Origin of the sequence: Dietzia aurantiaca (genome assembly GCF_021033825.1) — a bacterium.
GTDB lineage: Bacteria > Actinomycetota > Actinomycetes > Mycobacteriales > Mycobacteriaceae > Dietzia > Dietzia aurantiaca.
In genome coordinates this window covers 401,320-458,990 of record NZ_JAIFXZ010000002.1, presented here as the reverse complement: position 1 = coordinate 458,990, position 57,671 = coordinate 401,320, and the positions used below count along the sequence as shown (strand labels likewise).

Sequence of the window (57,671 nt, the reverse complement as noted above, 5' to 3'; positions counted from 1 at the left end):
GGCGCTCGTTGAAGGCCGGTTCGATCTCACGGCGGCTTCCACGATGGACGAGTCCGATCGGCGGGAACTCGATGGACTGCTCGAGGACTCGGATGCCGAGTTCGATGAGGACGGCAGCGTCATCGCCGTGCGGCGCGTAGGTGCTGACGGTCGCTCGCGCGCCCGGCTCGGGGGCCGCTCGGTTCCCGCCGGGACCCTGGGACGCTTCTGTGCCCCGCTGCTGGCGGTGCACGGACAGAATGACCAGCTTCGCCTGCTGCGGGCGGATCATCAACGTGATGCCGTCGACACCCATGGCGGGGACGCGGCCAGGGCTGCTCTCGAGGCCTATCGCGAGACCTTCCGCCGCTGGCGCAGGGCCGGGGCGTCGCTGGCGGAACGCACGGGCAGAGCCCGCGAGCTCGCTCGCGAGGCGGATCTGTTGCGGATGGGGCTCGAGGAGATCGACGCGTTGGCCCCGCAGTCAGGCGAGGGCGCTGAACTCGACGCGCTCATCCGTCGGCTCACCGATTCCGAGGAATTGCGCGAGATCGCCGGCCGGGCACACGAAGCCCTCGCCGGCGACGGCGAGACCGCGGAGCCGATGGTCGGGGTCCTCGATCAGCTCCGGCAACGGTTGTCAGGAGCTGACGACCCGGCGCTGGATCCCATCGCCACCAGCATCGGCCAGGCCGTCGCAGCCCTCGGCGACGCTGCCACCGAACTCGGCCTCTACCTGGCGGAACTGCCGGTCGATGCGGCGGATCTCGACTCGGCACTCGAGCGCCGGCACGATCTGCGGGCATTGACCCGCAAGTACGGCACCGATGTCGACGACGTGATCGACTGGGCCGAGAAGGCCAGGGTCCGGTTGACCGAGGTCGACACCTCGGACTCCGCGGTCGCCGAACTCGAAGCCACCGTCGCACGGCTGGCCGCCGAGCTGGCCGACCGGGGTGCAGCGCTGACGGACGTGCGGCGTGCAGCGGGCGCGGACCTCGCGGACCGCGTCTCCGCCGAACTGGCAGACCTGTCGATGGGCGGGGCGCGGCTCACGGTCCGGGTCACCCCTTCGGGGGACGGCCTGGAAGGCGCGACCGAGTCCGGTCTCGACGACGTCGTCCTCGAGCTGGACGGCCCCTCGGGCGCGGTGCCGTTGGGTAAGGGGGCCTCCGGAGGCGAACTCTCTCGCGTCATGCTCGCCCTCGAGGTGGTGCTCGCCGAGCGCTCCGGGGGAGGGACCCTGGTGTTCGACGAGGTCGACGCGGGGGTCGGCGGACGAGCGGCGCTGAGTATCGGAAAGCGTCTGGCCAGGCTCGCCCGAACCCATCAGGTCATCGCGGTCACGCACCTCGCACAGGTGGCCGCCTACGCGGACACCCACCTGGTCGTGCACAAGGACTCCGATGCCGACGCGGGCGACACCGTGGTCTCGGGCGTCCGTGCGGTCGCCGATACCGACCGGGTCACCGAGCTGGCACGGATGTTGGCCGGCATGGAGGACACGGACACCGGGCTCGCCCACGCCCGGGAGCTGCTCGAGACCGCCCAGAACCAGAAGTCTCAAGCTCTGGTCGACCGTTAAGCCGACACGCCGGGGCGACCTCCCTGTTCACAGGAATCACACGCGTGATACTCGTGCACATGAAGATGTCGGGTCTGCTCAACCGTCGTTCCAATGATCTCGCCGGTGTCGTCGGCGCTGTCCGCCAGGTCCCCGCGGGGGCACCGGCTCCGAAGAGGCTCGGTGGCAAGGACGTCGTCGTGCTGGACCTCAACCGCACGTCCGCTGCGACCGCCCGGGCGCTGGTCGACGCCGAGGTGGCCGCGGTCGTCCACGTCGCTCGCCCGGGCGAGGAGATGTTGCCGCGCGCGGCATTCCGCATCCTCGCCGGATCCACGGTGCCGGTGATCGAGGACGCGGACCTGTCCGGGGTGGCGGACGGCACCCGTGTCCGCATCGACGAGGGCGTGGTCTACTCGGTCAAGACCGACGAGGAACTGGCCACCGGGCGCGAGGCGGGTTCGGTCGACCTGCTCGCCGAGGTCGACGCGGCAGAGAGCTCCTACGTAGAATCCGCGCTGGCGCACCTGGCCAATTCCACCGAGTTCCTGAGCATCGAGCACCAGCTCCTCCTGGACGGGGAGGGACTGCCGGAGATCGACGTGGACTTCGTCGATCGTCACGTGGTGGTGGTGACCGGCTCGGAGGCCTCAAAGGAGCAGTTGGCGGACCTCAAGCCGTTCATCCGCGAGTACCGGCCCGTCCTGGTGGGTGTTGACGGCGGCGCCGAGTTGCTGCGCGCAGCGAAGCTGACCGCCGATCTCGTCGTCGCCACCCCCACCGCGGTCTCCGACGAGGTCTTCACCGACGGCGCCGCCCTGGTGGTGCCCGCGGACCGAGACGGTCGCGCGGAGGGCCTGGAGCGCATTTCCGAGCTGGGGATCGGTGCGACGACTTTTCCCGCCGCGGCGACCGCCCGCGACATGGCGCTGCTGCTCGCCTACCACGGCGGGGCCGAGATGATCGTCGCCACCGGCGAGGCCCGCGGGCTCGAGAACGCCTTCGGCGCATCGTCGTCCCCGTCGTCGACCATGGTGGACACCACCGTGGCGTCCCGCCTGGTCCATGCCGAGGCCTGCGCGACCCTCTACCGCTCGCGTGGTGCCGGGATCGGCCTGGCGCTGGTCGTGCTGGCCGCTCTCGTCGCCGTGGCGGTGGTGGTGCTCATGCGTGATTCCGCGCAGGACCTGCTGGTCTGGGCTGTCGAGAGCTGGAACTCCTTCGCGCTGTGGGTCCAGGGGCTCATCCGGTGATCTCCCTGCGTCGCCACGTTCTCACCCTGGTGGCGGTCTTTCTCGCGCTCGCGGTGGGGGTGGTACTCGGATCGACGTCCGTGGCGACGTCCATCCGGGACGCGGTGGTCGACAGGGAGGAGACGACCGCCGGGCAACTCGAGGCCGCCCAGCGGGAACTGGGCCAGAGCCGACTGGCGAACGATCGACTCGGCGCCCTGGCCGGCGATCTCACCCCCGCAGTGGTCGACGGTCGACTCGTGGACCGGCCCGTGCTCGTCGTGGTGGCCCCCGGCGCTTCGGCCGAGGACGTCGACGCGGTCACCGAGGCGATCTCCCTGGCGGGCGGGATAGATGCCGGTCGGATCCGACTGACGGACCGGGCTGTCGACCCGGAGGCCGACTCGGAGCTGGCGGCCCTCGTGGCCAATCTCCCCATCGGGGACTCACCCGCCGGGGACGCCGACATGGGAGCCCAACTGGGTACAGCTCTCGGGCGGGCCGGTCTCCTGCGCGGGGAGGACGCCGAGCCGCACCTCGACGACGAGGACCGGGCGACCGTGCTCACCACGTTGGCAGACGCGGAGATGATCGCCTACGAGCCGGGGACCATCCGTCCCGGGCAGCTCGCCGTGCTCGTGACAGGGCCCGGGGTCGACGAGGCGGCTGCTGTGCGGTCCGCCTCCCTGGCCCGGACGCTCGACAGCGAGGGCGCAGGCGTGGTCGTGGCGAGCGCGATCGGTGCCGGGGCGGGTCAGGACGCCGTCCTGGTACTCCGGTCCTCGGGGCAGGAGGACGCGTCGACCGTGGACAACGCGGGCACCGCGGCCGGACGCCTGGCGACGGTCCTGGCGCTGGCGGAACAGCTCGAGCGCGGGCAGGGTGATTATGGCCTGCGCCACGATGCGACCGCTGCGGCGCCGTCGCTCCCCCCGGCGCAGACTCGGTGATAGCCTGAAGCCCCGTGGGGTGCACCGGAGCCGCACCAGCTTTCATCCATTCCGGAGTCTTGACACGGGAGTCCCCTTGGCACTGAACCGAGCCGGATCGCGGACCGCGACCAAGCACATTTTCGTCACAGGTGGCGTGGCGTCGTCGCTGGGCAAGGGGCTCACCGCCTCGAGTCTGGGGCAGTTGCTCACCGCCCGCGGGCTCCGGGTGACCATGCAGAAGCTCGACCCGTACATCAATGTCGATCCCGGCACGATGAACCCTTTTCAGCATGGTGAGGTGTTCGTCACCGAGGACGGCGCAGAGGCGGACCTCGACCTCGGTCACTACGAGCGGTTCCTCGATCGGGATCTGAGCGCCAATGCCAACGTGACCACCGGTCAGGTCTACTCGGCGGTCATCGCCAAGGAGCGTCGCGGCGAGTATCTCGGCGACACCGTGCAGGTGATCCCGCACATCACGGATGCCATCAAGGAGCGCATCATCGCGATGGGCGCCCCCGACGCCGAGGGCCGGACCCCGGACGTGGTGATCACCGAGGTCGGTGGGACCGTCGGTGACATCGAGTCGCAGCCGTTCCTCGAGGCATGCCGTCAGGTGCGCCACTCGGTCGGTCGCGAGAACATCTTCTTCCTCCACGTCTCCCTGGTGCCGTACCTCGCGCCGTCCGGTGAGCTCAAGACCAAGCCCACCCAGCACTCCGTGGCAGCCCTGCGCTCGATCGGCATCGTGCCGGACGGACTGGTGCTGCGATGCGATCGTGACGTCCCCGACGCGCTCAAGGCCAAGATCGCGCTCATGTGCGACGTCGACCTGGAGGGCGTGGTCTCCACCCCCGACGCGCCGAGCATCTACGACATCCCCAAGGTGCTGTTCTCCGAGCACCTGGACACCCACGTGATCCGCAAGCTCAACCTGCCGTTCCGCGACGTGGACTGGACCGTCTGGGGCGACCTGCTCACGCGCGTGCACGAGCCGCGCGAAGAGGTCGAGATCGCTCTGGTCGGCAAGTACATCGACCTGCCGGACGCCTACCTCTCGGTCACCGAGGCCCTGCGTGCGGGTGGCTTCGCCCACCACGCCCGGGTCAACATCCGGTGGGTGGAGTCTGACGTCTGCGCGACCGAGGCGGGCGCGCGGGAGGCCCTGCGGGGCGTCGACGGCATGCTGATCCCCGGCGGGTTCGGTATCCGCGGCATCGAGGGCAAGCTCGGCGCCATCTCCTGGTCGCGCAAGAACCGGATCCCGTTGCTCGGGCTGTGCCTGGGCCTGCAGTGCTCGGTCATCGAGGCCGCCCGCTCGGTCGGGCTCGAGGGCGCCTCGTCCACCGAGTTCGAGCCGGACACCCAGCACCCGGTGATCTCGACGATGGCCGATCAGGTCGACGCGGTGTCCGGCAACGCGGACCTGGGCGGCACGATGCGCCTGGGCGCCTACCCGGCCGTTCTCGGCAAGGGCTCCCTCGTGGCGGAGGCCTACGGTGCCACGGAGATCTCCGAGCGTCATCGTCACCGCTTCGAGGTCAACAACGCCTACCGCGACAAGGTCTCCGAGTCGGGTCTGCAGTTCTCCGGCACCTCCCCGGACGGCCACCTGGTCGAGTTCGTCGAGTATCCGCGCGACCAGCATCCGTTCTTCGTGGCCACGCAGGCACACCCGGAGTACAAGTCCCGGCCCACCCGTCCGCACCCGCTGTTCGCGGCGTTCATCAAGGCTGCGTTGGACTACGAGAACGAGATGCGCCTGCCCGTCGAACCGTGGCGCGAGGGACAGCAGGGCGAGACCGCCGCGGCGGGCGACGAGGGCTGAGCCATGTCGGATCCAGGTACTCCCGGTTCGCATGACTACCGGACGGTGGCGAGTCGCGAGATCTTCGACGGCCGCGTCGTCCGCTTGCGCGTCGACACCCTGACCATGCCGGGCGGGGGCACCGCGGACCGGGAGATCTGTGGCCATGACGACGCGGCGGCCGTGGTCGCGGTGGACTCCGAGGGGCGGATCGTCCTGGTCCGCCAGTACCGGCACGCCGTGGGGGAGCGTCTGTGGGAGCTGCCCGCAGGCCTGTGCGATGTCGAGGGCGAGCCGCCGTTGGAGACCGCGCGGCGCGAACTCGTCGAGGAGGCCGGGGTCGAGGCCGACGACTGGCGGCCGGTCGTGGAGATCGTCCCGTCCCCGGGCTTCAGCACCGAACGTGTCCACCTTTACCTGGCCACCGGCCTACGTGACGTCGGCCGGCCGGAGGCCCGGCACGAGGAGGCGGACATGGAGGTCGCGCGCATGCCGTTGGCAGACGCCGTCGACGCGGTCCTGGACGGTCGGATCGTCAACGGCATCGCCGTGGCGGGCATCCTCGCGGCCCGGACGCTGCTCGACCGGGCCTGACGGCCCGTCACGAGCATGGTCGAGACGGTGACCGTGGAGTCGCAGATCCGCGGGTATCTGGATCACCTCGTCGTCGAACGGGGGGCCTCGACCCACACCCTCGCCGCCTATCGGCGCGACCTCGACCGGTACCGGCGACACCTCGACGCGGCGGGGGTGACGGACCTCGGGGCGGTGAGCGTGGCCCACGTCGAGGACTTCCGCGCCGCCCTGTCCACCGCCGACCCCGAGGCCGGCCGTCGAGCACTCGCGCCCAGCTCGGTCGCGCGAGCACTGGCGGCGGTGAGGGGCCTGCACCGTTTCTCGACACGGGACGGGGCGACCCCCGTCGACGCGGCTGCGGCGGTCACGCCCCCCAGCCCGCCCCGCAGGCTTCCCAAGGCCGTACCGGTGGACCGGATGATCGCGATGATCGAGTCCGCCGGCGGGACGGAGACCGATACCGAGCCCGCCCGCCTGCGTGACCGCGGCATGCTCGAGTTGCTCTACGCCTCCGGGGCGCGCGCCGCCGAGCTGATCGGGCTGGACGTCGATGACCTCGACGGACTCGACCGGCCCGAGGGCGGCGCGGTGATCCTGCGAGGAAAGGGCGGTAAAGAACGCATCGTGCCCCTGGGGCGGCCGGCGTGCGAGGCGGTGAACGCCTACCTCGTGCGGGCCAGGCCCGCGCTGGCGGTGAAAGGCGGACCCGCCCTGTTCCTCAACGCCCGCGGCGGGCGGCTCTCCCGGCAGACACTGTGGAACGTCGTGTCCGCAGCGGCGCGACGCGCCGGCCTGGCACCCGATGTCTCGCCGCACTCCTTCCGGCACTCGTTCGCCACCCATCTTCTCGACGGCGGCGCGGACATCCGGGTGGTCCAGGAGCTCCTGGGACACTCGTCGGTCACCACGACCCAGGTGTACACGCTCGTCACCGTCGACACACTGCGCGAGGTCTGGGCCGAGTGTCACCCGCGGGCACGGTAACGTGGCCGGGGATACGGCCCGGGTGCGGGTGAGGGCGACGAGAGGAGACGCGGGTGGCGCAGAACACTGGGGCGATGGACCCCGCACTGTTCTCCCGCGCGGAACTGTTGGGAGCCGACGACCCGGCAGCAGGTGAGGGGTTCTCCGCGATCCCCGACCCCGAACCGCTCACCACGCACGGCCCGGCGATCGTCCTGTCGATGTGCAACCAGAAGGGCGGCGTCGGCAAGACCACCAGCACCATCAATCTCGCCGCCGCGCTCGCCGAGTACGGGCGTCGGGTGCTCGTGGTGGACCTGGACCCGCAGGGCGCGCTCTCCGCGGGGCTGGGGATCCGGCATCACGAACTCGAGTTGACCGTCTACAACCTGCTGGTCGACCACAGCGTCTCCACGGAGGAGGTGCTGGTGCGCACTCGGGTCGAGGGCGTGGACCTCATCCCGGCCAACATCGACCTGTCGGCGGCAGAGATCCAGCTGGTCAACGAGGTCGGGCGCGAACAGGCCCTGGGCCGGGCGCTGTACCCGGTGCTGGACCGCTACGACTATGTGCTGGTCGACTGCCAGCCCTCGCTCGGCCTGCTCACGGTCAACGCGCTGGCCTGCTCCGACGGCGTGCTCATCCCCATGGAGTGCGAGTACTTCTCGCTCCGAGGTCTGGCACTACTCACCGACACGATCGACAAGGTGCGCGATCGGATCAACCCGCGCCTGCACCTGATGGGCATCCTCATCACCATGTTCGACCGCCGCACCGTCCACGCGCGCGATGTGCTGGGTCGGGTGGTCGAGGTGTTCGGCGACAAGGTCTTCGACACCCTGGTCACCCGGACCGTCCGGTTCCCGGAGACGACCGTGGCCGGCGAGCCCATCACGACGTGGGCGCCGCGTTCGGGCGGCGCCCAGGCGTACCGGGCGCTGGCCCGCGAGGTCATCCAGCGCGGTAGATGAGCGGCCCGGTGTCCGATGTGCAGGCCCCTCAGGGGGAGGGGACACCGACGGTCGAGGAGGCGGTCGCTCCGGAAGAGGCGGTCGCCCGCGCTTTCACCGTTCACCTGACCAACTTCACGGGTCCGTTCGACCTGCTCCTCAAACTGATCGACTCCCGCCGCCTCGACGTGACCGAGGTGGCGCTCCACGCCGTAACCGACGAGTTCATCGCCCACACGCGGCATCTGGGGGCGGAGGCCGGACTCGAGGAGGTCACCGAGTTCCTCGTGGTGGCCGCTACGCTGCTCGATCTCAAGACCGCGCGTCTGGTGCCCTCGGGTGAGGTCCAGGACCCGGAGGACCTGGCCCTGCTGCAGGCCCGTGATCTGTTGTTCGCCCGGCTGCTGCAGTTCCGGGCGTTCCGGCGGGTCGCCGAGCTGTTCGCCGAACTCGATCGCACCGCGCGCCGGGCGTACCCACGGACCGCGGGCCCGGACGAGGAGTTCCTGGGCCTGCTGCCCGAGGTCGAGCTGGGGGTGGATGCCACCCAGCTCGCTACCATCGCCGCGGTGGCATTCCGGCCGCGCCCGGTCGACGAGGTGGGTGTGGCGCACGTCCATGCGCCCGTCGTGTCGGTGCCGGAGCAGGCCGGCCGGGTCCTGGAACTGTTGCGATTCCGGGGACGCGGGGAGTGGGTGGACTTCCGTGAACTCGTCTCCGGGTGTGAGGAATCCCTCGTCGTCGTCGCACGCTTTCTGGCGCTGTTGGAGTTGTACCGGGCGCGCGCGGTCGCGCTCGCGCAGGACGAGGCGCTGGGCGACCTCCTGGTGAGTTGGACGGGAGAGGAGGCCGACGAGGTGACGAGGGGAAGGGACGAGTGGACGTGAGTGACTACGACAACGCCGGAGCCCCCGGCACGGACACGGGCCTGGCGGCGGACCCGGATCCCGATGCTCCGCCCCTTCGTGCTCGACTGGAGGCGCTGCTGCTGGTGGTGGACCAGCCCACGCCGGAGTCGGCACTCGCTTCGGCCGCGAGCGCGTCGGTCGGTGAGGTGGACGCCGCCCTGCGGGCCTGGCGGGATGAACTGACGGCGACGGGCAGCGGGATGGATCTGCGGCGCACGGGGGAGGGGTGGCGCCTCTACACCCGTCGCGAGCTCGCCCCGTATGTAGAGCGGCTTCTGACCGACGGCACGCGGTCCACGCTCACCCGTGCAGCGCTCGAGACCCTCGCGGTGATCGCCTACCGCCAGCCGGTCACCCGTTTGCGCATCGCGGCGGTGCGCGGCGTCAACGTCGACGGCGTGATGCGGACGCTCGTCGCGCGCGGATTGGCCGTGGAATGCGGCACTGACGCCGACACCGGGGGCATCCTGTATAGGACCACAGAGCTATTTCTGGAAAGATTGGGCCTCGCGTCGCTCGATGAGCTTCCGGACATCGCCCCGTTGCTGCCGGACGTCGACCTGGTCGATGAGATGAGTGACGATCCCGCGGAGGATCCGCGGATCCCCGTGGGGCGGCGCCGGACGTCGGCGCCCGCACCCGAAACCGAACCCGACCACGAAGAGATGTGACATCCCCATGACTGAATCCGCTGGCCGAGAAGGCGCACCGGTCCGGCTCCAGAAGATCCTCGCGCAGGCAGGTGTGGCCTCCAGGCGCGCCTCCGAGGACCTCATCGCGAGGGGAAGGGTCGAGGTCAACGGCCGTGTCGTCCGCGAGATGGGCATCAAGGTCGATCCCGCGACCGCGGTGATCCGCGTGGACGGCACGAGGATCGTCCTCGACGACACTCTGGTGCACCTCGCCCTGAACAAGCCGCGCGGCTACCACACCACCATGTCCGACGAGCGGGGACGGCCCTGCGTGGGCGACCTGGTCGCGGACCGCATCGACGCGGGACAGCGACTGTTCCACGTGGGTCGGCTCGACGCCGACACCGAGGGCCTGCTCCTGGTCACCAACGACGGAGAGCTGGCACACCGGCTCATGCACCCGTCGTACGAGGTGTCCAAGACCTACATGGCGACCGTGACCGGGGTCGTGGGCAGGGGCGTGGGTAAACAGCTGCGTGACGGTGTCGAGCTGGAGGACGGCCCGGCGAAGGTCGACCAGTTCTCACTCCTCGACGTCCACGACGGCAAATCGCTCGTCAAGGTGGTTCTGCACGAGGGGCGAAAGCACATCGTCCGCCGGATCCTCGCCGAAGTGGGGCACCCGGTCGAGGCGCTGGTGCGGACCCGGTTCGGCGCGGTGGCGCTCGGTGACCAGCGCGCGGGGAGCTTCCGCAAGCTCAACCGTAAAGAGGTCTCCGACCTGTACGCGGCGGTGGGGCTGTGAGCGCGTCACGTCCGAGCCGCCGGATCGCGATCGACGGGCCCGCCGGAACGGGCAAGTCCACGCTCGCACGCACACTCGCCGGGCGCGTCGGTGGTGCCTATCTCGACACCGGCGCGATGTACCGGGTGGCGACCCTGCACGTGCTCCGTGAGGGGATCGACCCGGAGGACGGCGAGGCGGTGAGCGCCGCCACCGCGGATCTCCCGCTGGAGATCGGTACCGACGCCGGGGCCGAGCGGATCCTGCTGGCCTCCGAGGACGTGAGCGAGGAGATCCGGACCGCCCCCGTCACCGCGAACGTCTCCGCGGTGTCCGCCGTCGCGCAGGTGCGGGAGAATCTCGTGAGGTTGCAGCGCCGTCTAGCGGCCGGCGGCGGCACCGTGGTCCTCGAGGGCCGGGACATCGGGACGGTGGTCCTGCCCGACGCGGAGGTGAAGGTGTACCTCACCGCGAGCCCCGAGGTGCGGGCCCGGCGGCGTACCGATCAGGACCGGGCCGCGGGGCGCGCGGCCGAGTACGACGAGGTGCTCGCCGCGGTCATCGAGCGCGACCGCAAGGACTCCACGCGCGCGGCGAGCCCGCTCCGGCCGGCGGCCGACGCCGTGGTGATCGACACCTCAGACCTCACCCTCGAGGAGGTGCTCGACCGCCTGGTCGCGCTCGCCGAGGGAACCGAGGCGTCGCAGGGCGCCACCGTAGAAGGGAACGCACAGTGACCGGCACCGAGGATTTCGACCTGCCCACCGGCCCGAGCGAGGAGACCATCGAAGACGGCTGGAGCGACGAGACCGACTGGGAGTCGATCGCGGCCGAGTACGCGGACCAGATCGGGACGGAGGCCGAAGGCGTCGAGATCCTGCCGACCGTCGCGATCGTCGGCCGGCCCAACGTCGGAAAGTCCACGCTGGTGAACCGGATCATCGGGCGGCGTGAGGCGGTCGTCGAGGACGTCCCCGGCGTGACGCGGGACCGTGTGTCCTATGAGGCGCTGTGGAACGGCCGGGCGTTCATGGTGCAGGACACCGGCGGCTGGGAGCAGGACGCCAAGGGCATGCACCGGTCGATCGCCCAGCAGGCGGAGATCGCGATGGGGACCGCCGACCTCATCGTGCTGGTCTGCGACGGCACCGTGGGGATCACCTCCGGGGACGAGACCGTCGCCAAGTCGCTGCGCCGGTCCGACACCCCCGTGATCCTCGCGGTGAACAAAGTCGACAGTGAGAAGGCGGAGCTCGAGTCCGCCGAGTTCTGGGCGCTGGGCCTGGACCAGCCGTATTCGCTCTCGGCCGCGCACGGACGGGGCACGGGCGACCTCCTGGACGCGATCATGAGCCGGTTGCCGTCCAAGGCGACGATGCGGGAGGTGACCGACGTCCCCCGACGCGTCGCACTGGTGGGCAAGCCCAACGTGGGCAAGTCCAGTCTTCTCAACAAGCTCACCGGCGAGGACCGCTCAGTGGTCGACAACGTCGCCGGCACCACGGTGGACCCGGTGGATTCGCTGGTCGACCTCGGTGGCCGGACCTGGCGATTCGTGGATACCGCGGGCCTGCGCCGAAAAGTCAATCAGGCCTACGGGCACGAGTACTACGCGTCTCTGCGGACCCGCGGCGCGATCGAGGCGGCCGAGGTGGTCGTGTTGCTCCTCGACGCCTCCGAGCCGATCACCGAGCAGGACCTGCGGGTGATCTCGATGGTCGCCGACGCCGGGCGCGCACTGGTGATCGCGTTCAACAAGTGGGATCTCGTCGACGAGGACCGGCGTTACGACCTCGACCGGGAGATCGACCGCGAGTTGTCCAAGGTTCTGACGTGGGCGCATCGCGTCAACATCTCGGCCCAGACGGGACGGTCACTGGCCAAGTTGGTCCCCGCTATGGAGACGGCCCTGGAGTCGTGGGACAAGCGGATCCCGACCGGACCGCTCAACACGTGGATGAACGAGGTCGTGGCGGCCACGCCACCCCCGATGCGAGGTGGGCGTCTGCCCAGGATCAGGTTCTGCACCCAGGCGACCACCCGGCCGCCCACGTTCGTGTTCTTCTCAACCGGGTTCCTCGAGGCGAATTACCGCCGATTCCTCGAGCGACGGCTGCGGGAGACCTTCGGGTTCGACGGCTCCCCGGTGCGCGTCAACGTGCGGGTCAAGGAGCGCCGACAGCGGAAGTGACCCCGATTTCCAGTTGCGACCGGGGGTGCGATACTCTGTTCCAGTCGCCGCGGTGAGAGCCGCGGGAGACGGGCTGTGGCGCAGCTTGGTAGCGCACTTGACTGGGGGTCAAGGGGTCGCAGGTTCAAATCCTGTCAGCCCGACACTAAAGCCCTGGTGGGATCTATCCCGCCAGGGTTTTTTGTCATTCCTGCGCGTGAGGCGAATTCTGGGGACGTTGCAACACCTGAGTGTATTTGAGATGTTGCGTTGTGGGTGTTGGGGGCTCTTATTGGGAGTGTCCGTCGGCGCATTCGCGCACTTGGCTGGCGGCGGCGTAGCGTCATTCGACTGGTGATGGGCGTGCCGCGATCAGGGCTGCTTTGGCGTCGGGAATGGAATCGATGGATGTTGCTCGCGCGGTCGGTGCCAGTTCGTCGTCGGTGTATCGGGCCGGGATGGCTGCCGGGCTGTGAGTACGCCACTCAGAGGGGATGACTCGAGGTCCACAACCGAGTGGTGCGGGTACCACTTGTTGCGGGCTCGAGCGATGGATCGTCGCGGAGCTGCCGTGGCGGTTGAACCGACCTCGGCATATTCGGCCCTGAGGATCTCGAGCACGTAGCCCAGGAGCTCAACGACCGACCCCGCACGACCCTGAATTTAGACCCACCCGCCGAGCGGATGCGAGACCGTAGAGCCTCAATTGAGGGATAGTCGTGCTGCAGAGATCCGTAGAGCCCAAGTGACCGATGCGTCCCGGGTGCAGATGGAACCCGATCCGCGCCACAGGATCTCGAGGTGGCGTGGTCGGCCAGCGGAGGTGTGAGCGGCGCCCAAGTTCGCAGGTATCGATACGTCTGTGCGTTCATCAGGGATGGCTTATATTTCTGGGGTACCGTTAGGCCAGCTGGGAGGCAAGAGGGCCGGAGGGTCATTGAGGTTTGCCGGAAAGCGACCGACCATCCGTTCACGTCGTCCGCCCTGCTATCCGATAGCCGAGAGAAGTGAGGACCCACGTGTCAGAGACGTACCGCGACGCCGCTTCGCAGTCAGCCGATACGCAGCTGGAGATCAACCCGGTGTTCGCACGTCCGGGTGAGGCGACTTCCCTGCCCAAGTTCAAGATGCCCGAGGACATGATGGCCGGTGAGACGGCCTATCAGATCGTCCACGATGAGGCCATGCTCGACGGGAACTCGCGATTGAATCTCGCGACGTTCGTCTCCACCTGGATGGATGAGAACGCGCAGAAGATCTATGCCGAGACCGCCGACAAGAACATGATCGACAAAGACGAGTACCCGGCCACGGCGGCCATCGAGGATCGTTGCTGGAGAATTCTCGCCGACCTGTGGAACGTCCCGGACACCGAGGACACCATCGGAACATCGACTGTCGGGTCCTCCGAGGCCTGCATGCTGGGCGGGCTCGCGCTCAAGCGCCTGTGGCAGGAGAAGCGCAAGGCAGAGGGTAAGTCCACCGAGAAGCCCAACCTCATCCTGTCGGCCGGCGTCCAGGTCGTCTGGGAGAAGTTCTGCAACTACTGGGACGTCGAGGCCCGCTACGTGCCGGTCACCGAGGAGCACCTCGTGCTCGACGGCTTCGAACTGGAGAAGTACGTCGACGAGAACACCATCGGTGTGGTCGCCATCCTCGGCCAGACCTACACCGGTCTTTACGAGCCGGTGAAGGAGATCGCCGCAAAGCTGGACGAGATCCAGGCCTCGACCGGTCTCGATGTGAAGATCCACGTCGATGGTGCGTCGGGAGCGATGGTCGCCCCGTTCTGCCAGCCGGAACTGGAGTGGGACTTCAAGATCGACCGCGTCAATTCGATCAGCACCTCGGGCCACAAGTACGGTCTGGTCTACCCTGGCGTTGGCTGGGTTGTGTGGCGGAACAAGGCCGTCTGCCCGGAGAGCCTGATCTTCCACGTGAGCTACCTGGGTGGCGACATGCCCACCCTGGCACTGAACTTCTCGCGTCCGGGTGCGCAGGTGCTCCTGCAGTACTACCAGTTCCTGCGTCTGGGCCGTGAGGGCTACCGGGCGGTCCAGCAGGGATCGATCGACGTCGCGACCTACCTGTCCTCCGAGATCGGGAAGATGGGTCAGTTCACCCTCGTCAGTCGAGGTGACACGATCCCCGTCTTCGCGTGGAAGCTCAACCCGGGTGACCGAAACTGGGACCTGTACGACCTCGCCGATCGTCTGCGGATGCGCGGGTGGCAGGTGCCCGCTTACCCGATGCCCGACAACCTCTCCGACATGGTCGTCCAGCGCATCGTCGTCCGCCTCGGCCTGAGCCGGGACCTCGCAGGCCTGCTGCTCGACGCCATCAAGGAAGAGGTCGATTTCCTGGAGAACCTCGATGCGCCGATCCCACGCGAGCGTCCCCGAACCAACTTCACGCACTGACGTGAGCCGGGGCCGAGCCCGTCGCGCCCGGCCTGGGCGCGACGGACGCGCCCTCAGCGGATGAACCGCCCGGGCCGGAGGTTTCCGGCCCGGGCGGACGTCCGTCTCCGACCCCCTGCACTCTTCTGACCCGCTGGATGGTGGACATCTCCATGACCCGTTCCCGAGCTGGCTCTGCCACCGGCCGAGCGCTCCCGATCCTGGTTCCCACGCTGACCAAGCAGTCCTGGTCCTTCATGATCGGATCAACGTTGTTCGCGGTGGGCGCGGCGGTGGCGATCTGGGATCTCGGCTCGTCGAACCTGACCAACATGCTCTGCTTCATCGGAGCGTGGTTCTTCACCGCCGCAGGACTCATGCAGACGATCCTCAGCGGGGCGGCCACGACCGAGGTCGACTACGGGCCGGGGAGGATGTTCCGGGCAGTCTGGCTGGCCGCAGCCATCCAGAGCGTCGGCACGATCCTGTTCAATGTGAGCACCAGCGCGGCTCTGAGTGCACAGACCGTGCAGGCCGATGAGCGACTGGTGTGGAATCCGGACGCCGGCGGTTCCGTCGCCTTCCTTATCAGCGCCGCGTTCGTTTACGTCGCCTACTATCGCGAGCGGTCCACCCTGTGGGAACCGGGCCAGTCCGGGTGGTGGTCCGCGCACATCAACATGGCCGGATGTATCGCCTTCGGCGTCTCCGCCGTAGGTGCGTTCGTCCTCTCGAACGGCTCGCTCGAGAACGCGACGGTGGCCAATTGGGGCACCTTCATCGGTGCAATCTGCTTCTTCTCCGCCTCGGCTATCGCGCTACCCCAGCTCAGCTGGAACCATCGGGAAACCGAAGCCGCACCAGGGGCATCCTGACCCGCACGCGCACAGTATTTCAGACAAGATCCATGAGAAAGGACGTGCCTCTTACATGTGCACGCGAGTTTTATGGCCAGATGCCAACGGGGCGGTCATCGTCGGCAGGAATATGGATTTCCACATGGACCTGCTGACAAACCTGTGGAAATTCCCGAGGGGTGTCGAGCGCGCGGACGGAGTCTCCGGGGGCCTCGTGTGGAAGGCCCGGTACGGCAGCATCGTCGCGACGGCATTCGATCTGATCGCCACCGACGGGATGAACGAAGCAGGGTTCGCGGGTCACATCCTGTGGCTGGCGGAGTCCGACTACGGAAAGCCCGAGCCGACATCAACGCAGCTCAGCCAGTCGGTCTGGCTGCAGTACTACCTGGACAACTTCGCGACGGTCGCAGAGGCTGTGGAGTGGACCCGGTCCACCGAGGTCGGAATCGCCCAGCTCTTCGACCCCACGGGGCACCTCGTCCCCACGCTGCATCTGGCGATCAACGACGCGTCCGGCGACTCCGCCATCATCGAATACGTCGACGGCACGCCCACCATCTACCACAGTCGTGACTACAAGGTCATGACCAATTCCCCGACGTTCGACAAGCAGCTTGAACTTGTAAAGCAGATCCGGGGACTCGGGGGAGATGCACCGCTCCCCGGCTCGACGTTGGCGAGCGACCGTTTCGCGCGGGCGTCGTTCTACGTCGAGAACCAAGTACAGCCCGAGACCCAGCTCGACGCGATCGCGGCGATGTTCAGCATCATCCGCAACGCGGCCCAGCCTTTCCGTACCCCGGAGCCGGGTAAGCCGGATGCCTCACAGACGATCTGGCAGGTCGTGCTCGATCTGACCAACAGACGCTATGTCTTCGAGTCGACGACCCGCCCCAACATCGTCTGGGTGGATCTCGCGGACATGGACTTCGGCGAGGGCTCCGGCAGCAGCCGGCTCGACCTCGTGGGACGGATGGCCCTGGAGGGCGGCCTCGCGGGAAACGTGTCGGAGGAGTTCCACGAGGTGGACGACTTCACCTCCGAGGTGCTCGCCACCGGCGTCCGGGCTCTCGAGTACATAGCCCGGAAGCAGGACGAGTTCGCCGTGTTGGCCGCCTCCGTGCAGAACCTGGTCGGCACCCGGAAGTGATGCAACCGGGACGCGGGGCGCCGATCACTGTGCTCCGGCGCCCCTGGGTTGTCTCTGCGGTCACGTCGGAATTCGGTAGCAGCACTGATCGGTGACGGCCCCGGGAACAGAGCGGGAAACCACGGGTGACGAGGAGATTCCGATGACCACGAAACTGACGATCGGCACGGTTGCCGGTGAGCCCGGGGCTGACGCGGTGCTGGATGCGAGACGCTTCAACCGCCACACCTTCTGGTGTGGTCAGAGTGGTAGCGGAAAAACCTACTCGCTGGGCGTCGTGCTCGAGCAGTTGTTGCTCGAGACGGACCTGCCCATGGTGATCTTCGACCCCAACGCCGACTACGTCCGGCTGTCCGAACCGAGGGTGGACGCAGACCCTGCTGACGCCTCCCGATTGACGGATCGCGATATCAGGGTCTTCCGCTCATCCGCGGGCGTGGGGGAGCCGCTGAGGGTCCGCTACCTCGACCTGTCGTCGTCATCCAAGGCGGCGCTGCTCCAGCTCGATCCGATCGCCGATGCAGAGGAGTGCAACGTCCTGTTGCGTGCAGACGTGCGCCGCGACGCGTTCGACGAGGACACGGTGGTCGACCGGCTGCGGACGTCGTCCGAGCCCGGTGAGGTGCGGCTGTCGTATCGGATGGAGAACCTCGAGGTGCTCGAGTGGAGCCTGTGGTCACGCGGTTCCGGTTCCGTCGTCGACGAGATCGACCGGCGTCCGCGAGCGACGGTGATGGACCTGGGCGGGTTTCCCCACCCCTCGGAGTCGAAGGTCGCGGCATTGGCGGTCCTGGAGCACTTGTGGGAGCGACGGGAGGAGCGGCGACCGCTCCTCATCGTGATCGACGAGGCGCACAACGTGTGTTCACCAGCGCCCGAGACCGACGTCGAGCGTGCCCTGACCCGGCAGCTGATCCAGATCGCCGCGGAGGGACGGAAGTTCGGCCTCTGGCTCCTGTTGTCGACCCAGCGTCCGGGCAAGATCCACCCCAACGTGCTGTCCCAGTGCGACAACCTGGGTCTCATGCGGATCAACTCGCCGCGAGACCTGACGGAGCTGGCCGAGGTGTTCGGTTTCGTCGGAGACGATCTGATCCAGCAGGCGAGCGGTTTCCCACAGGGGCGGGCTCTGTTCGCCGGGGGCTTCATCTCCGCGCCGAGCGTCATCCAGATGGGTCGTCGTCTGACAGAGGAAGCCGGAGGTGATGTGATGGTGCCGATTCCCGGGATGGAAGGGAACAGGCGTGACTCGCCCTTCGTTATATCCGTTGTGGTATCCCGTGACATCGAGATGCCATTGTGGGTACCGGGCGAGGAGGGTGCATGGAACGCGAGAGCACGGCGCGCACGGCACGGGATCGGATCGTCTCCGACGTCGACAGGATGTGTCACGGGGAGGGCGACCCCCCGATTTCCGAACTGTCGGACCGCGCCGCTCTACTGGTGGCATGTGGCCTGGTGGAACCACGGATAGCTGAAGTGGTTCGCGCCCGGATGCACCGCAACCTCGCGTTCCCCACGGTCGGCGGCTTCCACCAGGTCAGGGTCATCGAAGAGCAACGCCATGATCTACGGCGGATCATCGACTCCCCGGCACCGTCGATGCTTCGGATAGCGCTTCGCACCCGATTGGCTGACCTCGATCGTAAATACATGGTCTTACGTGCGGGCTTCACCAGGGGCGCCGGGGTCTTCGCGTTCCGCATCAAGGACATCCGGGCAGACCGCAGGAGAGGTGTCCACCTGGACACCGACTACCGAGGGCGTCTGTTCGATGCGTTGGCGTCGACTCCGACCATGGCACCGGTGCCGCTGGTGCCTCGCACCCTGGGGGAACTCGGAACCGTCGCCGCCGCATTCGGGCAACGCGAGATGGGGCGGGTGGTTCTTCCGCAACGGATGCAGACCGTCGTTCAATCGCTGCCGTCGCTGCCTCAGATCCGTTCGGATCGTCGGAGGATCCCGGAGATGTACACCGCGATGCTCATGGAGGTCGGGGGTCTGTATGACCGGCTGTCGGCGGCTTTCGTACGCGGCGGTCGCTCCGTGGAGGAGATCCGCCTCCAGTTCGATGCGGAGAGTGAGGTCATCGGACTTTCCGGCGATTTGTGCCGTCTTCGCGAGGCCGCGGCGTCGGCCGGGGTGCCACCGGCCGGAGACGGCTTCACCACACTCACCGGTATGGGTGCGTTGATCGACGGGGCGTGGGCCGAGGTCGTCGAACGGGCCGTAGCGCTTCGAGAGCTGGTGGAATCCGTGGAAACACGTGCCGACACGGCTGTCGCGGAAGCAGAGCGACTCGCCGGGATCGCCAGGGCCAACGGCGTACGTCCGCCGTCTTCGCGTCACCAACCGAGTCACGCTGATCTTGCCGCCGAGCATCTGGCCGCCCGGGCGGGGGACCGGATGCTCTCGACAGAAGCGATGCGCAGATTGCGTGGACAGATCGACCCGGATCAGTAGTGCCCGCGACCGGCGGGGCGAGGGCCCCGGCCTGTCGTGGTCTGCGTACGGTGGGAGCATCTGTTCGTGACCGGGAAGGACGCCCACGTGGGATTCGCCAACCGCTTCTGGAAGCTGATGGGCTCCACCCAGGGCCGGGACACCTCACGTGCGCAGAGCGCGGTCGAGGCCTCGCATGACTTCGACGACTGGGCGGCCGGATTGGCCGACGGCGAGTTCGCGGACACCGCCCACGGGTTGAAGCTCTTCGGCGAGTCCGAGGAGGACCTCGCCCGATTTCTCGCGCTGGCCAGAGAGTCGGCCGCCCGGACGGTCGACCTTCGACCGTTCGACGTCCAGCTCCAGGGCGCGCTGAGAATGTTCGAGGGAGACGTCGTGGAGATGGCCACCGGCGAGGGCAAGACGCTCTCTGGTGCCATCGCGGCAGCCGGCTACGCCCTCCAGGGCCACACGGTGCACGTGATCTCGGTGAACGACTACCTCGCAGTCCGCGACGCCCGCTGGATGGGACCGATGTTCGAGCTCCTGGGCCTTTCTGTCGGCTTCGTGACAGAGGGGGCGACGCGCGAGGAACGGCGCGCGGCGTATGCCAGCGATATCACCTACGGTTCGGTGTCGGAGATCGGATTCGACGTGCTGCGCGAGCAGCTCGTGACCGACCCCGACGACCGGATCTCGCCGGCCACCGATGTGGCGATCGTGGACGAGGCCGACTCGGTTCTCGTGGACGAGGCCCTGGTCCCGCTGGTACTCGCCGGTTCGAAGTCGGGAGACGCGCCCACGGGAGAGGTCCTGGCGGCGGTGAGAAAGCTCCGACCCGGACGGCATTACGAGACCGACTCGGAACGACGCAACATCTATCTGACCGATGATGGCGCGGAAGCCGTCGAGAAGGAACTGGGGATCACCGATCTCTACGACGCGGACCATGTGGGCTCCACTCTCGTCCAGGTCAATGTGGCGTTGCACGCGTGCTTCCTCCTGCGGCGAGATGTCGACTACATCGTCCGTGACGGCAGGGTGCAGTTGGTCAATGCCTCGCGTGGTCGCGTGGCCGAGCTGCAGCGCTGGCCGGACGGCCTCCAAGCAGCGGTCGAGGCCAAGGAGGAGGTGGCCGTATCGGAGTCGGGCGAGATCCTCGACAGTCTCACCGTCCAGGGGTTCATCGGCCGTTACGCCAAGGTCTGCGGGATGACGGGCACCGCGTTGGCCGCCGGTCCCCAGCTACGGGAGTTCTATTCGCTCGGGGTCTCGCAGATCGAGCCCAACCGGCCGAACATCCGATTCGACGAGCCAGACCGGACCTACATCGATTCCGACAGTAAGACCCGCGCCATCGTCGATCACGTCGCCTCGATACATGAGACCGGGCAGCCCGTGCTCGTCGGCACACATGACGTCGCCGAGTCCGAAGCGCTAGCAGCCCGGCTGGCGGAGAAGGGCGTCGAGTGCGCCGTGCTCAACGCCAAGAACGACGAGGAGGAAGCGACGATCATCGCGGAGGCCGGTGACATCGGCAATGTCACGGTATCCACGCAGATGGCCGGTCGTGGCACGGATATCCGTCTGGGAGGATCCGATGAGTCGCGTCGGGACGAGGTGGTGGAACTCGGTGGCCTGCACGTGGTCGGGACCGGAAGGCACCGTACCGAGCGCCTCGACAACCAGCTCCGAGGCCGGGCCGGACGTCAGGGCGATCCGGGCAGCTCGGTCTTCTTCGCCGCCATGGACGACCCGGTCGTCACCTCGGCCCTCGAGCCGGAAAAGCTGCCCACCGCCCACGACCGGATCTCCGGTGTACTCAAGGGCAATCGTGGGCGGGATGCCGTGGATCATGCGCAGCGGGTCACTGAGGGACAGATGCTGGAGATCCACTCCAATACCTGGCGTTACAGCCGACTTCTGGCGGAGCAGCGAGACATCCTCGCCGAGAGACGCTCGACGCTCCTGCTCACTGACAAGGCGTTCGAAGAACTGACAGAACACGACCCGGAGCGCAGCGCGCGCCTGGTCGACGCGCACGGTCGGGACGCCGTGGTCCGGGGCTGCCGGGAGATCATGCTCTGGCATCTGGACCGGGGCTGGGCCGAGCATCTGGAAGCGATGAACGACGTCAGGGAATCGATCCACCTCCGCGCCCTGGGTCGTGAGAACCCACTCGATGAATTCCACCGGATCGCTATCGATCACTTCCGGGATCTCGCCTCCGATGCGGTGACCGAGTCGGAGAAGACCTTCGACGAGATCGAGTTCTCCGACTCCGGTGTGGATCTCGCGGCCAACGAGATGGCGCGACCCACCTCGACCTGGACATACATGGTCCACGACAACCCGATGGCGGCCGGCGGAAGTGTCTTTTCCGGGATGATGTCCACGTTCCGATGAGCGCGGCACGCGACGGCAGGCGAGAAACCGATCTGCGCGAATGGCGAACCGGCGAGGGCAAGGTCCTCGGGGCCAAGATTCCGCCGCCCCGGGGAGGACACCTCTCGGCAGCGGTTCCACCGGGGCTCGGCGCCGAGGTGTCGCCCCGCGAAAAGGGGGTGAGCGACCGATTCTGGACGCTTCCCAACGCGATCTCGCTCTGTCGTATAGCCCTGATTCCCGTCCTGGTCGTGGCTGTCCTGGTGTGGGACGCCCCGACGCTGGCTCTGTGGGTGCTCGGGGTGGTCGTCGTCTCCGACTGGCTCGACGGCAAGATCGCACGATTGTGGAACATGCGGTCTACCTGGGGGGAGAAACTGGATCCGATCGCTGATCGGATCCTCGTCGCGGTCGTCCCCGTCACCTTCGTGATCGCCGGTTATATCCCTCTGTGGGTTGTCGTCGTATTGCTCGTCCGCGACGCGTTGCTGCTGGTGACGCTGCCGGTCTATCGCCGGCGGGGACTGGAGCCGGAGGTGACCTACCTGGGCAAGGCGGCGACGTTTGCGCTGTTCTGGTCCCTGCCGCTCATTCTGGCGGGTAACGCCGGGGTCGTGGGAGCCGCAGGTCTCGAGGTCGTCGGCGAAGCATGTCTCTACTGGGGCGTCGGTCTCTACGTCTGGAGTGGGGGCATCTATGTCTGGCAGGCACGCAGAACCACTGTGGCTCTTCCCGCACGTGACCCCGGATCGACTGATGTGAGGGCGCCCGACGGTGTGTAATGTCGCCAGATGGAATCTGTAGTGAGCCACTCGAGAAGGGCACGTCAGTGAGCGATCAGAACATCCCCGACCAGCTCCGGTACACCGATGAGCATGAGTGGGTGGAGCGGGTGTCGGATACCCGCGTCCGCATCGGCATCACCGAGTACGCACAGTCCAAGCTCGGCGATATCGTCTTTGTCCAGCTCCCGGAGGTCGGCGGGGAGACGGAGACCGGTGAGTCCTTCGGCGAGGTCGAGTCCCCCAAGAGCGTCTCCGATCTGTACGCACCGCTGACCGGAAAAGTCGTCGAGGTCAACTCGGCGCTCGAGACTTCTCCCGAACTGGTCAACTCGGACCCGTACGGGGAGGGTTGGATCGTCGTTTTGGAGATCTCCGATGTGGACGACCTCGAGGCGCAGCTCGAGCAGACCCTGGACTCGGACGGGTACGCCAAGATCACGGAGGGGTGAGTGGACCGACTGCTCCGCCCCGCGGCCCCGCGGATGGGTAGTCCGGCATAGAATCAATTGCAGCGCACCGTGAGCCCCACGCCCGGGCTCAGACGAGGAGAGACTAACGTGACCGAGAACAAGAACATGCCCGAGGCGACTGCCGAGACCACCTCCGTGTTCCGCGCGGAGCTCCTCAATGAAACCGATCAGCAGGCGGCTCAGTCGGACTCGTCGGTGACCGGTGTCGAGGGGCTCCCCGAGGGGCAGGCCCTTCTCGTGGTCAAGCGTGGCCCCAACGCCGGGTCGCGTTTTCTGCTGGACCAGGCCACGACCTCCGCCGGTCGGCATCCGGACAGCGACATCTTTCTCGATGACGTGACGGTGAGCCGGCGGCACGCGGAGTTCCGCAGCGAGGGTGGCAGCTTCACCGTCGTGGATGTCGGGTCGCTGAACGGTACCTACGTCAATCGTGAGCCGGTCGATTCCGCGTCGCTCGCCAACGGCGACGAGGTGCAGATCGGCAAGTTCCGTCTGGTGTTCCTGACGGGTACGCCCGGGCAGTGACCGCAGCCGGTCATGGCGCCGCCGGGGAGGAGTTTCTCTCCATCGGCGGGGTCATCGCACTACTGACGCCGGAGTTTCCGGATCTGACAGTGTCAAAGGTCCGGTTCCTCGAGAACGAGGGTCTGGTGACGCCGCAGCGAACGCCGAGTGGTTACCGGCGGTTCAGCGTCGAGGACCGCGAACGGCTCCGATACGTTCTGACGGCGCAGCGTGACCGGTATCTCCCGTTGAAGGTGATCCGGCAGGAGCTGGATGCCCTCGACGCGGCGATCGCCGACGGATCGACGACCACTCTGCTCCCGCGCCCCGGGTCCGAGGGCGTTCCGGGGTCGGAACCTGACGATTTCCGCAGCGATTCGCTGAAGCGGATGACCCGCGAGAACGTCGTCGAGCAGGCCGGCGTGGAGGCGGAACTCGTCGACTCCCTGATCGACGCCGGACTCATCACGGCCGGGCGGGGTGGCTTCTTCGATCCCGAATCGGTACTGATCGCGCGCACCGCCCACGACCTGGGCGCCCATGGTGTGGACGTCCGGCACCTGCGGGGATTCCGGACGGCGGCAGATCGTCAGACCGGCCTCATCGCTCAGATCGCCGGGCCGGTGGCGCGCCAGGGGGATGCCGACGCGCGCGACCGTGCCGCAGAGTTGGCTCGGGAGATCGCGGCACTGTCTGTTGCGCTCCACTCGACTCTCGTGACCGTCGCCGTGCGCCACGCGCTCGAATCCTGAACCTGCCAGCCCGCCCGGCGCGCGCTCCGCTCGCCGGGCCGTGGATGAAGGCTACGCTGGAGATGTCGAGAGGCTGAGACAATGGTGAGCAATATGCGTGAGGTCGACGTGGTCGGAATCCGTTTCGAGGAACCCGAGTACGCACCCGTCCTGGTCCTGCACGAGAAGGAGGGGGGCCGGTACGTGCCGATCTGGATCGGCGCGTCCGAGGCCGCCGCGATCAGTCTCCAACAGCAGGGCGTCAAGCCGAGCAGACCACTGACCCACGATCTCGTGGTGACTCTTCTCGAGACCTTCTCTCAGTCTCTGGACCAGGTCGAGATCGTCGGAGTGTCCGAGGGGACGTTCATCGCCGAGCTCGTGTTCGGAACGACGAGGGTCTCGGCGAGGCCGTCCGACGCGGTGGCGGTGGCGCTGCGCACTTCTGCACCGGTGCTAGTGAGCAAGGAGGTCCTCGACGAGGTCGGGATCTCGCTGGTGGAGCAGGGCGAGGAGGAGGTCGAGGCCTTCCGCGAGTTCCTCGACCAGGTCAGTCCCGATGATTTCCTCGGAGGGGGCGGGCCGGCCGAGGAGCCCGGAAGTCCGTCGTCCTGAGTCTGCTGACCTGCAGTTTTTCAAGTCACACAAGTCACTTGACTACCTTCTCCCAGGCAGGCGCAGACTCTAAAGTTCAACTTGAGGTTGAGGATTACCGCGTGTCCTATTGATCGAGGGGGACGGCAGGCATAGCGTTGCCCTCAGTGAACTACACCGATGGTGTTCACGCGTCCAGGATTCGGGCCTCGCGGCCCGGTACCGTGCGGCCACGAATGTGGCGGCACCCGCAGCTTGAGGGAGCAAATGTGGCCGACCACCCCCGGATTCCGGAGCCGACCGTCGTTGCAGAGTCGAACAATCTCTTCGGGGATGTGAACGAGGCCACGCAGGCCACGTTCGACGAGGTGCAGCCCGGGCTGTTCCCGGACGACGGGATCCCGGACGGAACGAGCGGATATCGCGTCCCGATCGCCTGCCAGATCGCGGGCATCACGTACCGTCAGCTGGATTACTGGGCTCGTACGGACCTGGTGGTGCCGTCCATCCGCAACGCGGCCGGGTCGGGAAGCCAGCGCCTGTATTCGTTCAAGGACATTCTCGTCCTGAAGATCGTGAAGCAATTGCTGGATACCGGTATCTCACTGCAGAACATCCGCAAGGCCGTGGATCAGATCCGGTCGCGCGGTGTCCAGGACCTGGCCACGATCACTCTCTTCTCGGACGGGCGCACGGTGTTCGAGTGCACCTCCAAGGAAGAGGTGTTCGACCTCCTGCAGGGCGGGCAGGGAGTATTCGGGATCGGCATCGGCGGTGCCATGCGCGAGCTGGCCGGGTCCATCTCGGAATTCCCGGCGGAGACGGTCACCGAAGACGACATCGTCGCCCCGTTCGAGGACGAGCTCGCCGCCAGGCGGCGTGCGCGGGCGTCACGGCGTACCGGCTAGGGCGCCCGCGTCGTCTAGACTCGGGGACGCGTTCACGCGACTCACGGGAGAGTCCCGCGGCTTCGTGCCGCGGGCGCCGAAGGAGCAACTCCTCTCCGAGAATCTCTCAGGCACCCGGACCGTGTAGTCGACGAGCGCCTCTGGAGAGCGGTGGAATCGACCACCCGCCCAAGGGGAAAGTCGGCCGGCGGTCCGGTCGGCGAATCTCTCAGGCGCCGGCATCAGTCGGCAGGGGACAGAGCGGAGAGGGTAGCACCGGCCCGCCGGCCGCCCATCCCGGGTGGCCCCGCCCTTCGAGGAGCACCTGTGACGACGACCCCGCACACCGCCCGGACCGGAGGCGAGTTCGTCTCCCGCCATCTGGGGCCCGACGCCGACGGGCTCGCCCGCATCCTGGACACCATCGGGGTGTCGTCGCTCGACGAACTCGCGGACAGGGCTTTCCCGTCGGTGATCGTGGACGAGGTGGGGTCTGACGGTCGCGCCGCCGGAATCGATGCGCTCCCCGAACCACTGTCGGAGGCGGACACGCTCGCGGCGCTGCGAGCATTGGCGGACCGCAACACGGTGGCGGTGTCGATGATCGGTCAGGGCTATTACGACACGCTCACACCGCCGGTCCTCATCCGGAACATCATCGAGAGCCCGGCGTGGTACACGGGCTACACCCCGTATCAGCCGGAGATCAGCCAGGGGCGGCTCGAGGCCCTGCTCAACTTCCAGACGATGGTCTCGGACCTGACCGGCATGGACATGGCCAACGCCTCCATGCTCGACGAGGGCACCGCGGCTGCCGAGGCCATGACGATGCTGCGGCGGGCCAACCGTTCGTCCAAGAGTCACCGTTTCGCCGTCGACGTCGACGTCTTCGCCCAGACCGCGGCGATCCTCGCCACTCGCGCCGAGCCCCTGGGCATCGAGATCGTCACCGCGAATCTCATCGACGGCGGCCTGCCGGAGGGCGAGTTCTTCGGCGCCCTGGTCCAGACCCCCGGCGCCTCGGGCCGGGTCGCGGACGTGTCCAAGCTGATCGAGGAGTGCCACGAGCGCGGCGTGATGGTCGCCGCTGGAGTGGACCTGCTGTCGGCGACCGTCCTGACCCCGGCGGGGGAGAAAGGTGCGGACGCGTGCTTCGGCACCACCCAGCGCTTCGGTGTGCCGATGGGCTTCGGCGGCCCGCACGCCGGTTTCCTGGCCTGCCGGACCGCGCACGCCCGTAACCTCCCCGGGCGTCTGGTGGGCGTGTCGACGGACGCGGACGGGCGCGTCGCGTACCGGCTCGCGTTGCAGACGCGGGAGCAGCACATCCGCCGGGACAAGGCCACGTCGAACATCTGCACCGCGCAGGTACTGCTCGCGGTGCTCGCCGCGATGTACGCCTCCTACCACGGTGCCGAGGGACTCACAGCGATCGCGCGGCGCGTCCATGCGCACGCAGCGGTGCTGGCGGACGGGCTCGTGATGGCCGGTGTCGAGGTGGTCAACGATGATTTCTTCGACACGGTTCTGACACGCGTCCCGGGCCGTGCCGACGAGGTGCTCGCCGCGGCGGCCGAGCGCGGGGTCAACCTGTGGAAGGTCGACGACGACCACGTGTCCATCTCCTGTGACGAGGCCACGACCGGGGACCACGTCTCCCTGGTGCTCGAGGCCTTCGGAGCCCGGGTCGAGGACGTGGCCGACGCCGCCGGCCTCGAGGTGATGGTCGACCCGACCTACGGTGACCGCACGAGCTCGTTCCTCGAGCACGAGGCGTTCGTCCGCTACCGCACCGAGACCGCGATGCTTCGCTACCTGCGTGCGCTTTCGGACAAGGACATGGCGCTGGATCGCACCATGATCCCGCTCGGCTCCTGCACGATGAAGCTCAACGCGACCACGGAGATGGAACCCATCACGTGGCTGGAGTTCAATCGGCTCCACCCGTTCGCGCCGGCGGACCAGAACGCCGGTATCCGGCAGCTGGTCGGCGACGTCGAGCAGTGGCTCGTCGACATCACCGGGTATGCGGCCGTCAGCCTGCAGCCGAACGCGGGGAGCCAGGGCGAGTACGCGGGTCTGCTCGCGATCAGCGCCTACCACCGGTCCCGTGGGGACGACGACCGCACGGTGTGTCTCATCCCCTCCTCTGCCCACGGCACCAACGCCGCCTCGGCGGTCATGGCGGGCATGAAGGTCGTCGTGGTGAAGTGTCGCGAGAACGGCGACGTGGACGTGGACGACCTCAAGGCCAAGGTCGACAAGCATGCGGGTGAGCTCTCGGCGATCATGATCACCTACCCGTCGACCCACGGGGTCTACGAGCACGATATCGAGGAGATCTGCGCGATCGTCCACGATGCCGGCGGCCAGGTGTACATCGACGGCGCGAACCTCAACGCGCTCGTGGGCGTGGCTCGTCCGGGCCGTTTCGGTGGCGATGTCAGTCACCTCAACCTGCACAAGACGTTCTGCATCCCGCACGGTGGAGGCGGCCCGGGCGTCGGGCCCGTGGCGGTGGCCGAGCATCTGCGCGAGTTCCTGCCGGGTCATCCGCATGTGGACGGTCTGGGTTCGGGCGGCGTGGTGGCCGCGGCGCCCTTCGGCTCGGCGTCGATCCTGCCCATCACCTGGGCCTACATCCGGATGATGGGGGCCGACGGCCTGCGGCGGGCCACGCTCACCGCGATCGCCAGCGCCAACTACCTGGCCCGCCGGATCGGTGAGCACTTCCCGGTCCTCTACTCGGGCGAGGGCGGCTGGGTGGCACACGAGTGCATCCTCGACATCCGTCCGCTCATCGATTCGGTGGGCGTATCGATCGACGACGTCGCCAAGCGGCTCGCGGACTACGGCTTCCACGCCCCCACCATGAGCTTCCCGGTCCCCAACACCCTCATGGTCGAGCCCACGGAGAGTGAGGATCTCGCCGAACTCGACGCGTTCTGCGATGCGATGGCGGCGATCCGGGCCGAGATCGACCGCGTCGCTGCCGGGGAGTGGCCGGTCGAGGACAATCCGCTGCGCGGCGCGCCGCACACCGCGGAGAGCGTGTCCGCGGACGAGTGGGGCCACCCGTACCCCCGCAGTGTCGCCGGCTATCCGCTCGGCGCCACGTGGCGGCCGAAGGTGTGGCCTGCGGTTCGTCGCATCGACGGCGCCTATGGCGATCGGAACCTGGTCTGCTCGTGCCCGCCGTTGGAGGCGTTCGCCGACGACTGACCGGCTCCTGGGCCCGTTGATGTCGGACCCGCGTGACACCGTGCGGGTATGACCACGACCGGACCCGGCCACATTCCACCGCTTCCCGAGGCCTGCGCCGACTGGTGCAGGGTGCAGCCGCCGGCACTGCTGGTGGCGGACGAGTACGTGGGGGTGGATCTCGACCTCTGGAATCTGCGACTGGCGGAGAAGGGCGTCGACCTGCGGCTCGTGGGTGGGGGCCCGGATGGTGGCCGGGTCGAGACAGGTACCGGCTATCTGCGGCGGAGCGATCTGTGGGCTGCGGGGAGACGAGCGCGGGGCAGCCTGGAGGAATCCGTGGTCGCGTTGTACATGTGCGCGGCCTGGTTGTCCTCGCATCCCACACGCTCGGGGATCAGGCGTGGCCTCCCGGATTTCCGGGTGCCCGATCGTGACCGGACCGGGTGGCGATCCGCCTACTCCCACGGCTACCCGCTCGTCCTGCATGACGTCGTCGACTGGCTCGACGCCCCCGCGGAGGCGATGAACCTGCTGCGGCACGGTGCCCCCGAGGGGAGGGCGGGCCGAGGGGTTCCCGACCTCGGCTACCCCTTGGCGTCGCTCTATCTGTCCTCGCTCGCGATGGCGTGGTCTGACCAGCGCATCGTTCCTGTCGACCCCGCGGGGATCGGGACGTTGATCCACTCGGGTTGGACCGAGGTGGACTCCGCGTCGCGGCTCACCCCTCGTCGGTTCCAGCGCTACCTGGGCGTGGTCGAGGAGTGGGCGGCGGAGTGCGCCGTCGACCCCCTGGTGGTGGAGATGTGGCTCGTCCGGGACTGGCATCATCGCCGCTCCCGGACAGCGGACGCGGCCGCGGTCGCCCGGCCGCCCCGGGACAGGCGGCCACGGTGAGCAGTCCGAGGCGATAGTGTCCGGCCATGAGGCTCCGCAGCAGGACGGTCGACACCCAGGTCGGACAACTCGATGTGCTCGTGTGGGATGCGGTCGAGCCGCTACCCGGCAGACAGCCTGTGCCCACGGTGCTGGCCCTCCACGGCTTTCCCGAGAGTGCCCACGAGTGGCGCCCTGTGGCGGAGATTCTCACGCGCAACGGCGTCCGGGTCGTGGCCCCGCTGCAGCGCGGGTACTCGCCCGGGGCCCGGCCCGCCGAAGTCGGGGACTACGCGATCGAGCGCCTGACGGAGGACGTCCTCGCCGTCGCCGCGCAGCTGGAACTCGGGACCTTCCATCTCCTCGGACACGACTGGGGCGCGTCCGTGGCATGGTGGCTGGCCGCACACCGGCCGACTGAGCTCGCGTCGTTAACTGCGGTGTCCGTTCCCCACCTCGGAGCATTCGCGGACGCGGTGGCGACGGATCCTGACCAACAGCAGCGCTCGGCCTATTTCGCTCTGTTCCGCCAGCAGGGAAAAGCTGAGGACGTTCTGCTGGAGGGCGGCGCACGGCGGCTGCGGGAGATGTTCGCCGGCGACGTTCCCGAGGAACTGGTGGCCGAACACCTGAACGTGGTGGGTATTCGAGCCGGATTGACGGGAGCGCTCAACTGGTACCGGGCGATGCGGAGATACGAATTGCCGGACGTGGCCGTGCCCACGACCTTCGTCTGGGGAGACCGGGACATGGCGATCGCACGCAGCGGTGCGGAGGCCACGGCGAGCCGGATGGCCGCCGACTACCGGTTCGTCCCCGTCCGGGGAGGGGGACATTGGTTGCCGGAGCAGTACCCTGAACTGATCTCCGAAGAGGTGCTGGCCCGGATTCGTCGGAGCACCGCGTGATCGATACGCCAGCGTCCCCGCGGCGGGAGACCGGCTCAGTCCTGCCGGAGCTCGCGCTTGAGGAGTTTGCCGGACTGGTTGCGGGGGAGCTCATCGACAAAGACGACGCGCTTGGGCACCTTGAACGGTGCGAGATGGGCGCGGGTCCCGTCGATGATCTCGTCCTGGGTGGCGTCGGCGCCGTCCTTGAGGACGACGACCGCGGTGACGGCCTCGATCCACTTGGGATCCGGGGTTCCGATCACGGCGACCTCGGCGACGCGCTCGTCCCGGTAGACCGCGTCCTCGACCTCGCGTGAGGCCACCAGGACCCCGCCGGTGTTGATGACGTCCTTGATGCGGTCGACGACCTCGAGGAAACCCTCGGAGTCGCGCACGACCAGGTCCCCGGAATGGAACCATCCGCCGCGGAACGCCTCCTCGGTGGCCTCGGGCTTGTTCCAGTAACCGCTGCACAGCTGGGGCGAGCGGTACACCACCTCTCCGCGCTCCCCGTCGGGGACTTCCGCCCCGGTCTCGTCGACGACACGGGCCTCGACGAAGAACACCGCGCGACCGGCGCTGGCCGGGCGGGCGTCGTGCTCCTCGGGCCGGAGTACACAGGCGAGCGGGGCGACCTCCGACTGCCCGAAGCAGTTGTAGAAACCCAGGTCCGGGTACTTTGTCCGGAGCCGCTGGAGGACGGTGACCGGCATGATCGATGCGCCGTACTGCGCCTTGGTGAGGCTCGACAGGTCGCGCGTCTCCAGGTCCGGGTGCGAGGCCAGCGGGACCCAGACCGTCGGCGCCAGGAAGAGGGACCTGATGCCGTCCTCTTCGACGCGGCGGAGGATCTCCGGGATGTCCGGCGCGGCCATCAGATGCACCGTGGCCCCGAGCGAGAGGTACGGCAGCGTGAAGACATGCATCGCCGCCGAGTGATAGAGGGGCATCGCGACAAGCGGCTCGTCGTCGATGTCGAAGTCGAGCGCCAGGATGCAGCTCACGTACTCGTGGATGAGCGCGGAATGCGTCATCATCGCGCCCTTGGGTCGCGAGGTGGTCCCTGAGGTGTAGAGAAGCTGCGCCAGGCTGGTGCCGGAGGCGGAGGAGTCCACGGGCGTGGTCTCGCCGGGCGCCAGTGCGGTGCCGAGCACCGTGCCGTCGACGTGCCCGCCGGCAGCGGGCTGCAGGTCAAGTGAGCAGAGGCCGGGCAGGTTGTCGAGCACCGCATCCAGCGTCGGCGCCTGCGCCGGGTCGACGAGTACCAGCGATGCCCCGGAATCGGTCAGGAGGTACTCGAGCTCTCCGCCGGTGAGCGCGTAGTTGACAGGGACGTGGGTGTAGCCGGCGCGCGAGGTCGCGAGGAAGGAGATGAGGTATGCGTCGGAATTGACCCCGTAGGCCGCGATGCGGGAGCCCGGCTCCAGGCCCCGCGAGGTGAGCTCGGCTGCCACCCTGTCCACGGCGGAGTCGAGTTCCGAGTACGACCAGCGGCGGTCGGCGAAGGTCAGGGCGACCCGATCGGGGAATCGGGAGGCGGAACGGCGAAGCACTGCATCGACGGTCCCGGCGTTCGCGGCCGACATGACGGGGAGAGGGGGTGTTGTCATGTGGTGACCCTATAGCGGCTGCCCTGCTCCCGTTTGGGCGACGTCAGTCTTCGGCGCGGAGAATCTCGAGGACCTCCGGCGGGATGTGCCCACTGGCCTCGCGTGGGGTCCAGTGCTCGCTCGGAACCCATTGCGAGCCACAGCCGCGGCAGGCGAACAGCGGCTCCCCGCGGCGCTCCACGGGGGTCGCGTTCCAGTTGCACAGGTCTCGACACGACCGGATCCGCAGAGGTGCGAGATCGGGGTCGGAGCGGCGGCGCGCGAGCGACCGAAAGGAGGAAAGGGAGGCCATGACAGGGGCCAGGCTAGTCCCTTTCGCCGCCCGGGCACGGCGCCGCGCGCCTGAACGGGGGCGGGACCCCGGGTAGCCTGGCCGGGCGCTGAGCGAACGGAGAACACCATGGCCCCATGCCCGTGCGGAGGCGCGGACTACCGGCACTGCTGCGGACCCCTCGTCGATGACGGGGTCCCGGCGAGGACCGCCGAGCAGTTGATGCGGTCCCGCTATACGGCGTTCGCGCTGGGGCGACCGGACCATCTCTGGCGCACGTGGCACCCACGGACCAGGCCCGACACCGTGGAGGTCGGCGGGACGACGTGGACCGGACTCACCGTCCTGGAGGTGGTCGCTGGAGTGGCTGACGACGACGACGGCGTCGTCGAATTCGAGGCGCGCTTCACCGACGTGGACGGTCCCGGCATCATGCGGGAGCGATCTGAGTTCCGGCGCCGCGGCGGACGCTGGGTGTATCTGGACGGCGCGTGATCCGGGCGGCTCAGGACGCCGACGAGGTGGTCGTCTGGACGGCGGGATCGACGGGCTGGAGCGTGACGGTGACCGAGGCCAGTGTCCGCGGCGTGGTCACCTCGAGACGACCGATGCGGTCTGTGGCGGGCATCCTCCACGCCACCATGCCCCGGATCCCCTGACCCGGTGAGGTCATGACGGTGGGAACGAGCGGGTCCGGTATCAGCCCGGCCGGGTCCTCGATCCGTTCGAACTGAGCACCGGAGGGGGAGTAGGCCGTGATGGACGCCGGGCCGATCTCGGGTTGTCCGGCGGACTGGACCGCGCGCACGTCGACTGCGAGCACCGTGTCCGCGTAGGCGCTGGCGGGGACTATCCGGAGGTTCGAGAGGGTGACGGTTGCGTCCCAGGATTCACCGGCGACCGGGAACGGGCGGTCGAACTGCTGGGATGTCGGCACCGGGCCCGCAGCCGAACCGGCCGGGGCGTGGGTGGGGCGATGCTCGTCGGCACCGAACGGGGAGGACGAGCAGGCGCCGGAAGCGGCTGCCGTGGCCGCGAGTATGGCGGCGAGGACGACGCGGCTCATGGGACGCTCCTGGGACGGGCCGTTCACCGGGCCGGTCCCGGCAGAGTCACATGTTACTGTTCGCCGGCCCCGGAGTCGTCAGCAGAGTGCAGGTCGCGCCATTGTTTGCCGGCGACGCGACGAGCGAGATCCGAGTAGACATCATCCAGTTCCGCCACGATCTCGGCGAGTTGGATCTTGAAATTGACCGGGACGAAGACCCTGTCGACGAATTCCGACTCGGCCACGATGGTCTTGCCGTCGAAGACGTACCGGCACCACTGCGAGTCACGATTGAGGATCGCCACTTCCGTCTCGGCGGCGGCGGCGTCCTCCACCGTCGAGACCAGCGGGCTGCGGAACACGATGAGGGGCATCGACCTGTGTGCCCGGACGAACAGGACCACACAGCCGGCGGGAACGGTGAACACGTCGTGCTCGTCCGCCTCGAGGCGGCCGTTGTACACGTCGGACAACGCCGCGCCCACCGCCCGGGTCGCCTGGTCCGGGTCGGTGATCGTGATCGGCCGGAAATCGACGTCGTCGGCCACCGGAACCGGAGCTGCCGTGCCGGAGGTGGCCGTCAGAGCCGTCTCGTGATGGTCGTGCGGGTCGGCACCGGGGCGGCTGCCCTGAGGGACCGCATCGGAATCCACCACGTCATGCAGGAACACGGGGTGGGGGATCCCGAACACACGCTCCATGGTCCCGGCCACCAGGTGCGCGAGATGACCGGCCTCGTACGCGGGCAGTCGTAACCGGGGACCGGCGGTCGACGACAGCTCGTTCGGGATCTCCCAACCCAGGCCCGCGAGCTGGTCGAGTTGGGCGGTACGGAGCGGGACCGGGTCGTCCTCGGTGCCTCCTCCGGACACCTCCGCCTCGACCGAACGCGGGCCGGCGGCGGGCCCGGGGGTGTCGGCAGCGTCCGATGCGGTGAATCGGATGAATGGCGGTTGCCCGACATGCGAGCCCAGTACGGGCACCGTCAGGTCGACGATCGCGCCGGGGACGAGGTCACGCAGAAACCCGGCCAGGCGGACGGCGAAGCGCTCCCACCCGGCCGCGATCGACGCATCCACGTCGAACTCGAAATCCGGCATGCCTCGCAGTCAACCACCGAGTCGCGCTGTCCGTCAGCGGTTCGCGAGTGTCCGACGCGGGCGTTCAGGCTTCGGCCTCGGCGTGGCCTCTCTGATAGTCCGCCCAGTACTCGTCGGAACCGTCGAAGCCCACCCGGATACCGCCCCGGTGTTCGAGGATCGCGGGCTCGATCGGGGCGATCGACCGCTCCGAGGCGAGGGCCGACGCCACGTCGTCGAACTGCGACAGGGTGTGAAGCTGGACCCAGGTGGGAGGCAGGAGCATGGACCGCCCGGAGCGGAAGTCGCCCAGCAGATCGGCCGGACGCGCCCACATCGTCAGGTCGACCTCGGTCGTCTGATCGTCGGGTTCCTGGCCGACGGGCAGTGCCGCGAGGAAGAACCGGGTGTCGTAGCGACGCTTCTCCACGGCGGGAGTGATCCAGTGGTCGAACGGGCGGAGGCGGCCGGCTGCCAACGAGAGTTCCTCGGTGGCGAGGAAGTTGCTGAAGGTCATGCGATGGCCCTCGAGTTCGGCGCGCGCCGCGTGATAGCGCCCGGCGTCCGAGACCGGGGAGCCGTCGAGATGATCGGCCAGCAGCACACCGCACTCCTCGAAGGTCTCCCGCGCGGCGGCACAGACGAGCCGACGGGCCCGGGCTTCCTCACATCCGAGGCGGTCAGCCCACCAGTGCGGCGCGGGGCCGGTCCAGGCCAGGTCCGGATCGTCGTCAGCGGCATCCACTCCGCCGCCGGGAAACACCGTCATCCCGCCGGCGAACGCCATTCCCCTCACCCGGCGGGCCACGAACACCTCGGGGCCCGCGTCGGAGTCACGGATCACCATCACGGTGGAGGCGTCCTTCACGGGACGCTCGGTGTTGTGCTCTGCCTCGCTCATGAGGCCAGTCTGACCCGTCGCCGTGGCGCGGCCGGCAACGGGGTACGGTTCCGGGCCTTCTCCGCACGCTCCCAGGGGAGGTTTTCAGCGCGATTCGGCGCCGACCGCGGATGCGGCGGCCAGGGTCCCGTGGAGCACCCGCCGCACATGTTTGCGGAGTTCCCCGCGGTGGTCGAGATCAGGCGATCGATCGACTCCGGAGCGCACGATCGTCATGTACATGACGTCGAAGACGGTCTGGGCCGGACCGGTCAGCCGCGCGGCGGTCGCCGTTCCACCGCAGTGCCGCGCCAGCACTTCGGCGATGCTGCCGCGGAGCTCCACGAGGATCTGCTGGGCCTCGTCACGGTGCGGACCGGGCTCGCCGAAGAGCGTCTCCCGGTGGTAGGCGGCGACGTTCTCGGGTTGCCTCTCGAGTGCCCGGACCAGTGGTTCACACAGTTCGACGAGATCCTCGACCGGGTCACCGGTGTCAGGGACGGATTCGACCATGAGCCGGAAGTCCTCATTGGCGATCATGCACAGCAGTTCACCCTTTGATCGGGCGTAGCGGAACAGGGTCCCCGTGCCGACCTCGGCGAGTTCCGCCACCTCCTGGGTGGTCACGGACGAGTAACCGCGCGAGGAGAACAGCTGACGAGCCGCCTGGTGGATGCGCCGCTGCTTGTCCGCCTTGTTCAGTTCGCGTCGCCCCGGTTCGCGCGTGGAGCTCAACTGAACCACTCGGTCGGCTTGCCCGCGACCAGGAGAAGCGTGAAGACGATCGCCACGACGATCACCGTCACGATGAGAGCGAGGATCGGGGAGCGAAGAGCGGTCGCGAGGAGCCGCTCCGGCAGCGACCGGGGGGACTCCCCGTCCTTCCCCAGCCGCCAGGGGCCGGCGAGCAGCCCACGTCGCTGGACGGACCTCTCGAACGGGTAGGTGGCGTAGGGGATGATCGCGGAGGCCAACCCGAGGACTCCCGTGCCGAAGGGCCAACGTTTGTCGATCCAGACGGCGACGGTCGTCACCGCGTAGCAGAGGAACACGAACCCGTGGATGCTGCCGCCGACAGTCGTGGCCCACTCCAACCCGAAGGCGTACTTGCCGATCATGCCGAGGATCAGCAGGGTCCACGTCACCATCTCGGCGAGCGCGAGCCTCAGGTACAGGGTGCGGGGGGTCACAGGTGTCCTCCAATGATCGTGTCAGGGTCCGCTCGATATCGTACGGACTCTCTGACCAGCCATTCGGAGCAGGCTCCGGAAGCGTTCACCCGCGCAGCGCGATCGAGGCGAATCTGGCTTCGCCGGCCTCGTCACTGGCTGCCAGATCCACCACGGCCTCGATCGCCCAGCCGTGGTCCCCCTGCGGATCGTCGAGAACCTGGCGGACGCGCCACGTGCCGGCATCGACCCCCGGGCCGGACTCGGTGACGGAGAACAGCGCAGGGCCTCTGGCGCCGGGTCCTGTCCCGATCTCGTCGTACTCGTCCCAGTACGGGTCGATCTCGGAATCCCAGTCGGGACGCTCGGGGACGGCGTCGTCGAGTTCGACGAGCCGTTCGATGTCGTCCCGGGCGAGCAACTCCACCCGGCGGAACATGGCGTTTCGCACCATCACCCGGAAGGCGCGCCGATTCGCGGTGACAGGCCTGGACGCGCCGGCCGATTGACCGAAGGCCAGCTCCGCGACCTGTTCAGAGGACACGTCGGGATCGGTAAGCAGCTCCCATTCGTCGAGCAGGCTCGAGTCGACCTGACGGACCAGCTCGCCCAACCACTCCACGAGGTCGTCGAACTCCTCGGACCTCAGGTCGGCGGGGACCGTCTGGCGGAGGGTCCGATACGCATCTGTGAGATAGCGCAGAACCGCCCCCTCCGAGCGGCTGAGACCGTATGCCGAGATCAGGTCGGAGAAGGTCATGCCCCGCTCGACCATCACCCTGATGACGGACTTGGGTGACGGCTCGATCCCCGTAACCCAGGGATGCCCGGCCCGATAGGCGTCGTACGCGTCGGACAGGAGGTCGTCGAGCGGTCGGGGCCACGTGATGTCCTCGACGAGCTCCATCCGCTCGGAGTACTCGACACCGTCGGCCTTGAGCGAGGCGATCGCCTCGCCGCGGGCTTCGCGCTGCTGCGCGTAGAGAACGGGCCGTGGGTCGTCGAGGACGGCTTCGATAACCGAGACGATGTCGAGCTCCGGGGTGGGGGAGTCGGGGTCCAGGACCTCCATCGCGGCCAACGCGAACGGCGCCAGCGGCTGGTTGAGGGCGAAATCGCGCTGGAGGTCCACAGTGAGTCGAACGTGCCGTCCGTCGTCGTCGGGCTCTGTCAGCCGCTCCACGATGCCCGCTGTCTCCAAGCCGCGGAACAGCTCGATCGAGCGCAGCACGTGGTGCCGTGTGCGGGCCCGGGTCTCGTGGGACGAGAGCAGGAGGTGCCGCATGTGGTCGAAGCAGCTGCCCGGCCGCGAGATGACGTTGAGAAGCATCGAGTTGCTGACCTCGAAACGGCTGGTGAGCTGTTCCGGCTGGGCGCCGACGAGCTTGTCGAAGGTCGACCGTGACCAGTTGACGAAGCCCTCCGGGGGCTTCTTCCTTGCGGTCCTGGCCTTCTTCTTGGGATTGGCCAGGGCCTTCGCCGCCGCCTTGGCGTTCTCGATCTCGTGTTCCGGGGCCAGCACCACCACGAACCCCTCGGTGTCGAATCCGGCGCGCCCTGCGCGCCCGGCGATCTGGTGGAATTCCCGGGCTTTGAGGACTCGCTGACGGCGGCCGTCGAATTTGGTCAACCCCGTGAACAGCACCGACCTGATGGGGACGTTGATCCCCACCCCGAGGGTGTCGGTGCCGCAGATGACATTGAGCAGGCCATCCTGCGCGAGTTTCTCGACGAGGCGGCGATACTTGGGGAGCATCCCCGCGTGGTGGACACCGATCCCGTGGAGCAGGAGTTTGCGGAGGGTCCGGCCGAACGACGTGGTGAAACGGAACCCGCCGATCTCGTCCGCGATGGCTCGTTTGCGATCACGGTCGGCCACCGAGAGTGACGTGAGCGCCTGGGCCTGCTCGAGCGCAGCCGCCTGGGTGAAGTGCACGATGTAGACAGGTGCCTTGCCCTCGCGCAGCAGGATCTCCACCGACTCGTGAACGCCGCTGAGGGCATAGTCGAAGCTCAGCGGGACCGGACGCTGCGTGCCGCCGATGTGGGCGCAAGGCCGCCCGGTGCGTTCCTCGAGGTCGGCCTGCAACCAGCCGACGTCTCCGAGCGTGGCGGACATCAGCAGGAACTGCGTGTCGGGGAGCTCGATGAGCGGCACCTGCCAGGCCCAACCACGGTCCGGCTCCGAGTAGTAGTGGAACTCGTCCATCACCACTTGGCCGATCTCGGCATCGTCCCCCTCGCGAAGTGCGATGTTGGCGACGATCTCGGCGGTCGCGCAGACGATCGGCGCATCGGGGTTGACCGAGGCGTCCCCGGTGATCATTCCCACGTTCTCGGCGCCGAACACCTCGCACAGCGCGAAGAACTTCTCGCTCACCAAGGCCTTGATCGGCGCGGTGTAGTAGCTCCGCGCCCCGCGAGCCATCGCGGCGAAATGCGCACCCAGCGCCACCAACGACTTGCCGGACCCCGTGGGGGTGGCCAGGATGACGTGGCTGCCGGCGGCGATCTCGAGGATGGCCTCCTCCTGTGCCGGGTACAACTGCAGGCCCCGGTCCGCGGCCCATGCCACGAACGCGTCGTACACCGCCTCGTCGTGGAGGCCGGCGGGAACGTCGTCGAGGTCAGCGAGCAGGTCGGGCAGATGCACCCGTCCGAGCCTAGTCGCCCGGCCTCGTCACTCGCCGGGCTGCGGTCCGCCGTCGGAGTCTCCGCCTGACTGCTGGGCGAGGAAGCGCTCGAACTCCGCACCGATCTCGTCGCCGGAGGGCAACGGCTTGCCTCCGGGATTGAGCGAGTCCGAGCCCATCCGTGCCTCCATGAACTCGTCGTACTGCTTTTCCATGTGCTCGATGGCCGTGAGGATCTCCGCATTGTGGGCGATCTGCGCGTTCACCTGGGACGCGAACTCCTCCGCTGACTTCTCCAGTTCCTCGGTGGGCAGATCGAGTCCGCCGACCTTGGCGATGCTCCCGACCAGGTTGAGCACGGCCGCCGGGTAGGCGGTCTGCGAGAGGTACTGGGGTACGTGAACGGTGAATCCCGCCGACGGGATGCCGTGCTCGGACATCCGGAGTTCGAGGAGGGAGCTGACGTTTCCGGGCACCGAGAACTCACCGGGCCAGGCGGTGAAGCCACGGATCAGGTCCACGTCGCTTGCATGGGCGCTGGCGTTGGTGGGCCGGGTGTGGGGCACGCCGAGCGGGATCGAACCGAGCCCGATGGACATGCGGACGCCGAACGCCCCCGCCAGATCGATGACGGACTCGGTGAAGCCGTCCCATCGCAGGTCCGGCTCGAGACCGGACAGCAGCAGGAAGGAGCTTCCGTCCGCGTCCTTGACGGCGTGGATCTGGATCGTGGGCTCGTCGTAGCTCGCGAAGTGGTCGAAGGAGTACTTCAGATGCGGGCGCCGTGACCGGTAGTCGACGAGCTGATCCGCGTCGAACTCGACGATCAACTGCGAGTCCAGGGAGTCACGGAGGTGCTCGGTGGCGCCCTCGATCGCCTGTCCCGCATCGGAGAACCCCTCGAGTCCGTGCACGAGCACCGGCCCCCGACCGTCCGCGGACCGCAGATCGGGAAGGGGTTGGATCAGTCGGTACAGATCGCTGTGCCTGGCCATGTCGACTCCTCTCATCACCGCACTTCGTCAACGGGGTGACGAAGCTCGTGCGGTCGTCCATTCGGGACGGGTACTCACCCCTTTGCCAACGTCAGGCCGCGGTGGATGATTCCCCGCACGCACTGCTTCCTCCACAGGTGCGCGTCACAGACGTCCGCAGGAGCGGGCGGCGCTGCCCGGATGCATGAGGGTTGGGGCGGTGGACGACACCCGCGGACCGCGTTCCCAGATCCGGGACGGGGCCGCGCGAGGAGAGACGGGTGGACGGCGATGACGACACGGGGCCGAATCGGAGACGACGGTCAAAACGAGCGGGAGCGGGTGGTGATCAGTTCGCCGGAGGAGATGATCGCCTCCGTCCCGGCGATGCTCGGTTTTCCTCCGCCCCCGGGGTCGGTCGTGCTGGTGGGCGGGAGGATGTCCGACGGCGGCAATGCGCCGGTCATGCGGGTGGATGTGCCCGGGCTCCAGGACGAGGACACGATCGCCCCCACGGAGGGCGAGTTGTTCGGTGAACCCGGTCTCGATGCTCCGGACGGGGAGTCGGGGCTGGTCGGCGGGATCGATCCGGGTCCGGCCCAGAGCCTGGCAGAGTTCTGCGCGCGGGAAGGGGTCCGGTCGGTACACCTGATCGTGGTGCGGGAGGACTGCATCGACGGGTATCTCGCTGGTCAGCGGGCGATGGACGCGGCAGCCGCGTTCGACTACCGGCTGGGGTTGGCGGGCACGGAGGTCGTCAATGCGTTCGGGGTGGAGGAGTTCGCGGCGGGTGCCCCGTGGGTGGATCTGTTCGGGATGGTCCGGGGAATCCAACTCGATCCCGACGCCACGCATCTGGCTGCGGTGTACGCGTTCCAGGGGCGGTCGGTCGCGGCGTCGAGGAGCGACATCGACCGCCTGTACCTGACCCGCGACCCGGACGCGCGGGACTCGGATGGAGGTGACACCGATGCAACGGCGATGGCGGAGACGTCCGAGCTGGTGGCGCGGCACGACTCCGCCGCCGCGTGCCTGGGAACCGGGGAGCGGGTCGACGACGACGAGCTCGCGGTGATCGGACGCGGCCTGCTGTCGATCGATGTCCGTGACGAGGTCTATCGGAACCTGGCCCAGCGCACACTGACCGACGACGACGGCCGCCGCCTGCTCTGGTGGGCCCTGGCTCGTCGACGACCCCCGAAGGAGCGTTCGGTGGCTCTGCTCCTCCTCGGTGCCGCGGCCTACTTCGCGGGAAGTGGTGTCCATGCGAACGCCGCGCTCTCCGCAGCGGTGCAGGCCGATGCCACGAACTCGCTGGCGCGGCTCATCCTGAACGGTCTGATCGAGGGGATCGCCCCCGAACGCCTCAGACAGGTGGCGGCGGCATGAGGAGCTCGCGACGCCGGATCAGGGCAGCGGTGAGAGGGGAGGGGCCGTGACGAGGTGCTGACAGGCGGGGGCCTGCCGCAGGGGTTCCGCGTCGACTGGTTCGCGCACAGCCCGCCCGACACTGATCTTTCGGGTGCCCGGCGGGCTGTGCGTGCGTGCTCGTGTCGCTCGCCGTCAGCGGCGGTGTTGTCAATGAGCAGCCGAGTGAGCGCGATCCCCGAGCGCCTCGGTGAACTTCCATGCATCCTCGACGACCGTGCGTAGATCGGTACGGCCGGGCGTCCAGCCGAGCTCGGCGATCGCCCTGGCGCTGGACGCGACCAACACCGCGGGATCTCCGGCCCGTCGAGGCGCGATGACATCCGGGATCGGGCGGCCCGTGACCTCGCGACACACGTCGATGACCTCACGCACCGAGAACCCCTCGCCACTACCGAGGTTGAGGATCCGGTGGACACCCGGGGAGTTGGACTCGAGGGCGAGAACGTGCGCATCGGCGAGATCTGCGACATGGATGTAGTCGCGGATGCAGGTGCCGTCCGGGGTGGGCCAGTCGTCACCGAACACCTTGATGTCCTCGCGGTGTCCGAGAGCGACCTGCAGAACCAGCGGGATGAGGTGGGTCTCCACGACGCGGTTCTCGCCCGCGGCCCCGTAGGCGCCGGCCACGTTGAAGTACCGCAGGCTGGTGGCCGCCAACCCGTGGGCCGCGGCGTACGAGCTGATGGCGTGATCGATCGCGAGCTTGGTCGCCCCGTAGGTGTTGGTGGGCCTCGTCGGCATGTCCTCGGTGATCGGTACCTGCTCGGGCTCGCCGTAGGTCGCTGCGGTGGAGGAGAAGACGAGGTTTCCCACACCGGCGGTGCGCATCGCATCGAGCAGGGTCAATGAGGTGACGACATTGCCCTGCCAGTACTCGCCGGGCCTCTCCACCGACTCGCCCACGAGGGACCGAGCCGCGAAATGCAGGACCCCGTCAAAGGACGGGTCGAGGACGTCCCCGACGCTCGCGGCGACATCGCCTTCGATGAAGGTCGCGCCCTCGGGGACACCCTCACGATTGCCGGTCGACAGGTCGTCGAGGATCACCACCTCGTGACCGCGCTCGACGAGGACGGTGGCGCAGACCCCGCCGACGTACCCGGCGCCGCCTGTGACGAGGAGCTTCACGGGAGGAGCTCGACCTGGATCGCGTGCGCATGATCCCCGTCGATCTCGACCGTGTGACCGGACCCGGAGTTGAGCTCCACGAGGTGGCCGCGACGGGTGGCGGTGACGGTCTTGAGGGGCTCTACGCCGGTGGCCCGGAACTCGGAGATGAGCTCGGTGTCGATCTGGACGTTCTCGCCGATCGCCTGGATGCGCACCTGGTGGGGCACATCGGGTTCGAGTTCCGAGAGTCGGATGTACGTCAGCTCCTCCCCCGTCGCGGAGCTGTACCCGATCCGCTCGAGACCGGGGATGGGGTTGCCGTACGGGGAGGTACGGGGATCGTCGAGCACCTCGATGAGGCGACGCTCGACGTCGTCACTCATGACGTGTTCCCATCGACACGCCTCGGAGTGGACCTTCTCCAGTTCCAGTCCGATCACATCGACCAGGAGCCTTTCGGCGAGGCGGTGCTTACGCATAACGTCCACCGCGAGCTCCCGGCCGTGGGGAGTGAGCTGGAGATGGCGATCCGGGGCCACCAGCACAAGCCCGTCCCGCTCCATGCGCGCGACCGTCTGGCTCACGGTCGGGCCACTCTGCTCGAGGCGTTCGGCGATCCGCGCACGCAGCGGGATGACACCTTCCTCCTCCAGCTCGTAAATGGTGCGGAGGTACATCTCGGTGGTGTCCACCAGGTCCTTCACGCTGCAGTCCTCCGAGTCGAAAAGCCGGTAGAGAGATTGTCCTACTGATCCGTGGGCTACCCGTGCCCGTGGATCTCGTCGGCACCGAGCCTACCGTCGCGGCACCGACCGGGGTGGAGCGCTCTCAAACCCGGGCCGCACCGCAGTACGTTGCGTAGATTCGCGGGTGACGCAGACCCCGGTTTCCGCCGGGGAGGCGAAGCCGGGAATCACCCGGCGGAGACGGGAGGACGGTGACCATGACGGGCATCCGGGACGGAGTCGCGGCGGGGGTGGTGTGGAGTCCGTCGCTGTTGGAGTACCGCCACTCGGCGGACCACCCGATGAGTCCGCGGCGACTTGATCTGACGATGTCGCTGGCCACGGAGCTCGGCGTTCTCCGGGGAGTGGAGCTGATCGATCCCGGATCGGCGACGGACGAGGAGCTTCTCCGCGTCCATACCTCGCGGTATATCGACTCGGTCAAGGCCGCCGGCGATCTGCCGCCCGGTGAGCACGTGGGAATGAGTCACGGGCTGGGAACCGCCGACAACCCGACGTTCCCGGGGATGCACGAGGCCAGCGCGGCTGTGGCCGGCGGAACGCTCGCCGCGGCGCGCGCGATCGCGGACGGTGTCGCCACCCGGGCTGTGTCGGTCGCGGGCGGGATGCACCATGCGATGCCGGCTGCCGCCGCCGGCTTCTGCGTGTACAACGACGTCGCCGTGGCGATCAGCTGGTTGCTCGACAACGGCTACGACCGCGTCGCTTATGTCGACATCGACGTCCACCACGGCGACGGGGTCCAGACCGCCTTCTACGAGGATCCGCGGGTTCTCACGGTCTCGTTGCACCAGCACCCCGCCACGCTGTGGCCCTCGACGGGCTGGGCGTCCGAGACCGGCGTGGGCCGGGCCGAGGGCACGTCCGTCAACCTCGCCTATCTGCCCGCCGTCACCGATCCGCTGTGGCTCCGCGGTTTCCATGCCGTGGTCCCCGGGCTGCTGCGGGCATTCGAGCCGCAGATCATCGTCCTGCAGGCCGGATGCGACTCGCACCGCGAGGACCCGCTCGCGGACCTGTCGCTCAGCGTCGACGGGCATCGCCGGTCCTATCTCGACGTGGTCGCGTTGGCGGACGAGATCTGCGAGGGTCGGCTCATCGCGATCGGGGGCGGCGGGTACGAGCTGGTCCGGGTGGTCCCGAGGTCGTGGACCCACCTCATCGGGGCCGTGCTCGGTGTGCCGGTGGACCCGGACACCGTGGTGCCGGAATCGTGGCGGACTATGGCCGGCCGACTCACCGTGCCGGACCGGGTGCCGCAGTCCATGAGCGATGGGGAGATCCCGGAGTACACCCCGTGGGAGCCGGCCGGGGCCGACCGGGGCGTCGAGATCGACCGGTCGCTGGCTCGACTGGACCAGTCCATCCTCGATACCAGGCGCTCGGTGTTCCCACTGCACGGGCTCGACCCCGACGATCCGAGGGACTGACCCCACGGGTGACCGCTCCGTGGTCACCCCGCACGATGACCACTGACCGACCGATGAACTCCGCCCCTGGAGGACCACACATGGCGCACCTTGGAGACACTCCGACCGGCGATCCGACGAACCAGACCTCCAAGACCGGTGGACCCCCGGCGGTGGAACCTCCCGAGCACGCCTCGACCGACACCTCGGTGGACGTCTACCCGGACGGGTATCCACACGAGTGGGCGGCCGATGTCCTCGGCTCCGACGGCCGGGCGGTCCGGGTCCGGCCGATCCTCCCCGAGGACTCCGAGAAGATCTCGCGGTTCCACACGAGCTTGTCAGAACGGACCCGCTACCTGCGGTATTTCGGATCGCGCGATGTTCTCTCGGATCGCGAGCTCCGGCGGATGACCAATGTGGACTACCGCGATCGGATGGCGTTCGTGGCGGAGCTCGGTGCGGAGATCATCGGGATCGCGATCTACGAGCGGCTACCTGACTCGACGTTCGCGGAGGTCGCGTTCACCATCTCGGACCAGCACCAGGGCCGGGGCCTGGGGTCGATCTTCCTCGAACATCTGGCCGGCGCGGCCGCGGAGTGCGGTATCGACCATTTCGAGGCGGAGGTCCTGTCGGAGAACCGCTCGATGATCCAGGTCTTCCGTAGGGCCGGGTACGAGATCTCACGGTCGTTCGACGGCTCGACCCTGCACCTGGAATTCGCCATCGACCCGACCGAGGCGCTGACCAACGTCCGGAACTCCCGCGAGGCGGCGGCCGAGTCGCGAAGCGTCGCCCGGGTTCTCAACCCCGCATCAGTGGCCGTGATCGGAGCGTCGGACCAGGTCGGCAAGATCGGCCACACTGTGTTGCGAAACCTCATCGCCAACGGGTTCTCCGGGCCGGTGTACCCGGTCAACTCGGACGCCCACTCGGTGCAGTCGGTGCGCGCCTACGCGAGCGTCCGGGACATCCCGGATCCGGTGGACCTCGCGGTGGTCGCCGTCCCGGCTGCGTCGATGTCGGAGGTCCTCGACGACTGCCTGTCCAAGGGCGTGTCGACCCTCGTCGTCATCTCGGCGGGATTCTCCGACGTCGGAAGTGCGGGAGTCGTTTCGGAGCGGCGTCTCGTCAGCGAGGCGCGCGCGCACGGCATGCGCGTGGTCGGACCGAACGCGCTGGGCGTGATCAACACCTCCTCCGACGTCCAGCTCAACGCGACCCTGGCGGAACTGGTGCCCGGCCCCGGACGGGTGGGGTTCTTCTGCCAGTCCGGTGCTCTGGGCATCACGATCCTCGCCGCGGCGGCACGGCGTCGACTCGGTCTGTCCACGTTCGTCTCCGCGGGTAACCGCGCCGACGTCTCGGGTAACGACCTGATGCAGTACTGGGACACCGACTCGGCCACCGAGGTGGTGTTGCTGTACCTCGAGAGCTTCGGTAACCCGCGGAAGTTCTCCCGGATCGCCCGGCGGATAGCCCGCAACAAGCCGGTCGTGGTGGTGCGGCGCGCCGCCGACGACCTCGAATCCGGTGTCGAGGGGCTCACCGCGTCGGCGATCCGCGGCCTCTTCCGCGACTCAGGTCTCATCCAGGTCGACTCGATCACCGACATGTTCGACACCGCCACGCTCCTCGCGTATCAGCCGCTACCCGCCGGTGGCCGGCTGGGGATCGTCGGGAACTCGTCGGCTGTGGCTCGCCTCGGTGGTGACTCGGCGCGGTTGCAGGGCTTCACCGTCGCCCATTCGGTCGACCTCGGGGCCGGAGCGAACCCGGAGGACTTTCGGACCGCGATCTCCGACGCCCTCGACCGTGATGAGGTGGACTCCGTCCTGACGGTGTTCGTACCCCCTGTGGCCACGGAACCGGACAAGTTCGCCGAGGCCATCCGCGCCGCCGCTGCGGAGAGCGAGAAGCCCGTCGTCAGTACGTTCCTCGCGGGGGAGGGCCTTCCGGAGGGACTGACCGTGACCGATGAGTCCGGCGTCGCCTCGCGCGGATCCATCCCCTCGTATCCGTACCCGGAGCGAGCGGTGTCCGCGCTGGTGCGGGCCCGACGCTACGCCGAATGGCTGGATCGCCCCGCAGAGGAACCCGCCGAGTTCGAGGACATCGACCGTGTGCGTGCCCGCGAACTCGTCGACTCGCTGTGCCACCTCAACGCCGGTACCGACTCGTTCGAGCTCACACAGGGCCAGGTGCGGGCGCTACTCGAGTGCTACGGCATCGACATCGTCGACTACCGCGTCGCCACCGACGTCGAGCAGGCCGTGATGGCCGCCGACGAACTCGGATACCCGGTCGCGGTCAAGGCGATGAGCGAGAAGTGGCGCACCCGGAGCGATCAGTCCGGGGTCCGGCTCGATCTGGCCGACGCCGGCGCCGTCCGGCACGCGTTCGACTACCTGCAGTCCTCCACCGGGTCGCGCTCACTTCACGTGCAGAAGATGGCCACCAAGGGAGTCGCCGTCACGATCCGGGTCGCCGACCATCCGATCTTCGGGTCCCTGATCTCGTTCGGACTGTCCGGGCTGCTCTCGGACCTCCTCGCGGACCGGGCCTTCAGCACGCTGCCGATCTCCCCGACGGAGGCCGCGGCATTGCTCGACCGGCCCCGGGCGGCCCCGATCCTGGACGGGTACGCGGGCGACACGCCGGCGGACCGGCGGGCGCTCGTCGACCTCATGGGACGAGTGTCCTGCCTGGCCGAGGATGTGCCGGAGATGCGCAAGCTCTCACTGGATCCGGGGCTGGCCACGCCCAGCGGTCTGTCCGTGCTCTTCGCGAGCGTGCAGCTCGGGCCTCCGCCGTTGTTCAGCGGGGACGAAGGTCCGCGCCGACTTCGCTAGAACCGGTCCGCAGACGACGAAACGGCCCCACCGGAAAGGCGGTTTCAAGGGGTCGACGCAACACTGCTGTTAGTTGGCGGTAATTAAATCACGCAGGCGCTCGGCTGGGGTATCCCAGCCGAGCGTTTTGCGTGGACGGCCGTTGAGTTCCTGGGCGACGTGTTCGAGGTCTTCTGGCCCGTAGACGCTGAGGTCGGTGCCCTTGGGGAAGTACTGGCGCAGTAGTCCGTTGGTGTTTTCGTTGCTGCCGCGCTGCCATGGGCTGGCCGGGTCGCAGAAGTAGACGGCCATGTCGGTGGCCATGCTGACTTGCTTATGCCGGGCCATCTCGGCTCCCTGGTCCCAGGTCAGCGACCCACGCAAGTGCGCGGGCATTGCACGCATGGCCACGATCAGCGCATCGCGGACCTGTTCAGCGTCGTGCCCGTCGGGCAGATGGAGCAGCATCGTGTAGCGGGTGGAGCGTTCCACCAGGGTGCCGATTGCGGTCTTGTTCAGCTCGCCGGTGATCAAGTCGCCTTCCCAGTGCCCGGGAATGGCGCGGTCGTCGACCTCGGCGGGGCGATCACTGATCATGACCATCGGATCGGTGAACCGCTGATACCGTTCGCCTTCTTTGCGCTGTGGCTTGCGCCTGGTGCGGCCGGTGCGAAGTGCGTTCTTTACCTCGCGTTTGAGGCCGCCACGGGCTTGGAAGTACAGCGCCTGGTAGATCGTTTCGTGGCTCACCCGCATGCTTTCGTCGTCGGGGTGATCCCGGCGCAGGCGATGCGAGATCTGCTCTGGGGATAGTTTCCGGAACAGGCCTTCCTCGACCGCTGCCCTCAGGACCGCGTTCGTCACCAGTTTGGCCTGCTTGGGCCGTGCCCGGGCCGCGGCAGCGCTTCGATCGGCCTGGTAGGGCAGATACCGGCCCGTGCTGCTGTGCCGGCGGACCTCCCTTGAGACCGTGGAGACGTTTTTGCCGATTCGTGCCGCGATCGTGCGAAGCGAGTCCCTGACCGCCAGCCCGTCGGCGATGGCAACCCTGTCCTCGATCGACAGGTAGCGGTCACTGACCGCAGGACTGACGACAGCTTCGCAGATCGCACTGGTCACCGTCTGTGTGTAGCCGGATCGGCGCCGGTAGTCCACGACCCTGCCATCAGGGTGAACCCGCGTGTCGCCAACCTTGCGGATGCCCTTGTGCCAGTCACGGCCGGTGCGAGGGTTCACGCCCACCTCACGGGCAGCTCGCGCCGTCGACCAGCCTTGCGCCACCAACTCGTCGAAGCGCCGCTTGGCCTCGCTCTTGCCTTGAGGACGGAGCTTTTCGCTGGGCACGAGGCCTTGGGCGACCAGGATTCTGCGCGCGGCCGAATGCGAGACCTGGCACGCTTTCGCGGCCTGATTGATCGATCCTGTTCTATCGAACACCGACACGATCACCGCGTGATCAGCAGCGCCACGCCGCTTACCTCGTGGCTGGCCGGCGGGCAGGCCGATCGCCCGCAAGATGGCGTAGCAACGATCGCGAGGAAGCCCTAGCGCGACCGCAGCATCCTTCACCGATACACCGCCGTCGACGAGCCGGGCCAGCTCATCACCGAATCGAACGCAGTCCTGCTGAAACGACATGATCGCCGCAACCTCTCGTTGAGAGTATTGCGACGATCATGTGAACCCGCCCTCCAGGCGGGGCCGTTTCGGGTTGACGGGGTCCTACGAGGTCCGCGGTGTCAGACGGCGTACGACCGCAGCTTGTCAGCGCGACGGCCCTCGCGGAGCTTGGCCATGACCTCGCGCTCGATCTGACGCACGCGCTCACGGGACAGGCCGAAGCGCTTGCCGATCTGGTCGAGGGTCCGCGGCTGACCGTCATTGAGGCCGAAACGCAGCGTGATGACCTGCTGCTCACGCTCCTCGAGCGTGGCCAGGACGGCGCGGACATCCGAGTGCATGACGTTGGTCACGACCGTGTTCTCGGCGCTGGTCGCCTCGGCGTCCTCGATGAAGTCGCCCAGCGGCGCCTCTTCGTCCGCACCCACCGGCATGTCCAGGCTGACCGGGTCACGCGAATGGTCGAGGAGCTCCTCGATCTTGTGCGCGGGGATGCCCGACTCCTCGGCGAGCTCCTCCAGGGTCGACTCGCGGCCGAGCTGCTGGTGCAGCTCACGCTTGATCCGCGCCAGCTTGTTCACCTGCTCGACGAGATGCACTGGAAGCCGGATGGTGCGCGACTGGTCGGCCATACCGCGGGTGATGGCCTGGCGAATCCACCACGTGGCGTAGGTCGAGAACTTGAACCCCTTGGCGTAGTCGAACTTCTCCATCGCGCGGATCAGCCCGAGGTTGCCCTCCTGGATGAGATCGAGGAGCGGCATCCCACGGCCCGTGTAGCGCTTGGCCAGGGAGACCACCAGACGAAGATTGGCCTCGAGGAGGTGGGCGCGGGCGGCCTCGCCCTCCCGGACGATGGTCGCGAGATCGGCCTTCTTGACGGGGCCCAGGCGCTTCTTGGTGGCCAGCAGATGCTTGGCGTACAGACCGGCCTCGATGCGCTTCGACAGCTCCACCTCGTCCTCAGCGTTGAGCAGGGCGGTCTTGCCGATCCCGTTGAGGTAGACGCGGACCAGGTCGGCACTGGGGCTCTGGCCGTCCGAATCCGCCTCCGTCCGATGGTCCGAACGGGTGGTGGCTGACGTCATGTCTCCTCCTCCTGCCTTGCCCGGGGGATGGGCCGGCGGTCGGTCGCTGGTGGACGGATCAGGATCGTGTCCGTATTCCGGTCACGTACACCTACAACGGCAGGGGTGCCGGGAATGTTCCCGGGCGGATGATCTCGGTCACGACATGTGGCGGAATGAAATACCCGTCACCGTGGGTTCGGGGTTTCGATGAGCAGCGTGAACGGGCCGTCGTTGACCGAACGCACCTGCATCATCGCGCCGAAGACCCCGGTCGAGACCTCGAGTCCGCGGTCACGAAGACCGCGCACCACGGCCGCCACAGCCGGCTCGGCCACCTCACCGGGTGCGGCCCGGGACCAGGACGGGCGCCGCCCCTTGGCCGTCGAACCCATCAGCGTGAACTGGCTGACCACCAGGACCGGGGCGCCGACCTCGACCGCGCTCTTCTCCTCACGCAGGATCCGCAACTCCGCGATCTTGCGGACCATCGTGTCGATGTCCGCCTCGTCGTCGTCGTTCGATACCCCCAACAGCACCAACAGCCCCGGGCCGGGGAGGGCGCCCACCACGTCGTCGTCGACCGTCACCGAGGCCTCGGTGACCCGCGAGACCACGGCCCTCACCCGTCGGCCCCCGGCGATGGCGCACTGTCCAACGCGTCGGCGGAGGACGATCCCCCGGGAGCCGCGGCCTCGGCCCCCGGCGGCAACACCCCGGGGACCCCGGCGGGTACGAGGAAGCCGTGCAGGAACAGGTCGACGACCACCCGACGCACCGGCGCCGCGAGTTCGTCCGGGTCGGCGCCCGCCGCCGCGCCCGCGAGGATCACCAGATCCGCCAACGGAAGGGCGCCCGTCCGCGCGCCCCGCAGCACCGTGGCGGTGAACTGATCGATCTCGTGTCGCCACCGCGCGCCGGTGACCCGCTCGACCACGACGGTGGCGCGACCCGCCGGCAGGCCGTCCGGGCCGGTGGGCGCCAAGGACTCCGACACGTGCAGATGGACGTCGGGGGAGACGGTGAAGACGGTCCGGTCCAGCGCGACATCCTCGCCTCCGTGACGGTGCGCGGCCTCGCGCAGCCACGCGGTGCGGGCGAAATAAGCCTCCGCCTCGTCGCCCAGGCCCGCGTCGAAGGGATGCGTCAGGTCCTCACACAGCACCGACGACGGGCCGTCGATGCGTCGCAGATACACGTAACCGAACCCGATGCCCGCCACGCCCTCGTCACGGAAGTGGTCCAGCCAGGCGTCGGCCGCCTTCCACGTGGACTCGTCGCGCGGGTCCATCCCCTCGTCGGTCAACCATGTCCACGCGTAGAGGCCCGGATCGGACGAGTCCCTGCGGAGGAACCAGGCATCGACCCCGTCGGCCGGCACCCACGCGGCCACATACGAACGCCAGTCGACGTCGTCCCGCTCGACCCAGGACGCCAGCAGGATCGCCGTCCCGCCCTCGGCGAGATGTTCCGGAGCGCCGGACACGACCGTCCGACTGGCGCCGTCGAGTGCGAGCCCCGACTCCCGGTACGAGTGCCCCATTTCGGACGGGCCCACCACGAACGGCGGGTTGGCGACGATCCGGTCGAAAGTCCGCCCGGCGACGGGGTCGAACCACGGGCCCCGGACGAGCTCGGCCTCCATCGCGTTGATCGCCAGAGTCGCCTCCGCCAACTCGAGGCACCGCGGGGTGATGTCCGTGCCGGTCCCGGCCTCGCCGGACTCGAGCGCGTGCACCAACTGGATGCCGCAGCCTGTGCCCAGATCCAGAACGGAACCGGCGGGGGAGGTGGGCGTGATCCGCAGGAGGGACAGCGTGGCCTGGCCCACGCCGAGCACGTGGTCCGGCCGGGTCCCGGTGCGAACCATCGACCCGTCGACGTCAGAGAACACCCAGCGGGTCCCGTGGCCGGTGTCGACGGGACGGAGGTCGACGAGTGCCTGCACCGCGCCGTCGTCACCGAGGGACCACAGGCCCGCCTCGACGCCGGCCCCGAGGTCGACCTCCGGAAGCAGTTCGGTGACCACGGCGCGGGGGAGCGCATCGCCCAACACGAACAGACGCACCAGCGCGCCGGCCGCGCCGGAGTCCCGGGCGTGGCGCCGGACGACCGCAGCGTCCGAGCGGGCGAGCGCCGAGACGGCCTCCTGTCCCAGGGCCCGCTCCAGTCCCGGAACGGTGTACCCGTGCTCGCGGAACGCCGCGGTCAGAAAGGGGGAGAGAACCGCGAGGGAGTCGGTGGAACGGGTCACGGGTTCAGGGTCGCTTTCGTCAGTGGTCGCCGCTGGTGGGCTCGTCGGTGTCACCGGTGTCGTCGGCCTCATCGGGGGCATCGGCCTCATCAATGTCCTCGGGGGCATCGGTGTCGGCCTCGCCTTCGCCGTGGGGGTCGGTGTGCGCATCGGTGGTCTTGCCCGTCAACCCGGACGGCAGGGCCACCGTCCGCGGCGCGGACAGGTGCCCCGCGTTATAGGTGCGTGCCTGCTGCTTGGGGAGCGGCGGGCGATCGTTGGCGCCGATCACGGCGATCCACGGGATCGGGATCGATCCCGCCACGATCGCCAGCGCGATCCACGGGTTGTTCCAGAGCGCGAGCGCACCCGCAGCGAGCAACAGTGCCGGGATCCGGACACTCATCAACAGGAAATACCGCTTCTTCCGGGCCGCGAGTTCGTCCTGGTACGACTGTCGCGCCCCGGTGATGAGGACGGGGCTCGAGGTGTCGTCCCGATCCCCGGACCGCTTTCGTCGGAAGTCGGGTGCCATGGACCCCAAGGTACTCCCGGGTGCGCGCTGGAGCGTTGGCGCGGTGACGGCCGGGTGCGGCATCATGAGGGGGTGAGCACCACCCGGACCAAGACACTCGAGCGTCCTGAGGTCACTACGACCGAGGAGACGGAGGACGACGCCCCGAAGTTCTTCCACTACGTGGACAAGAGCAAGATCGCCGAGAGCGCGGTCATGGGGACCTATGTGATCGCCCTGTGCGGTGAGGTCTTCCCGGTCACCCGCTCGGCCAAGCCCGGTTCTCCGGTTTGCCCGGAGTGCAAGCGCGTCTACGAGACCCTGAAGCCTGGTGAGTGATCCCGGAGCGGTCCCGGGCACCGAGGAACTGACCGCAGAACTCATCACCCCGCCGGCCGGCGGGCCGTCGCTGCGCGCCTGGCAGCGCACAGCCCTGCGCAAGTACCTCATGGCCCGGCCCAAGGACTTCCTCGCCGTGGCCACGCCGGGTGCCGGCAAGACGACGTTCGGCCTCCGGGTCGCCAACGAGTTGCTGGCGGACCGGACCGTCGACACGATCACGGTCGTCGCGCCGACCGAGCACCTGAAGTACCAGTGGGCGGCCTCCGCGGCCCGTGCCGGGATCGCGTTGGACCCCGAGTACAGCAACTCCTCGGGGGCACTCGCTCCCGAGTTCCACGGTGTGGTGGTGACCTACGCGCAGGTCGCAGCGCACCCGTTCAAGCATCGCGGGCGCACCACGGCACGCCGCACACTGGTGATCCTCGACGAGATCCACCACGGCGGTGACGCGAAGAGCTGGGGCGACGGTATCCGCGAGGCGTTCGAGGACGCCGAGCGCCGCCTCTCGCTGACGGGGACACCGTTCCGCTCGGACGACAGTCCGATCCCGTTCGTCACCTACGAGCCCGACGGTCAGGGCCATCAGCGTTCGAAGGCCGACCACGCCTACGGCTACGCCGACGCGCTGGCCGACGGCGTCGTCCGTCCCGTCGTCTTCCTGGCCTACTCCGGTGAAGCGCGCTGGCGCTCCAACGCAGGCGAGGAGTTCTCGGCCCGCCTCGGCGAGCCGCTCAGCGCGGACCAGATGTCCCGGGCCTGGCGAGTCGCGCTCGACCCGCACGGCGACTGGATGCCGGCGGTTCTGCAGGCGGCCCACACCCGGCTGCGCCAGATCCGCGCGGGCGGCGTCCCGGACGCCGGCGGCCTGGTGATCGCCACCGATCAGGAACGCGCGCGGGAGTATGCGGCGTTGCTGACCGAGATCACCGGCAAGCCGCCGACCGTGGTCCTGTCCGACGACCCCACGGCGTCGAGCCGGATCGGCGCCTTCTCCGATTCGACCGACGAGTGGATGGTCGCCGTCCGCATGGTCTCGGAGGGCGTCGACGTGCCCCGACTCAGTGTGGGCGTCTATGCCACCAGCGCCTCCACCCCGCTGTACTTCGCCCAGGCCATCGGGCGGTTCGTGCGTTCACGGCGCCCGGGGGAGACCGCGTCGGTGTTCCTGCCGTCGGTGCCCGTGTTGCTGAAGCTCGCCTCGGAGATGGAGGCCCAGCGCGATCACGTGCTGGGTAAGCCGCATCGGGAGGAGGGGCTGGAGGACCAGCTGCTCGCCCAGGCGAACCAACAGCAGGACGAGAACACCGAGGACGAAGAGGACCGCGGCTACATCTCCCTGGGCGCGGACGCCGAGCTCGACCAGATCGTGTACGAGGGGTCTTCGTACGGCACCGCGACATTCGCCGGGAGCGAGGAGGAGGCCGACTACATCGGGCTCCCCGGACTGCTGGGAGCGGACGACGTGAAGGCCCTCCTGCGGCAGCGGGAGAAGGAGCAGATGAGGGATCGTTCCTCCGCGCAGGCCTCCGGGCCCGGGGCGGTGTCCGTGGTGGGCGCCGACCCCGCCGTGTCGGGAGCGACTCTGCCGGGCAACGCCGCGGGCCCCGGCGCCCACGCCGGCGCCGCCGCCGAGCGGGTCGCCTCGGCCGCCGAGCTCAAGGATCTGCGGCGCCAGCTCAACACCCTGGTCTCCGTGTACTCGGGCCGCCTGGGCAAATCCCACGGGGCGATCCACTCCCAGCTGCGCAACGCCTGCGGCGGTCCGCCTGTGCCGATGGCCTCGACCGAGCAGATCCGCGAGAGGATCTCGACCCTGCGCAGCTGGTAGATCCGCCGACCGGCTCCACCAAATCTACGAAATCCGCTACTCGGTTGCCCGATCCGCTACCTGCCTGGCGGGTAGCGGATCGCGCGGGGGAGCAGCGGATTTCTCCGGGGCGGGTCAGTCCAGGTAGTCGCGCAGGACCTGCGAGCGCGACGGGTGCCGCAGCTTCGACATGGTCTTCGACTCGATCTGGCGGATCCGCTCGCGGGTCACGCCGTAGACCTGGCCGATCTCGTCGAGGGTACGGGGCAGGCCGTCGGTGAGACCGAAGCGAAGCCGGACCACGCCAGCCTCACGCTCGGAGAGCGTGTCAAGCACGGACCGAAGCTGGTCCTGCAGAAGCGTGAAGCTCACCGCGTCCACCGCGACGACGGCCTCGGAGTCCTCGATGAAGTCGCCGAGCTGCGAGTCGCCCTCGTCACCGATGGTCTGGTCGAGCGAGATAGGCTCCCGGGCGTACTGCTGGATCTCCAGTACCTTCTCCGGGGTGATGTCCATCTCCTTGGCGAGCTCCTCCGGGGTGGGCTCGCGGCCCAAATCCTGGAGCAGCTCACGCTGGATGCGACCGAGCTTGTTGATGACCTCGACCATGTGCACCGGGATACGGATCGTGCGGGCCTGGTCGGCCATGGCGCGCGTGATGGCCTGGCGGATCCACCAGGTGGCGTACGTGGAGAACTTGTAACCCTTGGTGTAGTCGAACTTCTCGACCGCGCGGATCAGACCGAGGTTGCCCTCCTGGATGAGGTCCAGGAACGCCATGCCGCGACCGGTGTAGCGCTTGGCCAGGGAGACGACCAGCCGGAGGTTGGCCTCGAGCAGATGGTTCTTCGCGCGGACGCCGTCCCGCTCGATCCACTTGTAGTCGCGCCGCTGAGCGGTGGTGAGCTTCTCGCCGCGCTCGGCAACCTGCGTCATCCACCACGTGGAGTATAGGCCCGCCTCGATGCGCTTGGCGAGCTCCACCTCCTCCTCGGCGTTGAGGAGGGCGACCTTGCCGATCTGCTTGAGGTATGCGCGCACGGAGTCCGCGGACGCGGTGAGCTCGGCGTCCTTGCGGGCCTGCCGCAGAGCCTCGGACTCGTCCTCGTCCCAGACGAAGTCACCAGAGGCCTTGTCCTTGGCGGAGGGCTCCTCTTTGGTTTCTTCGTCGGCCTCTTCGTCGTCCTCGACATCCTCGACCTCGACGTCCTCCAGCTCGGAGGTGTCGGGCTCGGCCTCGAGGTTCTCCGCCGACTCGTCGACCTGATCCTCGTCGACCTCGGACGACGCCGGGGAGGTGGTCTTCTTGGCCGCCGTTTTCTTGGCGGCGGTCTTCTTCGCAGCCGTCTTCTTGGCCGCGGTCTTCTTGGCGGGGGTCTTCCTGGCCGCGGCCTTCTTCGCGGGCGCCTTCTTGGCGGGGGTCTTCTTGGCGGGGGCTGCGCCCGTGACCTCGGTGCCTGACGGATCGCCGCTCTCTGCGGGATCCGAACTGGTGGTCTTCGTGGCTGCCACAAACGCCCCTTCACAACCGGTTGCTAGATAGGAATCGGGGATCGGTGCCGCGTGCTCTGCAGACACTCGAGCCGTCCGCCTTGCGGTACCGGGCCCGTCCCCGGCCGGTACATGAGTCCGGCCTGCGCCATTGTAACGAGGAACCGGCGCGAGGGTCGCATCCGGCGGGGTTAACCGGGTCGGTCCTCGGTGACGGAGAGCGCCTCTCCGAGGTCGATGGCGCCGGAGTGCGCCGCGGCATAGAGGGCCGCACCGATGATCCCGGCGTCGTTGAGACGCACGGCCGCGCGAACGGGGGTGCGGTTCTCCAGGAGCGGGAACCACTCGTCGGCGGCCTCGCTGACCCCGCCCCCCAGCACGAACGCACGAGGCCACAGCAGGTCCTCGATCGCGCGAAGCACGTTGGACAGGTGCGGGGCCCATTCGGCGAAGGACATCTCCTCGCGCGCCCGGACGGCGCCCGACGCGAGGTGTTCGGCCTCATCGAAGCCCCGGCCGGCGATGTCCTCGATCATCAGATGGCCGAACTCGCTGTTGGGGATGAGCCGTCCGTTCATGAGCAGCGCGGAGCCGATCCCGGTCCCGATCGTGAGAAGGATCACGAGCCCGTCGACGCCCTCGCCCGCGCCGTAGTGCACCTCGGTCAGCCCGGCGGCATCGGCGTCGTTGAGCATCACGACCGTGCGCCCGGGTAGATGGCGGTCGAACAGG

General features: G+C 68.3%; 50 protein-coding genes, 1 tRNA gene, 1 pseudogene and 1 riboswitch (2 of these 53 only partly in view). Of the genes and pseudogenes, 34 read left to right on the top strand and 18 right to left on the bottom strand.

Translation table 11 applies throughout. The features are described from left to right. From recN to K3888_RS04600, 28 genes and pseudogenes are all read left to right on the top strand, one after another. Window positions 1-1,564: the 3' portion of a DNA repair protein RecN gene (gene recN / locus K3888_RS04735; protein ID WP_230929055.1), read on the top strand. It extends 182 nt beyond the left edge of the window; 1,564 of the gene's 1,746 nt are visible here — the last part of the coding sequence; its start codon lies off the left edge, out of view; the stop codon is at window positions 1,562-1,564. A gap of 59 nt (window positions 1,565-1,623) precedes the next feature. Beyond that, window positions 1,624-2,796, top strand: coding sequence for a putative cytokinetic ring protein SteA (gene steA, locus K3888_RS04730; protein ID WP_230929054.1), 1,173 nt, complete (start codon window positions 1,624-1,626; stop codon window positions 2,794-2,796). Beyond that, window positions 2,793-3,725 carry a copper transporter gene (locus tag K3888_RS04725; protein ID WP_230929053.1) on the top strand — a complete coding sequence of 311 codons (933 nt, stop codon included), beginning with the start codon at window positions 2,793-2,795 and terminating at the stop codon, window positions 3,723-3,725. The genes steA and K3888_RS04725 overlap by 4 nt, the downstream gene beginning before the upstream one ends. Before the next feature lie 76 nt (window positions 3,726-3,801). After that, complete coding sequence (pyrG, locus tag K3888_RS04720; RefSeq protein ID WP_230929052.1) at window positions 3,802-5,535, top strand: CTP synthase; 1,734 nt, start codon at window positions 3,802-3,804, stop codon at window positions 5,533-5,535. A gap of 3 nt (window positions 5,536-5,538) precedes the next feature. After that, window positions 5,539-6,108, top strand: coding sequence for an NUDIX domain-containing protein (locus K3888_RS04715; protein WP_230929051.1), 570 nt, complete (start codon window positions 5,539-5,541; stop codon window positions 6,106-6,108). 15 nt (window positions 6,109-6,123) lie between these two features. Next, window positions 6,124-7,074: a site-specific tyrosine recombinase XerD gene (locus tag K3888_RS04710; protein WP_230929050.1), complete on the top strand. Its 951-nt coding sequence runs from the start codon at window positions 6,124-6,126 to the stop codon at window positions 7,072-7,074. A gap of 74 nt (window positions 7,075-7,148) precedes the next feature. Continuing rightward, window positions 7,149-8,024: a ParA family protein gene (locus K3888_RS04705; protein WP_230929101.1), complete on the top strand. Its 876-nt coding sequence runs from the start codon at window positions 7,149-7,151 to the stop codon at window positions 8,022-8,024. Next, complete coding sequence (locus K3888_RS04700; RefSeq protein WP_230929049.1) at window positions 8,021-8,890, top strand: segregation and condensation protein A; 870 nt, start codon at window positions 8,021-8,023, stop codon at window positions 8,888-8,890. Before K3888_RS04705 ends, K3888_RS04700 begins: the two co-directional genes overlap by 4 nt. Beyond that, a complete protein-coding gene (gene scpB / locus K3888_RS04695; protein WP_372459528.1) occupies window positions 8,881-9,582 on the top strand; it encodes an SMC-Scp complex subunit ScpB in 702 nt (233 codons plus the stop codon). Before K3888_RS04700 ends, scpB begins: the two co-directional genes overlap by 10 nt. A gap of 28 nt (window positions 9,583-9,610) precedes the next feature. Next, window positions 9,611-10,348: pseudogene (locus K3888_RS04690) on the top strand (pseudouridine synthase); the annotation flags it as partial. Continuing rightward, complete coding sequence (cmk, locus tag K3888_RS04685; protein WP_230929048.1) at window positions 10,345-11,064, top strand: (d)CMP kinase; 720 nt, start codon at window positions 10,345-10,347, stop codon at window positions 11,062-11,064. The pseudogene K3888_RS04690 and the gene cmk, both read left to right, overlap by 4 nt. Further along, on the top strand, window positions 11,061-12,518 hold the full coding sequence (der, locus tag K3888_RS04680; protein WP_372459527.1) for a ribosome biogenesis GTPase Der: 1,458 nt from the start codon (window positions 11,061-11,063) through the stop codon (window positions 12,516-12,518). Before cmk ends, der begins: the two co-directional genes overlap by 4 nt. Before the next feature lie 69 nt (window positions 12,519-12,587). After that, window positions 12,588-12,661, top strand: a tRNA-Pro gene (locus K3888_RS04675). A gap of 903 nt (window positions 12,662-13,564) precedes the next feature. Then, window positions 13,565-14,917 carry a glutamate decarboxylase gene (gene gad, locus K3888_RS04670; RefSeq protein ID WP_230929098.1) on the top strand — a complete coding sequence of 451 codons (1,353 nt, stop codon included), beginning with the start codon at window positions 13,565-13,567 and terminating at the stop codon, window positions 14,915-14,917. 152 nt (window positions 14,918-15,069) lie between these two features. Then, a complete protein-coding gene (locus K3888_RS04665; RefSeq protein WP_230929047.1) occupies window positions 15,070-15,771 on the top strand; it encodes a hypothetical protein in 702 nt (233 codons plus the stop codon). Window positions 15,772-15,826: 55 nt separating this feature from the next. Continuing rightward, window positions 15,827-16,906, top strand: a complete 1,080-nt coding sequence (locus tag K3888_RS04660; RefSeq protein WP_230929046.1) for a linear amide C-N hydrolase — start codon at window positions 15,827-15,829, stop codon at window positions 16,904-16,906. 142 nt (window positions 16,907-17,048) lie between these two features. Then, complete coding sequence (locus tag K3888_RS04655; RefSeq protein ID WP_308281882.1) at window positions 17,049-18,380, top strand: ATP-binding protein; 1,332 nt, start codon at window positions 17,049-17,051, stop codon at window positions 18,378-18,380. A gap of 5 nt (window positions 18,381-18,385) precedes the next feature. Next, window positions 18,386-19,369 carry a hypothetical protein gene (locus tag K3888_RS04650; RefSeq protein WP_230929045.1) on the top strand — a complete coding sequence of 328 codons (984 nt, stop codon included), beginning with the start codon at window positions 18,386-18,388 and terminating at the stop codon, window positions 19,367-19,369. A gap of 117 nt (window positions 19,370-19,486) precedes the next feature. Next, window positions 19,487-21,754, top strand: coding sequence for an accessory Sec system translocase SecA2 (gene secA2, locus K3888_RS04645; RefSeq protein WP_230929097.1), 2,268 nt, complete (start codon window positions 19,487-19,489; stop codon window positions 21,752-21,754). Then, complete coding sequence (locus K3888_RS04640; RefSeq protein WP_230929044.1) at window positions 21,751-22,515, top strand: CDP-alcohol phosphatidyltransferase family protein; 765 nt, start codon at window positions 21,751-21,753, stop codon at window positions 22,513-22,515. Before secA2 ends, K3888_RS04640 begins: the two co-directional genes overlap by 4 nt. 47 nt (window positions 22,516-22,562) lie before the next feature. Beyond that, window positions 22,563-22,967 (top strand): glycine cleavage system protein GcvH, encoded by a 405-nt coding sequence (gene gcvH / locus K3888_RS04635; protein ID WP_230929043.1) that lies wholly within the window; start codon window positions 22,563-22,565, stop codon window positions 22,965-22,967. 126 nt (window positions 22,968-23,093) lie between these two features. Next, window positions 23,094-23,513 carry an oxoglutarate dehydrogenase inhibitor Odhl gene (gene odhI, locus K3888_RS04630; protein ID WP_230929096.1) on the top strand — a complete coding sequence of 140 codons (420 nt, stop codon included), beginning with the start codon at window positions 23,094-23,096 and terminating at the stop codon, window positions 23,511-23,513. Further along, complete coding sequence (gene ftsR, locus K3888_RS04625) at window positions 23,510-24,244, top strand: transcriptional regulator FtsR (protein WP_230929042.1); 735 nt, start codon at window positions 23,510-23,512, stop codon at window positions 24,242-24,244. The genes odhI and ftsR overlap by 4 nt, the downstream gene beginning before the upstream one ends. Window positions 24,245-24,337: 93 nt before the next feature. After that, window positions 24,338-24,838 (top strand): bifunctional nuclease family protein, encoded by a 501-nt coding sequence (locus tag K3888_RS04620; RefSeq protein WP_230929095.1) that lies wholly within the window; start codon window positions 24,338-24,340, stop codon window positions 24,836-24,838. Between the two features lie 314 nt (window positions 24,839-25,152). Continuing rightward, window positions 25,153-25,725 carry a MerR family transcriptional regulator gene (locus K3888_RS04615; protein WP_295647885.1) on the top strand — a complete coding sequence of 191 codons (573 nt, stop codon included), beginning with the start codon at window positions 25,153-25,155 and terminating at the stop codon, window positions 25,723-25,725. A 34-nt stretch (window positions 25,726-25,759) separates the two neighbouring features. After that, window positions 25,760-25,857: riboswitch (glycine riboswitch) on the top strand. A gap of 174 nt (window positions 25,858-26,031) precedes the next feature. Continuing rightward, entirely contained in the window at window positions 26,032-28,926 is a 2,895-nt protein-coding gene (gene gcvP, locus K3888_RS04610) for an aminomethyl-transferring glycine dehydrogenase (RefSeq protein WP_230929041.1), read from the top strand. 48 nt (window positions 28,927-28,974) lie between these two features. Continuing rightward, window positions 28,975-29,802 carry an 8-oxoguanine DNA glycosylase OGG fold protein gene (locus K3888_RS04605; RefSeq protein ID WP_230929040.1) on the top strand — a complete coding sequence of 276 codons (828 nt, stop codon included), beginning with the start codon at window positions 28,975-28,977 and terminating at the stop codon, window positions 29,800-29,802. A 26-nt stretch (window positions 29,803-29,828) separates the two neighbouring features. Continuing rightward, complete coding sequence (locus tag K3888_RS04600; RefSeq protein WP_230929039.1) at window positions 29,829-30,689, top strand: alpha/beta fold hydrolase; 861 nt, start codon at window positions 29,829-29,831, stop codon at window positions 30,687-30,689. 35 nt (window positions 30,690-30,724) lie between these two features. Here the strand turns inward: K3888_RS04600 and K3888_RS04595 are convergent, their stop codons facing one another. Next, window positions 30,725-32,281 carry a fatty acyl-CoA synthetase gene (locus K3888_RS04595; RefSeq protein WP_372459526.1) on the bottom strand — a complete coding sequence of 519 codons (1,557 nt, stop codon included), beginning with the start codon at window positions 32,279-32,281 and terminating at the stop codon, window positions 30,725-30,727. A gap of 43 nt (window positions 32,282-32,324) precedes the next feature. Beyond that, window positions 32,325-32,573 (bottom strand): hypothetical protein, encoded by a 249-nt coding sequence (locus tag K3888_RS04590; RefSeq protein WP_230929038.1) that lies wholly within the window; start codon window positions 32,571-32,573, stop codon window positions 32,325-32,327. A 108-nt stretch (window positions 32,574-32,681) separates the two neighbouring features. Between K3888_RS04590 and K3888_RS04585 the strand changes: the two genes are divergently transcribed. Continuing rightward, window positions 32,682-33,047, top strand: coding sequence for a YchJ family protein (locus tag K3888_RS04585; RefSeq protein WP_230929037.1), 366 nt, complete (start codon window positions 32,682-32,684; stop codon window positions 33,045-33,047). Between the two features lie 10 nt (window positions 33,048-33,057). Here the strand turns inward: K3888_RS04585 and K3888_RS04580 are convergent, their stop codons facing one another. The 7 genes from K3888_RS04580 to K3888_RS04550 form a co-directional block, all read right to left on the bottom strand. Continuing rightward, complete coding sequence (locus K3888_RS04580; protein WP_230929036.1) at window positions 33,058-33,618, bottom strand: hypothetical protein; 561 nt, start codon at window positions 33,616-33,618, stop codon at window positions 33,058-33,060. A gap of 53 nt (window positions 33,619-33,671) precedes the next feature. Next, entirely contained in the window at window positions 33,672-34,700 is a 1,029-nt protein-coding gene (locus K3888_RS04575; protein WP_230929035.1) for a TY-Chap domain-containing protein, read from the bottom strand. 64 nt (window positions 34,701-34,764) lie between these two features. After that, window positions 34,765-35,580, bottom strand: a complete 816-nt coding sequence (locus K3888_RS04570; RefSeq protein WP_230929034.1) for an NUDIX hydrolase — start codon at window positions 35,578-35,580, stop codon at window positions 34,765-34,767. Between the two features lie 84 nt (window positions 35,581-35,664). Next, a complete protein-coding gene (locus tag K3888_RS04565) occupies window positions 35,665-36,294 on the bottom strand; it encodes a TetR/AcrR family transcriptional regulator (RefSeq protein WP_230929033.1) in 630 nt (209 codons plus the stop codon). Further along, the gene (locus K3888_RS04560; protein ID WP_230929032.1) at window positions 36,291-36,749 is read right to left on the bottom strand and encodes a DUF3817 domain-containing protein; all 459 of its coding nucleotides are present in this window, start codon (window positions 36,747-36,749) and stop codon (window positions 36,291-36,293) included. The genes K3888_RS04565 and K3888_RS04560 overlap by 4 nt, the downstream gene beginning before the upstream one ends. 85 nt (window positions 36,750-36,834) lie before the next feature. Further along, the gene (locus K3888_RS04555) at window positions 36,835-39,381 is read right to left on the bottom strand and encodes a DEAD/DEAH box helicase (protein ID WP_230929031.1); all 2,547 of its coding nucleotides are present in this window, start codon (window positions 39,379-39,381) and stop codon (window positions 36,835-36,837) included. Between the two features lie 27 nt (window positions 39,382-39,408). After that, window positions 39,409-40,356: a proteasome assembly chaperone family protein gene (locus K3888_RS04550; protein WP_230929030.1), complete on the bottom strand. Its 948-nt coding sequence runs from the start codon at window positions 40,354-40,356 to the stop codon at window positions 39,409-39,411. A gap of 270 nt (window positions 40,357-40,626) precedes the next feature. Here K3888_RS04550 and K3888_RS04545 point away from each other — a divergent pair, with 270 nt between their 5' ends. Beyond that, complete coding sequence (locus tag K3888_RS04545; RefSeq protein ID WP_230929029.1) at window positions 40,627-41,724, top strand: DUF4192 domain-containing protein; 1,098 nt, start codon at window positions 40,627-40,629, stop codon at window positions 41,722-41,724. A gap of 189 nt (window positions 41,725-41,913) precedes the next feature. Here the strand turns inward: K3888_RS04545 and galE are convergent, their stop codons facing one another. Continuing rightward, window positions 41,914-42,894: a UDP-glucose 4-epimerase GalE gene (gene galE / locus K3888_RS04540; protein WP_230929028.1), complete on the bottom strand. Its 981-nt coding sequence runs from the start codon at window positions 42,892-42,894 to the stop codon at window positions 41,914-41,916. After that, window positions 42,891-43,580, bottom strand: coding sequence for an iron-dependent transcriptional repressor DtxR (locus K3888_RS04535; protein WP_230929027.1), 690 nt, complete (start codon window positions 43,578-43,580; stop codon window positions 42,891-42,893). Before K3888_RS04535 ends, galE begins: the two co-directional genes overlap by 4 nt. A 239-nt stretch (window positions 43,581-43,819) precedes the next feature. Between K3888_RS04535 and K3888_RS04530 the strand changes: the two genes are divergently transcribed. Then, on the top strand, window positions 43,820-45,052 hold the full coding sequence (locus tag K3888_RS04530) for an acetoin utilization protein AcuC (RefSeq protein ID WP_230929026.1): 1,233 nt from the start codon (window positions 43,820-43,822) through the stop codon (window positions 45,050-45,052). An 80-nt stretch (window positions 45,053-45,132) separates the two neighbouring features. Beyond that, window positions 45,133-47,886, top strand: coding sequence for a bifunctional acetate--CoA ligase family protein/GNAT family N-acetyltransferase (locus K3888_RS04525; RefSeq protein ID WP_230929025.1), 2,754 nt, complete (start codon window positions 45,133-45,135; stop codon window positions 47,884-47,886). A gap of 69 nt (window positions 47,887-47,955) precedes the next feature. Here the strand turns inward: K3888_RS04525 and K3888_RS04520 are convergent, their stop codons facing one another. From K3888_RS04520 to K3888_RS04500, 5 genes are all read right to left on the bottom strand, one after another. Next, window positions 47,956-49,146, bottom strand: a complete 1,191-nt coding sequence (locus K3888_RS04520) for an IS30 family transposase (protein WP_230929092.1) — start codon at window positions 49,144-49,146, stop codon at window positions 47,956-47,958. Window positions 49,147-49,604: 458 nt separating this feature from the next. Next, on the bottom strand, window positions 49,605-50,573 hold the full coding sequence (locus K3888_RS04515) for a sigma-70 family RNA polymerase sigma factor (RefSeq protein ID WP_230929024.1): 969 nt from the start codon (window positions 50,571-50,573) through the stop codon (window positions 49,605-49,607). A 167-nt stretch (window positions 50,574-50,740) separates the two neighbouring features. Then, entirely contained in the window at window positions 50,741-51,178 is a 438-nt protein-coding gene (gene dtd, locus K3888_RS04510) for a D-aminoacyl-tRNA deacylase (protein WP_230929023.1), read from the bottom strand. Next, window positions 51,175-52,806 carry a DUF7782 domain-containing protein gene (locus K3888_RS04505; RefSeq protein WP_230929022.1) on the bottom strand — a complete coding sequence of 544 codons (1,632 nt, stop codon included), beginning with the start codon at window positions 52,804-52,806 and terminating at the stop codon, window positions 51,175-51,177. The genes dtd and K3888_RS04505 overlap by 4 nt, the downstream gene beginning before the upstream one ends. 19 nt (window positions 52,807-52,825) lie before the next feature. Then, window positions 52,826-53,320 carry a DUF3099 domain-containing protein gene (locus tag K3888_RS04500; RefSeq protein ID WP_230929021.1) on the bottom strand — a complete coding sequence of 165 codons (495 nt, stop codon included), beginning with the start codon at window positions 53,318-53,320 and terminating at the stop codon, window positions 52,826-52,828. Between the two features lie 72 nt (window positions 53,321-53,392). Here K3888_RS04500 and K3888_RS04495 point away from each other — a divergent pair, with 72 nt between their 5' ends. Both K3888_RS04495 and K3888_RS04490 read left to right on the top strand, forming a co-directional pair. Continuing rightward, a complete protein-coding gene (locus K3888_RS04495; RefSeq protein ID WP_230929020.1) occupies window positions 53,393-53,638 on the top strand; it encodes a DUF3039 domain-containing protein in 246 nt (81 codons plus the stop codon). A 28-nt stretch (window positions 53,639-53,666) separates the two neighbouring features. Then, window positions 53,667-55,469, top strand: coding sequence for a DEAD/DEAH box helicase (locus K3888_RS04490; protein ID WP_230929091.1), 1,803 nt, complete (start codon window positions 53,667-53,669; stop codon window positions 55,467-55,469). Between the two features lie 114 nt (window positions 55,470-55,583). Here K3888_RS04490 and K3888_RS04485 read toward each other — a convergent pair whose 3' ends face one another. Then, on the bottom strand, window positions 55,584-57,026 hold the full coding sequence (locus tag K3888_RS04485) for an RNA polymerase sigma factor (RefSeq protein ID WP_295647794.1): 1,443 nt from the start codon (window positions 57,024-57,026) through the stop codon (window positions 55,584-55,586). 104 nt (window positions 57,027-57,130) lie between these two features. Continuing rightward, a protein-coding gene (gene ppgK / locus K3888_RS17815; RefSeq protein ID WP_230929018.1) for a polyphosphate--glucose phosphotransferase crosses the window boundary here: on the bottom strand, window positions 57,131-57,671 show its 3' portion. 305 nt of this gene lie beyond the right edge of the window; only the last 541 of its 846 coding nucleotides appear in the window; its start codon lies off the right edge, out of view; it ends in the stop codon at window positions 57,131-57,133.

Excerpts from the sequence above, each read along its gene's own strand:
- K3888_RS04500 (WP_230929021.1), bottom strand. The coding sequence starts at position 53,320 with ATGGCACCCGACTTCCGACGAAAGCGGTCCGGGGATCGGGACGACACC.
- K3888_RS04660 (WP_230929046.1), top strand. The coding sequence starts at position 15,827 with ATGTGCACGCGAGTTTTATGGCCAGATGCCAACGGGGCGGTCATCGTC.
- K3888_RS04665 (WP_230929047.1), top strand. The coding sequence starts at position 15,070 with ATGACCCGTTCCCGAGCTGGCTCTGCCACCGGCCGAGCGCTCCCGATC.
- K3888_RS04705 (WP_230929101.1), top strand. The coding sequence starts at position 7,149 with ATGGACCCCGCACTGTTCTCCCGCGCGGAACTGTTGGGAGCCGACGAC.
- K3888_RS04640 (WP_230929044.1), top strand. The coding sequence starts at position 21,751 with ATGAGCGCGGCACGCGACGGCAGGCGAGAAACCGATCTGCGCGAATGG.
- K3888_RS04530 (WP_230929026.1), top strand. The coding sequence starts at position 43,820 with ATGACGGGCATCCGGGACGGAGTCGCGGCGGGGGTGGTGTGGAGTCCG.
- K3888_RS04620 (WP_230929095.1), top strand. The coding sequence starts at position 24,338 with ATGCGTGAGGTCGACGTGGTCGGAATCCGTTTCGAGGAACCCGAGTAC.
- odhI (WP_230929096.1), top strand. The coding sequence starts at position 23,094 with ATGCCCGAGGCGACTGCCGAGACCACCTCCGTGTTCCGCGCGGAGCTC.
- K3888_RS04715 (WP_230929051.1), top strand. The coding sequence starts at position 5,539 with ATGTCGGATCCAGGTACTCCCGGTTCGCATGACTACCGGACGGTGGCG.
- K3888_RS04585 (WP_230929037.1), top strand. The coding sequence starts at position 32,682 with ATGGCCCCATGCCCGTGCGGAGGCGCGGACTACCGGCACTGCTGCGGA.
- K3888_RS04655 (WP_308281882.1), top strand. The coding sequence starts at position 17,049 with ATGACCACGAAACTGACGATCGGCACGGTTGCCGGTGAGCCCGGGGCT.
- secA2 (WP_230929097.1), top strand. The coding sequence starts at position 19,487 with ATGGGCTCCACCCAGGGCCGGGACACCTCACGTGCGCAGAGCGCGGTC.
- K3888_RS04575 (WP_230929035.1), bottom strand. The coding sequence starts at position 34,700 with ATGCCGGATTTCGAGTTCGACGTGGATGCGTCGATCGCGGCCGGGTGG.
- K3888_RS04515 (WP_230929024.1), bottom strand. The coding sequence starts at position 50,573 with ATGACGTCAGCCACCACCCGTTCGGACCATCGGACGGAGGCGGATTCG.
- K3888_RS04545 (WP_230929029.1), top strand. The coding sequence starts at position 40,627 with ATGACGACACGGGGCCGAATCGGAGACGACGGTCAAAACGAGCGGGAG.
- K3888_RS04580 (WP_230929036.1), bottom strand. The coding sequence starts at position 33,618 with ATGAGCCGCGTCGTCCTCGCCGCCATACTCGCGGCCACGGCAGCCGCT.
- K3888_RS04570 (WP_230929034.1), bottom strand. The coding sequence starts at position 35,580 with ATGAGCGAGGCAGAGCACAACACCGAGCGTCCCGTGAAGGACGCCTCC.
- K3888_RS04710 (WP_230929050.1), top strand. The coding sequence starts at position 6,124 with ATGGTCGAGACGGTGACCGTGGAGTCGCAGATCCGCGGGTATCTGGAT.
- K3888_RS04700 (WP_230929049.1), top strand. The coding sequence starts at position 8,021 with ATGAGCGGCCCGGTGTCCGATGTGCAGGCCCCTCAGGGGGAGGGGACA.
- K3888_RS04600 (WP_230929039.1), top strand. The coding sequence starts at position 29,829 with ATGAGGCTCCGCAGCAGGACGGTCGACACCCAGGTCGGACAACTCGAT.
- K3888_RS04525 (WP_230929025.1), top strand. The coding sequence starts at position 45,133 with ATGGCGCACCTTGGAGACACTCCGACCGGCGATCCGACGAACCAGACC.
- K3888_RS04590 (WP_230929038.1), bottom strand. The coding sequence starts at position 32,573 with ATGGCCTCCCTTTCCTCCTTTCGGTCGCTCGCGCGCCGCCGCTCCGAC.
- K3888_RS04605 (WP_230929040.1), top strand. The coding sequence starts at position 28,975 with ATGACCACGACCGGACCCGGCCACATTCCACCGCTTCCCGAGGCCTGC.
- steA (WP_230929054.1), top strand. The coding sequence starts at position 1,624 with ATGAAGATGTCGGGTCTGCTCAACCGTCGTTCCAATGATCTCGCCGGT.
- K3888_RS04595 (WP_372459526.1), bottom strand. The coding sequence starts at position 32,281 with ATGACAACACCCCCTCTCCCCGTCATGTCGGCCGCGAACGCCGGGACC.
- K3888_RS04550 (WP_230929030.1), bottom strand. The coding sequence starts at position 40,356 with ATGGCCAGGCACAGCGATCTGTACCGACTGATCCAACCCCTTCCCGAT.